Raw genomic sequence first — 57,671 nt, 5'->3', positions numbered from 1 at the left:
TCCGGCAACCAGGACAGAATACGTGATTTGGCTTTTGTCTTGTGCTTATCCACAGTTTAAGCCTGCTAGAGACGTGATGGAGACTAGTTTAAACAATTTCGGTGCCATATTCCATCCTGCTCCGACGCTGTTAAACAGCGGGCATATAGAACGGGGTCAAGCTTTTGAATATTATCTCGAAGGAATCACGCCGAGCATAGGTCAGATGCTGGAGAGGCTTGATGCTGAAAGAATGAAGGTCGCAAGGCTACTGGGTGTGAAGACCATGTCCGCTGTTAAGTGGCTAGAAGAATCTTATGGAGCCTGCGGAAATTCAATATACGAAGCTATACAGAATAATCCGGCTTATAAAGGCCTTACCGCACCTAAAGATTTAAAAACCAGGTACATTTACGAGGATGTACCTTTCAGTCTGGTGCCCATAGCTTCACTTGCAAAAAATATTGGAGTAGAGACTCCCGCTATAGATACAATAATTAGACTTGCCAATATGATGACGGGCGAGAACTTCTGGGAAACTGGAAGGACTGTCGAAAAGCTGGGGCTTGCAGGACTTTCTTCGTCCCAGATAATAGAATTCGCTCAGCATGGATACGTTGATGCTGCCAAAAACGGTGAGGAGGGGGTTGCATAATGGCGAAGATCCTTGGTGCTACAATAGGCAATTGTGTGCACGTGGCAGGTGTGATGAATTTCCTCTCGCTCGCCGAAAGAGAAGGATACGAAGTAGAGTTTTTAGGTGCGGCTGTTAAAATAGACGAACTTATCGCTGCTGTAAAGGATAGTAGACCTGACTATGTGGGCTTGAGCTACCGCCTCACGCCGGAGCCTTTGAGAGAGATATTGAAAGAGCTAAGGGAAAAAATAGAGTCTTCAGGTATTGATAAAGGGATTAAGTGGATATTTGGAGGGAATGAACCGACCGCTCAAATTGCAGAAGAAAGCGGCATATTTTACAAAGTATTCAACGGGCTTGAAGATATCGATGACGTGCTAGGATTTCTCAAGGGTTACAGGCATTCGGAAAAAGAAAATTATCCCCAGGATTTAGTGTCGCGCATAGAATCCAAATATCCGTATCCAATTTTGAGGCATCATCTCGGCTTGCCTACCCTTGAGGCCACGATAGAAGCTATCAAAAAGGTATCTGAAGCAAAGGTACTGGATGTCATTTCTATTGCCCCAGACCAGAACGCCCAGGAATTTTTCTTCGAACAGCATAAAATGGACAGAAGACTGGACGGAGCAGGGGGCGTTCCGCTGCGGAAAAAAGAAGATTTTGAAGCTCTTTACGAAGCATCGCGCCGCGGAAATTATCCGCTTCTTCGGTGCTACAGCGGCACCACACATCTCATTGAGTTTGCAGAGCTCTTGCAGGAAACCATAAAAAATGCCTGGTGCGCCGTGCCTCTGTGTTGGTACAGCGTTTTGGACAAAAGAAGCTCAAGGCCTCTCAGGGAGGCTATAAGGGAAAATCAAAAAGTGATGAAATGGCACGGCGAGAGGGGCATACCTGTTGAAGTAAACGAATCCCATCATTGGAGCCTCAGGGATGCCCATGACGCAGTGGGAGTTGCAACAGCGTATTTGGCTGCTTATAATGCCAAAAAGATGGGTGTAAAGCACTATGTGGCTCAATACATGTTCAACGTCCCGCCATCGCTTTCGCCTAGGATGGACCTGGCAAAAATGCTGGCAAAAATCGAACTTATCGAATCGCTGCAAGATGATAATTTCAAAGTTTATAGGCAGGCCAGGGCAGGCCTTGCCAGCTTCCCAGGGGACCTATCTCAGGCAAAAGGGCAGCTTGCGTCGTCGGCATACCTTGCCATGGCGATAAAGCCTCATATCTACCATGTAGTTGGTTTCTGCGAGGCGCATCATGCTGCTACTGCGGAAGATATTATCGAAAGTTGTAAGATAGTCAGGGGCGTAATAAAAAATACTTTCTTAGGGTTGCCTGATATGGAAAATGATCCTGTGGTGCAGGAACGCAAGTATCAGCTTATAAAAGAAGCTATGGTCATATTAAGCGCCATAAAACAGCTTAATCCCAGTGTCGAGGACCCGCTTTCCGATGCGGATACCATTGCAAAAGCCATAGAGCTAGGCATTCTGGATGCTCCGCACCTCAAAGGCAATCCGGCGGCCTGCGGGAAACTGGTCACGAGGATGGTAAACGGCGCTCTATATGCTTACGACCCAGAAGAGAACAAAATTCTGACCGAAGAAGAAAGGATAGATAAAATATTTAAAAGAGCACAGCTTACTGTAATCTAAATATAAATAAAGAGAAGCCGGCCTTGATTAAGGTCGGCTTTTTTGATTTTTTTAAGTTAAAGCAAAGACTAACTTTCCGCTATACAGAAACTCCTTTCTTTTATTTATTACTCTAAAATTAGAATTTTCGCCTCTTTAAAGCTATATACAATAATAGGTTTTTGGTGATAAAATAAAAATAACCTGCCCTAAGGCAAGAATAAAAAAAGGAGGAAGCATATACGCATGTTTATCGAAGGAATAAGTCCGTACGCATTTAAGATAGGCCCTATCGCTGTTCACTGGTATGGAATATTCATGGCCATATCTTTTTTAGTAGGCTCGTATTACCTTTACGTCAAAGGAAAGAGGCTCAATCTTGACGAGGACTTTTTGCTTAACCTTGCGATTGTCGTCATAATATCTGGAATTGTAGGAGCGCGCCTCATGTTCGTGCTCACAAACTACCCCGAATGGTTCTTAAAAGCTCCCATTCAGGTAATTAAAATTTGGGAAGGCGGGCTTTCGTGGCACGGTGCTCTCTTAGGAGGGTTTCTCGCAGGGTGGCCGTATTGCAGGAGACACGGCATAAATCCCAACGTCGTGGCGGATTTGACCGTGCTGGGGCTTTCCTTCGGCTATATAATAGTGAGGATAGGCAACATATTCAATCAGGAAGTCCTTGGCCGTATGACCGAATTTTCCTTCGGCAGGTGGCCGGCTCAGTTAATAGGTTCTTTTATAGGCCTTGTGCTTTTGATTAGATACTTATATCTTGAAACTAAAGACCTCCCGCCGGGATACCAGTTTTGGTCCTTTATATGGTGGCATCAGATTTTGAGGGCTCTGATCGAGGAGACGGTGAGGGAAAATCCGCTCTTTCTCGTCCATTACGTAAATGATAAGTGGGGCATAGGGTTTTTCACTTTGACGCAGCTTATGACTCCATTTATAGTAATTTTTGCGTATTTGATGTATAAAACCACCGGCGGTTATGGCTACGGAGGCTATGGCTACGTCGGATACAGGAGGAGGCGTTATTGAAAGACAAAAGCGCACTAAAAGCCCAGGTACTCGTTTACGACTAAGACGTGGATGTCGGTAAGTAAGGGCTTTTTCTCCAGAATAGTGGTTATGCGGCAGATGCGCGCGGGAGAATTGCAGCCCGAGCAAAATCCGGTGTCGGCGCAAGGAGTGGACAAATTAAGCCGCCTTGCGTTGGCCGGTGCGGCGTACGTTTTTATCCTGTTTAAACCTTCTTCTATGCTGCCGACTATTTTATTCCTGCCCGCTATGATTATAACCTTTCGGGGGCCGAAAAACATGGATGCTGCGCGGTTTCCTGTGCCGTCAACGTTGACGAGGCAGCCGGTTATTGTGAGAGCGTTGGTGCTGGTAAGAAAAAGATCGCACGTAAGTTGCCTGCGTCTTATGGCCATTTTTTCTTCAGGAGAAAGGTTCGGTGCGTTGTGATTCAAAAGCTCTTTGCCCATTTCCGTTAGAGCTTCGGTCACGTTTAATTCCACCAGCGTCATTGAGCCTCCAAACCCTATGGTGGAGGCTTCTTTTGCTTGATCGAGTATGTAATCAATGGCCTCCTTTCTAGTCTTGCAATACACGGCTGTAAAACCATTTTTCTTCAGGGACTCCACTGCTTTTAGACATTTTTGCTCGTAGGTCCAATCAAGAATTTCCTTAGGTTCAACCACATAAAACACCTCCAATTTTAATTTCGGTAATTCATTAGAAAATCCTCCATAAGTATGAAAGTAGTTTGTTTAATCTGAAAATAACAGAGCAACAAATAAAGAACCATAAAATATAACCCCTCCAGGAACACCGGACTCTTTTGGTGATTTCTGGAAGGGGCAGTCCTCGGAAAGCCTTGTCTTATAGGCATTTTAAAAATGGTGCGCCTAGGAGGATTCGAACCCCCGCAAAACCCGGCTCCGGAGGCCGGTGCTCTATCCCCTGAGCTATAGGCGCACTTAATCTCTGTTAAATATTCTTTTTGCAAAGATTATTATAGCATAAGGGGGCGGATAAAACAACAATAAAATCAAAGCGACGGGGATTCGCTAAGAAAAGTGGACTGGACCGAAGTCTCGAGGATTTCGTTCAGAATAGGAGAAAGCTTTTCGAAATCCACAAGAAAGGCATCGTGGCCCTGATAGGATTCTATTTCCCTGTATTCTCCATAACCGCCCGCGGTATTTAACTGCTTGATAAAACTTCGAAGCTCATCGGGCGGATATAACATGTCGGTATCTATGCCGACCATGAAGACCTTGGCCTTAATGCGCTTCAGGGCTTTTTCCAGGGAACCATAGGGCTCGGCTATATTGTGCCTGTTCATAGCTTTTATAAGGCAAAGGTAAGCATTTGCGTCGAAACGTTTTACGAAAGATTCTCCGTGGTATTCTAAATAACTTTCTGCCAAAAACAGTCCTTTTTCTGCATCCATATTTCTCGAAAATCTTCTTTTGAAAAGTTCGTGGCTCTTATAGGTGAGAGTGCCGATCATCCTTGCCAGTGAAAGCCCTCTTACAGGTTGGCCTAGCAAATAATAATTTCCGTTTCTCCAGGATGGGTCGCTTTCAATAGCTTTTATACCCACGTAGTTGAACGCAATAGCCAAGGGGGAAAGCTCGTGAGTTGCAGCTATTGCAACAACTGTTTCTACAGAATCAGGGAAGGTTACGGCCCATTCAAGGGCCTGCATACCTCCTAAAGACCCGCCAATAGCCATCTTCAATTTTTTAACTCCGAGGTATTCCAGTAGAATTTTTTGCAGTCTTACCATATCCCTTATATTTATCGGAGGGAAATCATTGCCATAAGGATTTCCAGTTTTCGGATTTACGGATGTCGGTCCTGTAGTCCCGTAGCAGCTTCCCAGTATGTTTGAACATATAACGAAATATTTGTTCGTATCCAGCGCCTTTCCGGGGCCTATCAGCGGGTCCCACCAGCCGGGCTTGGGGTCCCGGCTGGAATACATACCCGCGGCATGAGCATCTCCTGTTAAGGCGTGCAGCACTAAAATGGCGTTGTCTTTTTTTCTGTTCAAGTTGCCGTAAGTTTCGTAAGCCACCTGAATAGCATCGAAAGTATATCCGCTTTCGGTGCTGAATTGAATTTCACCTTTTGTAAAGCGAAAAAAGTGTTTTTTTACGAGCATGGCCATCCCCCTCGGTTGTAAATTTTTTACGCGGCATCAAGGCCTCTTTCCAGGTCTTTAAGAATATCGTCAATGTCCTCTATTCCAATCGACACCCTTATCATATCCGGAGTGACTCCGGCTGCTGTTTGTTCTTCGGGGCTCAACTGCTGGTGGGTAGTGCTGGCCGGGTGTATTATCAAAGACTTTGCGTCCCCTACGTTCGCAAGGTGGGAAAAGAGCTTTACGCTTTCTATAAATTTTTTCCCGGCTTCGTAACCGCCTTTTAAGCCGAAGGTAAATATCGCCCCGGCCCCTTTTGGCAAGTATTTTTGGGCAAGAGTATAATAGGGCGAATCCGGAAGGCTGGGGTAGTTTACCCAGGCGACTTTTGGGTGATTCTTTAGAAATTCCGCTGCTTTCTTTGCGTTTTCTACGTGGCGCTGCATCCTAAGATGCAGGGTCTCCAATCCTTGCAGCAACAAAAACGCATTGAAAGGACTGATACATGCGCCCAGGTCCCGAAGGAGCATGCACCTTACTTTTGCAATGTAAGCGGCATTTCCGAAGGTTTCCGTAAAAGATACGCCGTGATAAGCCGGGTCTGGTTCGGCAAGTTCCGGGAATTTTCCGTTTGTCCAGTCGAATTTGCCCGAGTCTACTATTAGCCCGCCCAGGGTAGTTCCGTGCCCTCCTATGAACTTGGTTGCGGAGTGTACTACGATATCGGCGCCGAATTCAAAAGGCCTGCAAAGATAGGGAGTTGCAAAAGTATTATCTACTATAAAAGGAATTCCGGCATCATGAGCTATCCGGGCGACCTCTTCTAGGTCAAGGATATCGATTTTTGGATTACCGATAATTTCTCCGTAAATTGCCCTTGTGCGGGAAGTTATGGCGTTTTTGAAGTTGGCAGAGTCCTTTGGGTCTACGAATTTTACATCTATTCCGAATCGCTTCAATGTGGTGGAAAAAAGGTTGAAAGTTCCGCCGTAAAGGGTGCTTGAAGAGACTATTTCATCACCGGCCTTTGCTATATTCAATATTGCATAAGCTACTGCTGCCTGCCCAGAGGCAAGGGCCAGCGCGCCTACGCCACCTTCTAATGCTGCGATGCGTTTTTCAAGCACGTCTTGGGTTGGATTGGACATCCGGCTGTAGATGTGTCCTTCCTCTTTTAAAGAGAAAAGGTTAGCAGCATGTTCAGGGCTTTGGAATACAAAAGATGTGGTTTGGTAGATGGGGACTGCCATTGCCCCAGTCGTGGGATCAGGTTCCTGGCCGGCGTGGACTGCCAGAGTGTCGAATTTAAAATCTTTCATGCTCTATTCCTCCTTTTTGTTTTTGTGTAAAAAAAACCCCCTTCGATAAGAAGAGGGTTTCTTTCAACCTTCCTCTTATCTCTCAAAACGCCTTTTAGCGTTTTGCAGGAATTGGCACCTTCGCGCTTTTATTAAAGGCGCGGGTTGCCGGGTTTCATCGGGCCAGTCCCTCCACCGCTCTTGATAAGAGGCCAATTTTTCAATTTTAATTTAAAGCAATTATACCAGTATACTAGGAATTCTGTCAATATATTTTACGAATTTGTTACAAGGTGGACGAGATAGCATTGATTCTGGTATTATAGACTAAAAGGCTATTATGCTTTAAGAGGTGGACCATGAGGCTGCTGGAAAAATTTAAGGAGGCTGAAAAACTCCTCGGATTTGCAAAAAATTGTGAAGGCGTTGCACGGGTCGAACTCATATTGGCCCGGGACGTAGTGGTGGATGAGCGGGTTAGGTTTCAATGCAGCCATTCGGGCTGCAGGGAGTACGGGAAGAGGTTTATGTGCCCTCCTTATGTGCCGGATGTAGATGAATTTAGAAAACTTGTCTTAAAATACTTTATGGCAGTCATTCTGCAGGTGGAAGGTAAAACCGAAAGCAAAGATGCAGAAAATGAGGCAAAAAGGCTTGCCCTTCTTTTGCACGAGGCAGTGTATAAAACGGAAAAGAGAGCTTTTTCTTCCGGCTTTCATTTTGCTGCCGGGTTTATAGGAGGGCCGTGTATATTGTGTGAAAGATGTCCTGCTGCCGCTGGACACGGTTATTGTGTTCAGAGGGAGAAGGCAAGGCCATCTATGGAAGCAATGGGTATTGATGTATTTAAAACTTGCAAAAATGCAGGGCTAGAATTTGCCTTTACGCCGGGGAAAGTAGTTTGGACCGGAATGGTATTGCTGGACTAATGAAGGGGGTCGTAGAATTTGAGGAATATTCGAAAAATATCCGTTCTTTTTTTAATCGGAGTCTTTTTATTATCAACGGTGTCGCCTCTTGAAATATACGGTGCCGGAACTATTAAAGTTTTCCTGAATGGCAGGGAAATAAAGCCCGATGTGCCGCCGGTGATGAAATCGAGCAGGGTGCTCGTGCCATTTAGATTTTTGGGCGAAAATTTGGGGGCGAATGTCCATTGGGATGAAAAGACGAAAATGATTACGGCAGTAAAAGGCTCAACTCAGATTATCCTCAGGATAGGTAATTCCGTCGCCTACATAAACGGAAAGCCGGTAAAACTAGATGTTCCTGCTCTGATCGTAAAAGGGAGGACAATGGTCCCCATACGCTTTTTTAGCGAGGCTTTTGGAGCGCAAGTTCACTGGGACGGCGCTAAAATGGCGGTGTTTATAACTGTAAAAGAAGGTCTTGCCAAATACATCTTGGGATATTATTATTCTCAGTCCTACGACGATTTCATAAAGAACGTGGAAAAGCTCACTTCCATCGCGGCCAAGTGGTACACCCTTGACGAAAATTCGAACCTGGTAAGTTACGACAATTCCCGCTATATTATGAAACCGCAGGATTATAATTTAGTACTCGAGGCGGCACGGCAAAAAGGCGTCAAGGTATATGCACTCATTTTTGAATCGGACCGCGCGCGCTTGAGCCAGGCCTTGGATACTCCGGAAAAAAGGAAGGCGCTAATAGGCCAGATAGTAAGTGAGGTAGAAAAAGAAAACTACGACGGCGTCAATATCGACTTCGAATACATAAAACCTGAGGATAAAGAGAATTTTAACAGTTTTATAATTGAGCTATACAATGCCTTAAAATCAAAAAACAAGTCTCTAAACATTTCCCTCCCTGCAAAGACCGAAAAAAACGACTGGTGGCCGGCATACGACTATGAAGTCTTGGGCAAGTACAGCGATTTCGTAGTTATCATGGCTTACGACAAAAGTCCAAGTGCGCCGGGGCCTCAGGCGGGTGTGGATTGGACGAGGGAAGTTGTGGATTATGCCACAGCGAGGATACCGGCTCAGAAGGTTGTCTTAGGTGTGGGCTATTACGGCTATGCCTGGACGGATGGCCTAAGGTACACAGTATTGGAAGAGAAAAATCAGATGACCTATTCGAGAATACTCTTTTTAGATGAATTAAAGAGCAAATACGGCTTGAAAATGAACCTGGACGGAAATTCGCTTATGGCTTACGGAAGTTTTAAAGACGAAAAAGGTGTAACTTATCAAATCTGGATGGAAAGCGGTGCTTCGGTGGATGCCAAATGCAAATTGGTCATAGAAAAAGGCCTCAAGGGAATAGCGGTGTGGAGGTTGGGTTATACCACGGCTAGTTTCTGGCAGGCCGTATACGACAATTTTAAGGCTGCAAAATGATTATATTGATAAAACGCCTTCGGTAAAAGAAGCCGAAGGCGTTTTACTAGATAATCATGTAAAAAGTTTCACAAATATCTTTATGGTATTTCATTATTGTGATAATATAAAAGAGTACAACTATGTAGCAGGAGTTGATAATTTGGAAGTAATCGCCTTTGTAGGCAAAAGCGGCACCGGAAAAAGCCACCGGGCTCATTTAGTGGCGAGGCAGTACGGTGCCGAACTTATAATTGACGATGGGCTTTTGATCCACGGAAATAGGGTGGTAGCCGGTTATTCGGCAAAAAGGGAAGAGACGAGGGTAGGTGCGATAAAAAGGGCTCTTTTTCAGGATCCGCATCATGCCGAAGAAGTCAGAGAGAAGGTGAAGGAAATTGATGCAAAAAGAGTTCTCGTCATAGGTACTTCGGAAAAAATGGTAAGGACAATCTGCAGGACGTTGGAGCTTCCGGAGCCCACAAGAGTTGTATATATTGAGGATGTATCGACTAAAAAGGAGATAGAAGAGGCAAGGAAGATAAGGACTGTAGATGGAAAACACGTAATACCTGTGCCCACGCTCGAGATAAAGAAATACTTTTCGGGGTATCTTTTAGACCCCCTTAAAATTTTTTACCGCCGGGGTAGGCAGGAGATAGTCACGGAAAAGTCGGTGGTGAGGCCCACATACAGCTATTTAGGACGGTATACTGTTGCCGATACGGTGATAAGCCAGATTGCTTTACATGTAGCAAGAAGCATAGAAGGAATAGGGGGCGGAGGGAGGGCTGTCGTTGAAAACCATGGCTCCGGAGTCGCGATTAGTTTAGAACTTACGGTACAGTACGGGATTCCAATTTTGCCTTTGATGGAGAAAGTCCAGCAGGAGGTGAAGGAAAAGGTAGAATATATGACGGCTTTAAACGTGCTTAGGGTGGATATCAAGGTAAAAAAACTTTTTTTCAGGAAGGAAAAAGAGGCGTAATGTAGAATATAAAATAATTTATAAATTGTGCAATCTGTTATTGGTACGAATTCTGTAAAGGGGAGGAAAAATAGATGAGTTGCTGTGAGTGCAAAGAATCGGGGTTTGATGCCAGATTTCCGGATGAAGAAGTAGACCTTGCCCTTTTAGATGGGGTGCTCGAAAAGTACAGGGGCAACCCCGGCAGCCTCATAACGGTGCTACAAAAAGCCCAAGATATCTACGGATACCTGCCCAGGAAGGTGCTTTACCATATCGCCCGGGAAATAAAAGTAAAACCCGCCAAAGTATTTGGGGTTGCCACGTTTTATGCTCAGTTTAGATTGAGACCCATAGGCAAGCATCTTATAATGGTTTGCCACGGCACAGCCTGCCATGTAAACGGGGCTGAACTAATCACAAGTGCCCTCTGCGACGAACTGAAAATTAATGAAGGAGAGACTACAAAAGACGGGCTTTTTACTCTTCAAAACGTGGCTTGCCTCGGGTGCTGCAGCCTTGCTCCGGTGATGATGATAGACGGTGAAGCTTACGGCAAACTTACCCCGGATAAAGCCAGGGGCATCATAAGGGAAATTTTGAAGAAAGAGACGGAAAAAGAGGGGGTGTAGGAGAATGAAGGTGATAGTTGGACTGGGAAGCTGCGGAATTGCTGCGGGGGGCAATAAAGTGCTCCAAGCGGTGGAAGACGAGGTAAGAAAGAGAAATTTGGACGTGGAAGTTAAAAAAGCGGGATGCATAGGGATGTGCTACTTAGAGCCCTTGGTAGAAGTGGTGGACGACGAAGGGAAAAGTACGATGTACGTGAAAGTGACGCCGGATGTGGTGAAGGATATTTTTGAGAATCACTTGGAAAAGGGAATTGTAGTAAACGAGAATGCTCTTTCGGACGAGGACAGGGCTTATATAGAAGGTCAGCTAAGGATCGCGCTTAGAAATTGTGGTAAAATTGACCCTGAATGTATAGACGAGTATATAGAAGCAGGGGGATATAAAGCCTTAGAAAAAGCCTTAAAAGAGATGACACCTGAAGAAGTAATAGAAGAGATAAAGATTTCAGGCCTGAGGGGAAGGGGAGGAGCGGGCTTTCCTACCTGGTTTAAGTGGAATGCCACAAGGACTGCTCCCGGGACACCGAAATACGTGGTGTGCAATGCCGATGAAGGAGATCCGGGGGCATTCATGGACAGGAGCGTCTTGGAAGGCGACCCACACTCGGTGCTCGAAGGAATGGCAATAGCAGCTTACGCCATCGGGGCTGAGGCTGGATATATCTACGTGAGGGCTGAATATCCCCTTGCCATTAAAAGGTTGGAGATAGCCATAGCCCAGGCTAGAGAAAAGGGCTTTTTGGGAAAAAACATTATGGGGATGAACTTTTCCTTTGATATAAATATAAAGGCCGGTGCGGGAGCCTTCGTATGCGGTGAAGAGACGGCATTAATAGCATCTTTAGAAGGAGAAAGGGGGATGCCCAGGCTCAAGCCGCCTTTCCCGGCTCAAAAAGGCTACATGGGTAAACCCACCAACATCAACAACGTTGAAACTTTTGCCAATGTGCCCTGGATAATACAAAACAGCGGCAAAGCCTTCGCTTCTGTAGGTACCGAAAAGAGCAAAGGCACTAAAGTCTTTGCCTTGGCAGGGAAGGTAAAAAGAGGGGGTCTTGTAGAGGTCCCGATGGGAGTGCCGCTTAGGGAAGTCATTTTCAAAATAGGTGGCGGCATAAAAGGAGACCGGAAGATAAAGGCCGTGCAGCTTGGAGGGCCTTCCGGCGGCTGCATTCCGGAGTCCCTTTTGGACACGCCGGTAGATTACGAGTCTATCGTTAAAACCGGTGCAATAATGGGCTCCGGCGGCATGATCGTAATGGACGAGACCACCTGCATGGTGGACATGGCGAGGTTCTTCCTGGACTTCACACAAAAGGAGTCCTGCGGAAAGTGTACCCACTGCAGGATAGGCACCAAGAGGATGCTGGAAATCCTTGAAAGAATCTGCAGGGGTGAGGGCAAAGAAGAAGACCTTGAAGTGCTGGAAGAACTCGCTATGAACGTCAAGGAGGGGTCGCTCTGCGGCCTGGGGCAGACGGCGCCAAATCCGGTGCTTACGACGCTCAAATACTTCCGCCATGAGTACGAAGCCCATATAAAAGACAAAAAATGCCCGGCCAAACAGTGCAAAGCTCTTATAACTTACAGAATTGACCCGGCAAAATGCAAAAGCTGCGGCCTATGTGCCCGCAAGTGCCCTGTAAATACCATAAAGGGTTCGAAAGGACAGCCTTACGAGATAATCCAGGAAAACTGCACCAAGTGCGGCACTTGCATGGAAGTCTGCCGCTTTGGAGCAGTATACGTAGAATAAGGCGAGGGAGGGGAAGACATGGAGAAGATTAGTCTCAACATAAACGGAAGAGAAGTAAAAGGCTATAAAGGGCAAACCATCTTGGAAGTCGCGAGGGAAAATGGGATAGAAATCCCCACCCTGTGTTATGACGAGAGAGTCAAGATATACGGTTCCTGCGGACTTTGCCTTGTGGAAGTGCAGGGTGCACCAAAACTCCTCAGGGCATGCGCGACGGAAATCAGCGAGGGAATGGTAATCTATACGGATAATAAAAAGATCCGGAAAGCTAGGAAGATGGCTTTAGAACTCCTTTTGTCCAACCACATAGGAGACTGCAGGCCGCCCTGCCGCCAAGCTTGTCCGGCTCACACCGACTGTCAAGGTTATGTGGGGCTAATTGCAAACGGCAGGTACCAGGAAGCGGTAAAACTCATAAAGGAAAACCTGCCGCTGCCTGCCAGCATAGGAAGGATATGCCCGCACCCTTGCGAGGATGCGTGCAGAAGAAACCTGGTGGAAGAACCCATCGCCATAGCTTGGCTGAAAAGCTTCGTAGGAGATGTAGATTTAGCTTCCGGGCATCCATATATGCCGGAGATAAAACCGCCTACAGGCAAATCTGTGGCAGTAGTGGGAAGCGGGCCTGCAGGGCTTAGCGCCGCGTACTATCTTGCCAAGGAAGGCCACAAGGTAGTGGTATACGAAGCTATGGAAAAACTCGGCGGCATGTTGAGGTACGGCATACCCCAATACAGGCTGCCCAAAGAAGTGCTGGACAAAGAGATTGAGCTTATCAAAAAGATGGGCGTCGAATTCGTGACAAACTGCAAGATAGGAAAAGATGTAACATTGTATTATCTAAGGGCGAAATACGATGCGGTTTTCTTGGCGATAGGTGCATGGAAAAGCTCGAAGCTTCGCTGCCCGGGTGAGGAGCTGCCGGGGGTCATGGGAGGTATAGACTTTTTAAGAAAAGTGGCTAAGGGCGAGCCGGTGGAAATGGGCAAGAAAGTGGCGGTAGTAGGTGGAGGAAACACCGCCATGGATGCCTGCCGCACCGCGGTACGCCTTGGAGCTGAGGAAGTTTACGTCCTTTACCGCAGGACAAGAAACGAGATGCCTGCTAACGAAGTCGAAATAAAAGAGGCTGAGGAAGAAGGAGTAAAATTCATATTCCTGGTAGCACCTATGGAAATAATAGAAAAAAACGGGCGAGTTGGAGCTATAAGGCTCCAGAGGATGAGGTTAGGCGAGCCCGATGCTTCCGGCAGGAGAAAGCCCGAGCCCATTCCGGGGGAGGAGATAGTGCTGGAAGTAGATACGGTGATTGCTGCAATAGGGCAGGAGGTTGACGCGACGGGCTTTGAAGGCGTAAGTCTCACAAAAAGGGGCACTATATCCGCTGCAGAAGGTACTTTTGCCACCAATCTTGCGGGGGTTTTCGCCGGTGGAGATGCTATAAATGAAGGCCCTGGGATAGCCATAGAGGCTGTGGCCGACGGAAAACGAGCAGCCGACGTGATAATGAGCTACCTGGAGGGCGAAGTCATACCATATAAGGAACCGTATCTGGTGCGGCGGGATGACTTGACGGAAGAGGATTTCGCCGACAGGGAAAAAATTCCAAGGGTCCAGATGGCGCACCTTTCCCCTGAAGAGAGAAAGACTAATTTCAGGGAAATTGTCCTCGGCTACAGCGAAGAAGAAGCGAAAAAAGAGGCAATGCGGTGTCTCGAATGCGGCTGCAAGGACTATTTTGAATGCAAACTAATAAAATACGCCAATGAATACGGCGTAAGCCCGGAAAAATTCGCCGGACAAGCAAATAAATACGATTACAAAGACGACCATCCTTTTATCGTGAGGGACCCGCAAAAGTGTATCCTATGCGGTCTTTGTGTGAGGGTTTGCGACGAAGTGATGGGAGTAACCGCACTGGGGCTTGTAAACAGAGGCTTCGTAACGGTTGTAAAACCCGAGTTCGAGCTGCCTTTAAAGGAAACGAGCTGCATTTCCTGCGGGCAGTGCGTAGCCGTCTGCCCGACCGGAGCGCTGCAGGAAAGGCCGCCTGTGGCAAAACCCGTGCCCCTTAAGACTGAACAGAAGAAAACCGTGTGTTCCTTCTGCGGCGTGGGATGCAGCCTGAACCTCGATATAAGGGGAGACATGCTGCTAAGGGCTTTGCCGGACAGGGAAAGCTCGGTAGACGGCGGGCACCTTTGCGTAAAGGGCCGGTTCGGTTTCAGTGCGCTTTCCATGAAAGAAAGGCTAACCATGCCGATGGTCAAGAAAAACGGGAAATTAGAAAATGCCTCTTACGAGGAAGCGGTGCTCTATGCGGCAAGAAAGGCAAGGGGGTTGAGCGCTCTTTACGGGCCGGAAAGCCTTGCGGTATTTGTATCGCCGGGACTTACCAATGAAGAGATTTTCGCTATAAAAGAGTTCGCTAAGGGCCTTGGGACTACCTATATCGCTTCTTTTGGAAGCGATCCTAGTGGCCTTAAAGATGTATTAGGATACGATGCTTCAACGAACTCCCTTGAAGAATTGTCGACCACCGATGTGGTGCTCCTAATAGGTTGCCGGGCGATGGAGGATTACGCCGTAGCAGGACTGAAGATAAGAGAAGCGATTAAAAAAGGAGCAAAATTGGTGGTAATAAATCCAGAACCGTCTTACCTGGATGAAGATGCCGTTAAGGTGTTAAGGCCCGAAAACAACGTGGAATTTTTGAAGGCACTATTGAAAGCGCTGATTGAAGAAGGATTTACAGCGGGAGTTTCAAAAGCTGAAGGATTCGAGCAGCTAAAAGAGTCCCTCGCCGTCGTAACCGTTCCGGAAGACCTGAGGGAAGTTGCCCGCATTTACGGACAGGCGAAAAACGCTATGGTGGTCTTCGACCATGAAAGGATGACGAAGGATGCCGAAAGACTAGTAGCTTCCATTGCCGTGGTATCGGGTCATATAGGAAAACCGCGAAATGGCATAATCATGCTGAGAGGCAAGAATAACGCCCAAGGATTGGCGGACTTGGGAGTTTCGGTTGAAGCCGAAGAAGTCGTGAACCTTATAGAGCAAGGAAAGGTAAGGGGAGCGTTTATCTTTGGAGAAGACCCTGCGGGGATAGCTCCGACTTTTTCGGAAGCCCTGAAAAAGCTCGAATTCCTGGCTGTGCAGGACCTTTTCCTTACTGACACCGCCCGGCTTGCCGATGTGGTACTGCCGCTTGCAGCATTTTCAGAGTCAAGGGGTTCTTACACCAGTTGCGAGCGCAGGGTTCAGTGGTTCGAAAGGGCGATCCCGCCGCTTTTTGCTAGGGAAAACTGGCAGGTGATAAAAGACTTAGCAAATTCTACAGGATATAGCCTGGGGTTCGATTCGGCGGAGGACGTGCTGGACGCCGTATCGCGAAATGTTCCGGAGTACCGCGGCATAAAGAGGGAATGCATAGGCAAATCCGGCGTATTTTGGCCGGCAGGCTCAAAAGATGCCTTCGGAACGACGGTGCTTTATCTTAATGGATTCAACTTCGAAGATAAAAAGGCAAAACTGCCGGAAAAAGCCGAAGGACCGGCTTTCAGAACACCCAGGATGTCCGCTGTTCTCGACAGGACCTTCGAAACTAAAATGAAAGAGGAAGGCGTGGCAAGGTAAAAAGAGGACCTGCATCACAGGATGCAGGTCTTCCTCTTTCGCATTTTTTGCAGCAGGAATTTTATGCTAAACGTTGAAATATATATTGACTCGACAAAAAACGAAGGAGAGACCTCGATTGAAAATAGGAGTGCCGAGAGCCTTGGCGTACTATGCATATTATCCCTTTATAAACACCTTCTTTGAGGAACTCGGTTTGGAAGTGGTGGTTTCCGACCCAACATCGAAGGAAATTATCGACGAAGGAGTTGAGGACGCTGTAGCGGATGCCTGTGTGCCGGTAAAACTTTTTCACGGCCACGTGAAAAATCTGATGGGAAGGGTGGATTACATATTTGTCCCGAGGCTTGTTAAGGTAAATAGTGAAGCTACCTTCTGCCCGAAATTCCTCGGCCTTCCCGACATGCTGGTATGCTCCTTAGAAAACTTGAACAATATGCTGGAAGTGAGAATAGACATAGCAAAGGGCAAGAGGCAGCTTTTTTCCCTGTGCCTTTCGGTGGCGAGAAAGTTCAATAAAAGTTTTTTTAAGGCGTGGAATGCTTATAGGAAGGCAAAGGAGAGTTTGGAAAAATATAAGCTTGATTTTCTTAAAGGCGCCATTCCTCCCCTCGGAATAGGAGTGCAGGAAAAAAAAGCTGAAATAAAGTTGGGAGTAGTGGGATATCCTTACCTGCTTTACGACCCGTACGTCAGCCTGGATGTAATCGGAAAGCTAATAAAAATGGGCGCTTATGTCGTTACTCCCGAGATGGTTACGGAAACGGAAAAAAGGAAGTACGCCCGAAGATTGAGAAAAATGCTGTTTTGGACCTTCAGCAACAGCGTCCTGAGGACGGCTTTTCATTTTATGGAAACAAAATTGGTGGACGGTATAATCCACGTGACTGCCTTTGGATGCGGGCCGGATTTTATTGTGGACAAGATAATGGAACTGGAGGCAAGAGAAAAAAATGTGCCATTTTTGACTGTCGCCTTCGACGAGCACACCGGTCAGGAGGGAGTAAACACCCGGCTCGAGGCTTTTGTAGATATGCTGAAGAGAAGAAAACTAAAAGAGGCGATACTAGTATGAGGAAAGTGTCATTTCCTTATGTGGGTAACGCGACGATGACGTTCAAAAAGCTGATGAACGCCTTCGGAAACGAGGTGGTGCTGCCCAGGCGTCCGACAGAGGAGACTTTGAGCCTGGGCACAAAGTATTCTCCGGAATTTGCGTGCCTGCCTTTTAAAATAGTCTTGGGAACGTATATAGAGGCCTTAGAGGCGGGGGCCGACACCCTGGTCTCCACTGGCGGTGTGGGGCCGTGCAGGGCGGGGCTTTATACCACACTGCACGAAAAAATTTTAAAAAGCCTGGGCTACGAATTCGAGATGATAACTTTAGAACCTCCGGGAAGGCACCTTAAAGAGCTCATCGCCAGCATAAAAAAACTGGTAAACAAGAGGCTTAGCTTTGCCGACTATTACAGAATCTTAAGGTTTGCCTGGAAGGAACTTCAGCTTCTTGACAAGGCTGAAAAGCTCTCCCATAAGATAAGGCCCCTTGAGGTCAAAAAAGGTGAAACCACGAAGACGTACAGGAAATGTGCAGAGCTTATAGCTCAGGCGAAAGATTACAAGGACCTTCTAGAAATCGAAAGGGAAATAGAATTACTTTATGAAAGGATAGAAAAAAAGGAATATGACCCACTCAAAATAGGCATCGTCGGCGAAATATACGTGGTGATAGAGCCTGCGGCTAACCTGGAAATAGAAGAGATGCTGGGAGACCTCGGAGTATACGCCGAGCGTTCCATGTTTTTAGCCTCTTACACCTTTTACAATGCTGTCATGGACCTTTTGAGGATGCCCGGGGAGCGAGACGTAAAAAAGCTAGCCTCCCCGTATTTCAAGGAAATGTGCGGAGGCCACGGAAGAGAATCGGTGGGAAATGCAATCCTTTTTGCAAAAAGAGGTTTTGACGGGGTAATACAGCTTTCTCCGTTTACCTGCATCCCTGAAATTGTGGCAAAAAGCATACTGCCAAAAGTTTGCGCAAAGTACGATATAGGATTCCTTCCGGTGACGTTGGACGAACAGACCGGGAAAGAAGGCCTTAGAACGCGCATAGAGGCTTTCGTAGACTTGCTGGCAGCCAAAAGAAAACATAAAGAGGCGAACAAAAAAGGAGATGTAGTCTATGGCGCATTATTTGGGAATTGACGTGGGTTCGGTGAGCACAAACCTGGTGGTTATGGATGAGGATGGGAAGATAGAGGAAGCTATATACTTGCGAACTCAAGGCCAGCCTATAAAGGCAATTCAGGAAGGGCTTAGAATTTTATCGAAAAACGAGAAAAACTGGGATATAAAGGGAGTTGGGACTACAGGGAGCGGCAGGCAACTGGCGGCAGTAATAGCTGGTGCGGATGTGGTCAAGAACGAGATCACAGCCCACGCTGTAGCGGCCATGAAAGAAGTCCCCGATGTGCGCACTGTCATTGAAATAGGCGGACAGGACTCTAAGATAATTATTCTGCGAGATGGAGTAGTTACCGACTTTGCAATGAACACAGTATGCGCCGCAGGAACCGGGTCTTTTCTGGACCAGCAGGCCAACAGGCTGGGGATACCCATTGAGGAATTCGGCTATTACGCCCTGAGGTCACAAAATCCGGTTCGAATTGCGGGAAGGTGTGCGGTTTTTGCCGAATCCGACATGATTCACAAGCAGCAGATGGGGTACAAGGTGGAAGATATAATAAGGGGGCTCTGTCAGGCACTGGTTCGAAATTACCTAAACAATGTGGGGAAGGGCAAGGAAATCCGCCCGAAGGTCGTCTTTCAGGGGGGAGTAGCGGCCAATGTGGGGATGAAAGCCGCCTTCGAGGAAGCCCTGGAGATGGAAGTATACGTCCCAAAATACCACAATGTAATGGGCGCCATAGGTGCAGCCTTACTCGCCAAGGATGCCAACGTCAGCAAGACCAAATTCAGGGGGTTTGACGCAAGCGAAATAGAATTTACCGCTGACAGCTTCGAATGCCAGGGTTGTTCCAACCACTGCGAGGTAGTCAACATAAGAATGGAAGGAAAGGTAATAGCCCGGTGGGGGGATAGGTGCAACAGGTGGAAAGTCATTGACGTTTGAGCCATTTTAATATGTCCGAAAAATCGCTATAAGCGATGGCGGGAGTTCCTTCTTGGCGTAGGTGCGAGAGCAGTACTCCTTTTGCAAAAATCACGTCGGCCTTTTTGGCCGCACAAATATCCGAGTATCCATCTCCCACGTATATAGAAATGGCATCCGCAGGTTTTAATTTTTCTAAAAGGTCAGCTTTACAAGTGCCGCACTGCGGGCAGGTTTTCGACGAGTAAGTGCACTCGATGTCAAATCTCATCCCTTCAATTACGAGCTTGTTCGCAAAGTAGGGTATCCCGCTTATGCCGTATTTTACAAAGATGGTTTCGATGTTAAAATCGTAGCCGTCGCTCAATATGTAAATTTCATACCCCATTTGGCGGCAAAACTCTACGAAGTCTATGAAATGGTCGTCGATTTTTATGTTCTCCAGCAAAAAATTTTTCAATTCCTGTTCGCTTGTGTCGAAAAGTTTAAAGGTTTCTCTCGCGCACTCTTCGGTGGATATTTCCCCTTTTTGCCATTTGAGCTCCAGCTCCTGCCAATTGCCGCGGGCGAAGACCTCTGTCATAGCAAGGCAGGTGTCTTTGTCGGTTACGGTCCCGTCGAAATCTATAAAAAATACAATTTTTGCCATTTTTATCACCTTTTTTAAAAATTTTGGTAAGAAAAATTATAACACAGGGTTACATATAAAAAAAGCCTGCAGGTGACTAACTATCGATACCCATTGGGACACGGTACCTCGCTAGCCACCTGCAGGCATTTTTATTTTTTCCCCAAAAACTCGCTGTATACTTTATATTCCTGGAAAGGCTGGAAGGGATAACATGCCTTTTTAAGTGGAACATTATAACGGGAGGTGAAAAGATGCGAGCTTTGTGGAGGGGCTCGATAAGTTTCGGACTTGTCAACGTGCCTGTGAAGATGTACGCAGCGACTGAACGAAAAAGTTTGAGCTTCAGGCAAATCCATAGGGCGTGCGGCACTCCGATACGCTATGAAAAAGTTTGCCCTTTTTGCAACCGCAAGGTTGAAGACGAGGAAATTGTGCGGGGATATGAATACGAAAAAGGGAAATTTGTGGTGATAGAAGAAAAAGACCTCGAATCCATACCGGACGAGACAACCCGCACCATTGACATAGTGGACTTTGTAAACCTTTCCGAAATTGACCCGGTTTATTTCGACCGTTCGTACTTCCTCGGTCCTGAAGAAACGGGGCAAAAGGCGTATGTTTTGCTTTTCGAAGCGCTTAAAAAAACGGGGAAAATCGCAATAGCAAAAGTAATGATAAGATCTAAACAGCACCTTGCCTGCGTTCGGCCTTACGGTGAAAAGCACCTGGTGATGGAGACCATGTTTTACCCTGACGAGGTGCGCAGTGCCGGAGATGTACCAATTTTGCCCGATGTAAAGCTTCATGAAAACGAGGTGAAAATGGCGATGCAGCTTATCGGTTCCCTTTCTTCGGACTTCAAGCCCGAAAAATACACCGATGAGTACAGAAAGGCGGTGCTGGACATCATAAGGGCGAAAGTGGAGGGAGAAGAGGTAAAGGTGCCTCCTGGCAGGGAAGAGAAGGTGGTCGACCTGATGGAAGCATTGAAGGCAAGCCTTGCCATGGTGGAAAGGGAAAAGGAAAAGGCGGAAAAAAAGAAGGCCTCTGGTGCCAAAAGGAAAAAAGCAGCAACATCGTAAAATCTACAGAATACCCCGGAGGACGGGATGCCTCAGGAATCCTTCGCCGGTGTACTCTAAAAATTCTACTTCGACTAGGGTGCGAGGCAAAACCCATAAGGGTTTTTCTTTTTTTGATAGAGGCGGCAACGCTGAAAAGGGGCATTCATCGGTTATAAGTCTAGAGAAAACGTCGAAAAGGGCACTGCTCTTTTCCGCATTGAGGCCGCTGGAAACCCTGCCGATAAAGACCAAGTGCCCTTCTACCAGATGGCCGAGAAAAAGAGATCGAACCCTCTTGCCTTCGGCCAGAAACCCGCCCACCAGGGCGGTTATAATGCGACGGTTTTTGATCTTTAGCCATTTTTTGCTCTTTTTTCCAATTTCGTAGCGGCTGTCGAGCTTTTTTGCCACTATGCCTTCAAGGCCCTTCGCCTTTACCGCTTCGAAAAGGGAGATTCCCATGCCGGGGAAGGTATCCGTGACCACCACTGGCTCGCGGGATTGAAGGCAGTTTTTTAAAATGCCATATCGTTCTGAGAACGGGAGTTCGGCAAGACACCTTCCGTCAAGGTGCAGGATGTCGAAGACCACGTAAGTTACCGGTATTTTTGAGGCGAGGTATTTTGCGGCGGCCTCGTCGGTCGCCATGTCCCGCCTCATGAGGTTATGAAAGTCGGGCCTTCCACCGAGAAGGGCTATCATCTCGCCGTCGAGCACCGTGCTTTTGCCGGAGAAAAGCCGGAGAAGGGCATCAACCACCTCGGGGTACTGTTTTGTTCGCCCTTTCATCTTCCTGTTGAAAAGCTCCACTTTGCCGTCTATGTGGGCTAAGACTCTGGTCCCGTCCCATTTCACCTGAAAGCCGAAGCTTTCGTCGTCGAAAGCTTCGCGGCAGGGCGTGGGTTCCATTGGAATGAAGGGAATGCCGGGCTTAATCATGGCAACCACCCTATATATTTTTTCCTTTTTTAAAAATATTTTTGCATAAGAGGGAAATCGGCCGGCAAAATCTAATATAAAAATAAAAGGAAAGGTGCGGTAAAATGACCGTCGTGTCAGTGGGAGGCGAAAAGCTAAAGCTCAGCAACCTTTCGAAATTGATGTGGCCGGAAGATGGGATAACGAAAGCGGATATTATAAACTATTTCGTGAAAATAGCCCCCTATTTGCTGCCTCACTTAAAAGACCGTCCCATAGTTTTTACGCGTTACCCCGAAGGTATAGGCGGTGAAAGTTTTTACCAGAAAAATGCGCCCGATTATGCACCTAAATGGCTCAAAACTTATACCGTCGTAACCTTATCGGGCGGGCAAAAAAGAAAGATAAGTTATGTCCTGATTGACGATTTAAAAAGCCTAGTGTGGGCTGCCAATCAGGCAAGTTTAGAAATACACCCGTGGCTTTCTCGAATAGGAAGCATAGACCATCCCGATTTTGCAGTGTTTGACCTTGACCCGATGGAAGACACCGATTTTGAAGATGCAAGGTTTCTTGCCCTTGCCTTGAAAAAATTACTTGAAATGGAAGGCTTCAGGAGTTATCCCAAGACTTCCGGGGCAACGGGAATTCAGGTTTACGTGCCGCTCGAACCCTGTTATACCTACAGGCAGGTGAGGACCTTTGCGGAATTTTTCTGCAAGGTTCTGGAAAAAACGTTCCCTGAAAAGGCAACTACCGAGAGAAACATAGCAAAAAGAAGGGGGAGGGTGTACCTGGACTATATGCAAAACGTCAAGGGAAAGACATTGATCGCACCTTATTGTCCGCGGCCTCTTACAGGCGCCCCCGTATCTGCGCCGGTTACCTGGGGAGAATTGGAAAGCAGTGTTGTTCCTTCAATGTTTACTTTGAAAAACATGCCCGAGAGGCTGAAAAAAACGGGGGATCTTTTTAAGGGCGTCCTAGAAGAAAGGCAAAGAATTGACCAGTGGCTTTAAAAGACAAAAATAAGAGGGGGGAGAAATGGCTATGGCAAGAGTGCTTGTCATAGGGGGAGGACCGGCCGGCCTTTCGTCGGCAATATATGCTGCCCGAATGGGTCATAAAGTAAGGCTTATGGAAAAAGAAAAGATAGGCGAAAACATAAGGTGTGCCGAAGGATTTTTCGATCCTCTCAAGAAATTGGGAAAACCGCAGGCAGGGGTTAAGTTTAAAGTCGAAAAACTCATTGTAAAGATAAAGAATACTTATGAGATAGATGTCAGCAGGATGAATATATGGATGCTCGACAGAAGGGAATGGCAAAAAAGTCTGGGGGCTGAGGCTATAGAAAAAGGAGTGGTCATCGAAGAAAACTTTCCGGTTTTTCCGAAAGACCTGAAGGCATTAAAAAAAGATTATGATCTCATAATAGATGCCAGTGGAGCTCCTTCGGTGACTTCCAGGGCTTACGGTTTTTCGGACTTTTACAAACGAAACTGCGGAAAAACGGTGCAGTTCGTGATGGAAGGGGATTTTTCGCATATCGGGAACAATTTTAAAGTTGGCCTGCTCCCTGGGTTGTTCGGCTACTACTGGATATTTCCAAAAGGTAAAAATTCGGCTAACGTGGGAGTTGGCAATTTCGGAAAAGAACCCACAAAACTATGGAATTTGCTGGAATATGTGCTTGAAATTGAAGGACTTTCTGAGTACCGCGTGATAAGGGAGCTCGGTGGTATATGCCCTGTCAGGATGCTACCCCGCCTTTTTTACGACAATATACTGCTTGTTGGGGATGCAGCAGGTCTCACCTCACCGCTTCACGGCGGGGGCATAGACATGGCCCTTTTGAGCGGGATGTGTGCCGCAAAAAGCATTGTTTATGGCGGAAAATTTTACGAGAAAAATCTCAGGAAACTGCTCTTGCCGAGGCTTGAACTTGAATCGACCGCATCAAGGGTTTGGGAAAAACTGGACTTTGAAAAGATGGATGCAGTGGTAAGCAAGATGATTGAGACAGGGCTTTGCAGGCTGCTTTTTAACCCCACTTACCTTAACATTTTGCTTTTTAAAACCTTTGCAAGGATTTTACGTTATTATTACGTGAAAGAAAGGCATTTCTTTATTGTGTTATAATATACTAGAGGTGGTTTTTAGTGTATGAGCTTCTTGCTCAGATCTTGAAATTTTTGCTGATCGGACTTATATATTATTTTCTTTATAACTTTCTAAAGTTGATGGTCCTCGACCTTTATGAAGAAGGAAAGTCGCCGGATGAGACCGGCTATTGCCTAAGGTGCGAGGATGGGAGGGAATTTCCTATCCGCAGGGTGACAACGATAGGGAGGGCAAAGGACTCGGATATTGTGATTGACGATCCTTATCTTTCTAGCAAGCACGCCATGATTTACAGGCGAGGAAGGAGACTTATAATTCAGGACTTAAAGAGCACAAACGGTACTTATATCAACGGCAGGAGGATTAAAAAACCGATGGCGCTAAAGGAGAAGGATGTCATAACGATGGGCAGCCGGAAATTTACCTTTTTGAGGAGGGAGGACCGTGGACTCGAGAGAGGAAGCAATTTATAACAGGTCGCTTGCCGCTATGGCCCTGGTGGGTTTTTTGTCTTTTTTGCTTCTTTCCATGTACAGGAAACCGGTAGATTTTTTGCCTTTTTATGGAGCACTGGCGTTTCTGACTGTAGTATTTATTGGGTATTTTTTCACCGGGTGGGTGATAACGAATTCCGATAAATTTTTGTTGTTGATCTCTTCTTTTTTGGCACAGCTTGGACTTATCATGCTGTGTCGGATAAACCTGGAGCTTTTTAAAAGGCAGGTTATATTTTTCGGGATAGGCGTAGCATTTTTTATTTTGGTCAGTTTCTTTACCAAATACCTGCTAAAGCGCGAAATTGCACCTTTTTTTTACTGGGGAGCCACTATAATTTTGCTAATTCTTCCCCTCTTATTTGGGGTGGAAAAAGGCGGTGCTAAAAACTGGCTCATATTTGGAAGGTTTACTTTTCAACCCTCAGAGCTTGCGAAAATAACCTTTGCCTTTTACTTGGCTGGCGCTTTAAAAAACGGCAGGATAACTTCATTTTCCAGGATGATAGCGGAAATCCTTGCAGTGATTGGACTTTTGACCTTGTCAAAGGATTTGGGAGGAGCGATGCTGTTTTATTTTACCGCCCTGATCGTAATTTTTGTGGCGACTTCGCGGATAGATTTATTTGCCGTTGGCGGGGGCCTTTTTGCGGCCCTTGGGGTCCTGGGGTACAACCTTTTTGACCATGTAAAGGTGAGGATAGAGGCCTGGCTCAATCCCTGGCAGGATGTGCCCGGCAGGGGGTATCAGATAGCGCAGTCGCTCTTTGCCATAGCAGAAGGGGGATACTTCGGGACAGGCCTGGGCCTGGGAAGGCCTGACTTCATCCCGGCGGTAGCGACGGATTTTATCTTCTCAGCTTTTGCCGAAGAATTTGGCTTTCTGGGAGCTGCAGCGGTGGTGCTGATGTATTTCCTTCTTGTGTACAGGGGAATAAGGATCGCCTTGAGACTTCGGGAAAACTTTGAGATTTTGCTGGCAGTAGGGCATACGGTGATGTTTGGGATGCAGATTTTTACCATTATAGGCGGCGTTATAAAACTAATACCTGTGACCGGTGTTACGCTTCCTTTTATGAGTTACGGAGGCAGCTCGCTGGTAATGAGCTTTGCTTCCCTCGGAGTATTGAACGGATTGTGGCAGAGAGCTCTGGAGGATGAAGACGATGACGAGGCTTAAGAGGAACGTAAGACTGGTATTTATAATGTTTTGCGGGCTTTTTTTAAGTCTTCTCGGATATCTTACATATTTTCAGGTATACGAGCGCCAAAAGCTCATCGAAAGTTCCTACAACCGAAGGCTCTGGGAGCAGGAAGAAAGTATAATAAGGGGTACAATATACGATTCAAAGGGCAGGGTTCTTGCAAAGACCGTAGAGGAAAGCGGTAGGAAAAAACGGGTTTATCAAGGAGGCGAAGCCTTCGGGCCGGTTATCGGGTATTCCACCAGAAAATTGGGTAGGGCCGGCTTAGAGCAGACATTGAACGGAGAGCTATTGGGGGTTTCGCAGCAGGACCCCATGATGGTTTTGCGGCAAAAAGTGTTGGGGGTTTCAAAGGGAAACGATGTGTATTTGACAATAGACTCGGAGCTGCAAAATAAAGCCTACCAGCTCTTTAGAGGAAGGCGGGGAGCTTTGGTCGCTCTTGAACCGAATACCGGAGCTGTGCTTGCCCTGGTCAGCTCGCCCGGTTACGACCCTAATTTTATTGAACAAAAATGGGAATCGCTTTATAAAAATGAAAGCAGCCCTTTGCTCAACCGGGCGGTGCAAGGGCTATATCCGCCCGGGTCTACTTTTAAAATAGTGACCCTTGCTGCAGCCTTAGAAAGCATACAGGATTTAGAGTTTAAAACCTACAAAACTCCGGGATATGTGGAAGTGAACGGCAGAGTGATAAGAGATTACGAAGGTTTCAGGCCGGGAGATTATGACATAAAAAGGGCTTTTAGCCTCTCAAGCAATTCGGTTTTTGTAAAGGTGGGTCTGGAAGTAGGGAAGGAGAGGCTTTTTGAAAAGGCGGTGGATTTCGGTTTCAATGAAGGAGTATCTTTCGAACTCCCTGTGGCAACAAGCCGCTTTCCGCGGTTTTCTTTGGTAGGGGATGATGTGGAACTTGGCGAGGCTTCCATAGGCCAGGGGAAAATTCTTGCGACCCCATTTCAGATGGCTATGGTGGCTTCTGCAGTTGCAAGCGGCGGGCGAATTATGAAGCCTTATATTGTTAAGGAAGTTGTCACCCCATTAGGAGGGGTTAAAAATATTTCTACCCCTTCAGTTTTAAAAGAGGCGATCGATGCAATTACGGCAAATAAGATCAAGGAGTATATGGTTGATGTAGTGGAGAACGGGACCGGTCAACAAGCCAGGATAAAAGGAGTAAAGGTAGCAGGCAAGACAGGCAGTGCCGAAAATCCCCATGGAAGGCCTCACGCCTGGTTTGTGGGATTTGCACCGGCAGACAGCCCGAAAATTGCTGTGGCGGTCATAGTAGAAAACGCCGGTTCAGGAGGGGCAAATGCAGCTCCTATAGCCCGAGAGGTTATGTGGCAGTATTTGAAGGGGCTGCAGCAGGATTAATTATACTAAAGCGGAGGTAAGTTATATGAAGATTAAAAAAAGCCTATTAGCTGACGGCGCTCTTCTTCTCATAGCAATGGCCTGGGGACTTAATTTTGTGGTGATGAAAAACGCCCTTCAGAGGATAACTCCTTTTATGTACCTTGCTGTGCGGTTTTTGCTGGCCTTCCTCATCCTTGCGGCAATATTTAGAGATAATTTAAAGGTCATGGACAAAGAGGATATCGTCGGGGGCACCATAATAGGTCTTTTTCTCTTTTTCGGCTTTGCAACCCAGACCTTGGGCCTTTTATATACGACTCCTGCCAAATCCGGTTTTATAACCGGAAGCAATGTGGTTATGGTTCCGTTTCTGGCATACACTTTAAATAAAAAATTTCCCGGCTGGTATCAAGTATTAGGAGCTGCCGTCACTTTTGCCGGCCTGGGCGTCATCTCTCTGGAAGGGGGTTTTAGGATAAGCAAAGGCGACTTTCTCACATTGCTCTGTGCCGTATTCTTTGCTATGCAGATAGTGACTATTGAATATTACGCCAGGCGTGGAAACCCTGTAAACCTGGCAATCCTAGAGACTGGCATAACCGGAATCCTCTCCCTCTTAGCAGGTGCATTGACAGAGCCTATGCCCGTGACGCTTGATTTGACGATGTGGATTGCAATACTTTATGCAGTTATTTGCTGCACGGCAGGTGCCTTTCTCGTGCAGAACGTGGCCCAGAAGTATACTACCTCTACCCATGCGGCGGTCATAATGTGCCAGGAGGCGGTGTTTGCTGCAGTATTTTCTTTCCTCTTTTGGGGTGAGCCATTGACGCTAAAAGCTCTGACCGGCTTTGCGCTGATACTGGCAGGTGTCCTGATAACAGAGCTTTTACCTGCTGATGGAGTAAAAACGGAATCTCGGGTCAAATGCGGTAAAGGCGCTTAAAAATGACATGGAAACAAGAAACCGGGGCCTTGTAAATTTGACACAGCTTGTATATTTTAGATTTCCATTGTAAAATAAATAAAAAAAGTAAAATGCAGGATGGGATGGGATATATGACCGGTAAAAAAAGGATATTCAGCGGTGCGCAGCCTTCGGGCTCTGTGACACTTGGAAACTATCTGGGAGCTATAAAAAACTGGGTCAAGCTTCAGGATGAGTACGATTGTATTTACTGCATAGTGGACCTTCATGCGCTTACAGTAAGGCAGGACCCGGCAGCATTTAGAGAAAGATGCTATTCATTTTTGGCTCAATACCTGGCGTGTGGGCTTGATCCTGAAAAAAACATTATATATTTCCAGTCTCATGTAAGCGCCCATGCAGAACTGGCGTGGATTTTGAACTGCTACACTTACGTAGGAGAGCTGAGCAGGATGACACAATTTAAAGAAAAGGCGAGAAAGCACAGGGACAACATAAACGCAGGGCTTTTCACCTATCCTGTATTGATGGCGGCAGACATCCTGCTTTTCAAGACGGACCTGGTTCCCGTGGGAGAAGACCAAAAACAACATATCGAACTTACCCGGGACGTTGCCGTAAGGTTCAACAACCTGTATGGAGAAGTGTTCAAAATACCGGAGGCGTACATTCCGAAAGTTGGAGCAAGGATAATGAGCCTGCAGGAGCCGACGAAAAAGATGTCAAAGAGCGACGAAAACGAAAACAGCTATATTTTAGTGCTCGATTCGCCTGATTTGATAATGAGGAAATTTAAAAAAGCGGTTACCGATTCTGAAGCGGTCATACGCTATGATGAGAAAGCAAAGCCCGGCATAAGCAATTTGATGAACATTTATGCTGCTATGACAGGGCGGTCTTTCGAGGAAATTGAAAAGGAATTTGAAGGACAAGGCTACGGAGCTTTTAAGAAGGCTGTGGCTGAAGCGGTTATAGAAGGTCTTAGGCCTATCAGAGAAAAATACCGAGAGCTTATGGCCGACAAAGGTTACCTCGAAAGTGTGATAAAATGTGGAGCTACCAGGGCAAAAGATATTGCCTCTCAGACGTTAAAGGAAGTGTACGATAAAATAGGACTAGTGCCGCTGCCCGAGGGCAATCTGTGAGAAATTTTATAAAAATAACATTGACTTTTGCTTTCAACAGATTAAAATAGAAAGTGAAGACATTCTCAACCTGACGCAAGGGTAGTCCTGAGCGAAGGGGGTATTTTTTATGAAAAAAGATACGAAATTTTTGACCAGGACCGCCTTATTGCTTGCCTTGACGCTCATGGTTCAGTACCTTAAAATGCCCCAAATTATTACCGGCTCTTTGGTAAATGCCATGCTCGTCATCGCAGGGGAAATGGTTAATCCGATTTCGGGAGTTACCATAGGCCTTTTGACTCCTTTGATTGCGATCTTAGTAGGAATTTTAAAATTTCCTCCAATGGTGCCGTTCATAATGGCGGGGAACGCTCTCTATGTATGGCTTTATTCTGTCCAAAAGAATACGGTATTAAAAATTGCGCTGCCTTCTTTAGCAAAGTACGCCTGGCTTTCGATCTGTGCAGTTTATATCTTAAAATGGGTAGGAGTAAAAGTGCCACAGCCTGTTATCCAGGCCTTTACCCTGCCGCAACTGATGACGGCATCAATAGGGGCAGCGGTAGGTGTGGCTGTTGCAGTTGTGTTAAAAAAGATTGACAAGGGAGAGGATATGTAATTTTATACAGAAAATATGGGGGGATGTTATGCCTCCCATTTTTTGTGTACATAATACCTGACAAAAAGGAAATAAAAATTCATTGACGCTGCCAAGGGTTACGTTTATAATAGAAGTGTCGTCTGTTATCTTTCTAAATATATATAATATTTACGAGTATAAATATTTATGAGTTTTTGAGAAACCCTTCGGCGATAGAAGTTAGTAAACAAAAAAAAGGGGGTAAGAAGAGGGGAGAAAACAATATTATCCGAAAATTAAAATTAATTATAAAATCAAAGGGGGAACTGGAATGTCAAAAAAAGTGGCGTTGCTAATTTTATCAGCCCTTCTCGTGATTTTATCAATTTCTGGTTGCGGCCAGGGGCAGAAAAATCAGGGCGCATCCGGCGATGTGGTCAAAGTCGGCTGGATAGGCTCTCTAACCGGGGACCAGGCCGTATGGGGACAGAGCGAACTTAATACCCTAAAAATGCTAGCTGAAGAGCTAAACAATTCAGGCGGAGTCTTGGGCAAAAAAATAGAAATTGTGGGCTATGACACCCGCGGTGATGCTACTGAAGCTGTAAACGCAGTAAAAAGGCTAATTTCCCAGGACAAGGTGATCGCCATTATAGGCCCCAACACCAGCAGCTCGGCGATGGCAATTTCCGGTATTCTGGAAGAGATGAAAGTTCCAGACATAGCCACAGTTGCAACTAATCCCAAAGTAACGGTTTTGGACGGAAAAGTGAAGCCCTTCAACTTTAGGGTGTGCTTTATAGACCCCTACCAGGGTGCCGTTGCGGCCGGTTACGCTTACGACGTATTGGGGTTTAAAAAGGCGGCGGTTCTTTACGACGTGACCGACGAGTACTCCCAGGGACTTGCAGAATTTTTCATAAAGACTTTTGAGGAAAAAGGCGGACAGATAGTGGCCAAGGAGGCTTTCAAGAGCGGGGATACCGATTTCAGACCGCAGCTTTCAAAAATCAAGGCCGCGAGCCCCGACGTAATCTTCATGCCTTACTTCTTCAAGGAAGTGGCCCTCAGCGCAAAGCAGGCCAGGGACCTCGGCATAAAGAGCGTGCTAATGGGCGGCGACGGATGGCCTTCGGATACCTTGCTGGAAATGGCAGCCGATGCTGTCGAAGGGAGCTACTTTGTAAACCACCTGGATTTCGACGACCCGGCGGTGCAGGAATTTAAACAAAAATACAATGCCAAATACGGCAAAATGCCCGAGCTCAACGGATACCTGGCCCATGACGCATTCTTTGTGCTGGTGGACGCCATAAAGCGGGCCAACAGCTTTGACCCGGTGGCTATAAGAGATGCCTTGGAGACGGTTGATATTCAGGGCATTACTGGAAGGATAAGGATAAGCAAGGATACCCACAACCCCGAAGGGAAAGAAGCGGCTATAATAAAGATAGAAGGCGGCAAGTATAAGTTCCAGCAGAAATACGCTGTGACTGAGTGAAGATTATGGGTCCTGCGCTTTTCGCGCAGGGCCCGCCGTGAATAAGGGGGATTGTATGATCCAGATACTGCAACAACTGATTAATGGCCTTTCGATAGGCAGCGTATACGCCCTCATGGCGGTGGGTTATTCGTTGGTCTACAGCATAATGAATTTCAGTAATTTTGCCCACGGCGGTGTGATAATGCTGGGGGCGTATTTCGGCTTTTTCTTCGTTACCCTTTATAAGATGCCGTTTTGGGTAGCTTTTTTCGGGGCTGGAATTTGTGCGATGCTGGTTGCGGTATTGGTGGAGAGGGTGGCCTATAAGCCCTTAAGAGCAAGGAATGCCCCCTTCTTGTATTTTATGATTTCAGCGATGGGGGCTTCTATGTTTATGGAAAATTTCGTGATAGCTACCATAGGCCCGACTTTCCGGACCTATCCACAAGTCTTTGCGCCCCAGCCTTTCAATTTGGGAGGCATATACGTAGGACGTCTAGATATGGTGATGTTTGTAATTTCGTGTATTAGTCTTGTTGCCCTGGTTTATTTTATTGAGTTTACCAAAATGGGAAAAGCCATACAGGCCACGGCATTTAATCCAAAAGCTAGTGCCTTGATGGGAATAAATACGGATTTTGTGACAATTGTGGTTTTCGCCCTTGGAGGATTTCTGGCCGGGATTGCCGGAGTGCTTTTTGGAATGAAATACACTGTCTATCCCCAGATAGGCTCGATAACAATAAAGTCTTTCATAGCAGCAGTATTTGGCGGACTTGGGAGCCTGCCAGGAGCGGTGATAGGTTCTTTTATCCTGGGCATCCTTGAAACCATGGTATCGGGCTACATGATGTCCCAGTACAGGGACCTGATTTCTTTCAGCTTATTGATATTGATCCTTGTATTTAAACCCATGGGTCTCATGGGTAAATCCTCCGAAGAAAAGGCGTAAGGAGGGATTGTTGTGAATTGGTTTTATATCGAAGGAGTGCTGATTCTCGCGGGAATAAACATTATAGCAGTTTTGGGCCTTTCCCTCCTGACCGGGTTTACGGGACTTTTTTCTTTTGGCCACGCAGGCTTTATGGCTGTTGGGGCGTACACATGCGTATATTTCGGAGAAAGGTTGGGGCTGCCTTTTATAGCTGCTGTTATCGCTGGGGGACTTTCGGCAGGCCTAGTGAGCCTTTTCATAGGAAGGCTTACTCTCAATCTAAAAGGCGATTACTTTTGCATCGCAACTTTGGGATTCGGGGAGGCAATACGGCTTTTGCTGGATAACCTTCAGATTTTCGGCGGGGCGAGGGGCTGGCCGGGCATACCCCCTAAGGTAGACCTCATGACAGTAGTGATATTTAGCTTGTTCGGAATCATATTTTTGGTATTTTTGATAAATTCTAGGCACGGGCGTGCGATGATAGCGGTGAGGGAAGAAGAACTAGCTGCTAAGGTTATGGGGATCGATGTCTATAGGTATAAAGTTATTTCGCTTTTTATCAGTGCCGTATATGCCGGCGTGGCTGGAGGGCTTCTGGGATATTACCTTACCTTCCTCCAGCCTAAACTGTTCGGCTTGCAAAAGTCTACGGAGTACACCATAATGGTAATATTTGGCGGAATCGGAAGCATTTCTGGTAGCGTGCTTGCTGCTTTCTTTTTGACGGTGCTGCCGGAAATTTTAAGGTCATTTGCGGTGTGGAGGTTCGTGATATACGGTGCTGCTGTTATATTCATCATGATAGCAAGGCCGCAAGGCCTCATGGGCGGTAAGGAGATAACGTTAAAAGGCATAACTTCCATTTTAAAAAAATCGGGCAAAAATAGGGCTATTCGAAGCGGGGAGGCATAGGATGGAGCTTTTGAGAATAGAAAATCTTACTAAAACCTTTGGTGGCCTTACCGCCGTGAAAGATGTGAGCTTTGCGGTTAGACAGGGTTCCATATCGGGGCTCATAGGACCAAATGGCGCGGGAAAGACGACCGTTTTTAACCTTATTACTGGAATTTACAAAGTCACAAGCGGCAGTATATATTTTGAGAATACCCCGATCCACGACAAAGAACCCCACATAATTGCAAGGATGGGGATTACAAGGACTTTCCAGAACATCAGGCTCTTTAAAAACCTGACGGTTTACCAAAACGTTTTGACGGCATGTCACCACAACGCCGATTACAATATATGTGATGTGGCCTTGAGGTTGAATAAATTTAGGCGGCAGGAGAGGGAATTGAAAGAGTTTGCAGAAAGGCTTCTAGAGCTCATGGAGCTTTCAGGCTGGAAGGACAAGGTAGCTAATTCCCTCCCTTATGGACTGCAGCGGAGGCTGGAAATTGCAAGAGCCCTGGCCTTAAAGCCCAAGCTTCTCCTGCTAGACGAACCCGCCGCAGGCATGAATCCCGACGAGACTCTGCAACTGATGAACCTCATCCGAAGGATAAGGGATGAATTCTGTTGCACCATCCTCGTCATAGAACACCACATGGACTTGATAATGGGGATATGCGAAAACATCGTAGTGCTCAACTTCGGTGAGAAGTTGGCAGAAGGGCCTCCCGAAAAAATCCAGCAGGACCCGAAAGTGATAGAGGCGTACCTGGGCGAAGGGGGGATGCCGGTTGCTTGAAATCAAAGACCTTCACGTCTATTACGGTGGCATACATGCCCTTAAAGGCGTCAGCATATCGGTGGAAAAGGGTGAAATAGTCACAATAATAGGCGCAAACGGCGCTGGAAAATCCACGCTTTTGAATGCCGTATCGGGAATCGTGAGGTACAGGGAAGGCAGCATCTTGTTCAAGGGAGAACCACTCCCAAAATTGCCCCACCTCATTGTAAAAAGGGGCATCGTCCAGGTGCCCGAGGGAAGGTTGATTTTCGCAAATCTCACAGTGAAGGACAACCTTATGCTGGGGGCATACCTTAGGAGTGATATGAATGGGATAAAGCGGGATTTGGAAATGGTGTACGAGCTCTTTCCCCGCCTGAAAGAAAGAGAAAAGCAGATGGCGGGGACTCTCTCCGGCGGGGAGCAACAGATGCTTGCTATAGGGCGGGGGCTTATGGGCAATCCAGAGCTCGTGCTTATGGATGAACCTTCGCTCGGCCTTGCCCCTTTGATGGTCCAAACCATTTTCAAAGTTATAAAGGACATCAAGAGCATGGGCAAGACCATCCTGCTGGTAGAGCAAAACGCCTATAAAGCTCTGGCCACCGCTGACAGAGCTTATGTGCTCGAACAAGGAAGGATAGTAAAAAGCGGCAGGGCACAAGACCTCCTCGACGATCCGGGGATAAAAGAATCATACCTTGGAGTAAAGGTGAATAACCGCGGTTAAATCGAAAGCCCTCTTTTGAGGGCTTTATGTATTATCTACTGCAAGTTAAAAGGTGCTAAGGGCCACCCGATGCACAAAGGCAAAGATACGCATTTAAATCCCACGGCAAAATGATACGCGGGTAAATGGAATAAGGCCCTGAGCAGTGTTTACTTGCAATCCCAGGGCCTTATGAGCTTTACCGAACGCTATCATAATCTTCGTGAAGCTTGTGAACCGTCGGATGCAGCCCCGCGTGTTCTGTGGTGTGTGTGAGGACGAATATTTTTATATTGACAGTATCTCACCTAATCTTACGGTTGATGTCACCAGGATATCGACTTTCAGAACCACTTTCTGCAAGAGCTGCGTCTCGCTCAGCAGCTCAGGTATAACGCTTTCGATGGTGGGGACTGGAGTGCAGTTCATACCCGGAGCGGCACCTGTTAAGTCCACGAAAAAGCTGAAATTTACGTCTTCACCCTGTTCATATTCGATGTTGTCAGTTCCGATGTAAAAGATCTGCTTGTGTATGGTTCCCTGGATAATGACTTTATTGGTAATTACCTGGCATGAAATATCAGTTACGGTTGCATCAATATTTCTTATCTTCTGGGTAGGCCTTTCCATTGTAACGATATCCTGTAGGAGCGTTTGCCCGGTGGCCTCGCCTACGACTTCCTCCACCAATATGGTCTTGCCGGTGATGGGGAGTAAATTGAGCTTTGCATTTTGCGTCACTGTTACGGAAAACTGGATTACCACCTTTTGCTGCAGTATGGTCTCATTTTCTAGAGTATAGTTTATGCTTTCTATAACGGGTTGGACCTGCACGTTCATCCCCGGTGCGGCTCCGGTGGTATCTACAAAAAGACTGAAGGGTACTTCTTCCGCCTGATGGTACTCGACATTGTCGGTGCCCACATAAAATATCTGCTTGTGGAGCAATCCCTGAATTACTACCTTGTCGGTAATGACGTCAGTAGTTATATCCTTTACCCTTGCAGTGATTTCATCCACTTTTTGAGCGGGATTGGTAAGCTGAACCGTAGTTTCCACAATGAGCTGTTGGGAGCCCTGGCCTGTCACCTGTGGCACATAATATAGCGGAGTTTCGACACCCGGCAGCACATTAAGTATTTGAGTATCAGTGACTACGGCATTAAACACCAGTATTACTTTCTGGTGTAAAGTGTTCTGGTCCAAAAGAGTGTAAGTGATGTGCTCTATCGTTGGAGTTACAGTTACGTTCATGCCCGGTGCGGCTCCAGCTATATCCATGAAATAGCTCACTGGGATATTCTCGGTCTGATGGTGGATTACGGCATCGGTCCCTACGTAAAATATCTGTTTGTGAAGCGTCCCCTGGATGATCACCTTATCCTGAATAACATCCGTCCTTAAATCATCAATGTGAGCCCTGATTTCCCGAACCTTCACCGCAGGGTTTTCTAGGGTTACAGTGGATTCAACCATTTTCTGGATTGAACCTTCCCCGACTAAAACGGGGACTTGAATCAATGGATCCATTATATCCTCCCCTTTTTGTTTTTTTTCCAAAATATCAGTTAACTCCTTTTCCTCTCCCTTTGGGATTTCATTACCTTCTATTGCTCCCCGACAGTATTCCTCCCCTTCGGAATCCTCCTCATCCTCTCTTTTAACTTCCTGCCCTCTTTCACAAGCTGCCTGTATTTCGCCTTTCCCTTCCAGCGTATTCTCCTGTTTTTCCGTTGTCGCATGGCCACAAATCCCTTTTTCGTTGCTTTTGCAGGCTTCAATTGAGGGCTCAGCATCATTTGTCTTATCGGTTTCTTGTTGGGCGAAAAACGATTTTTCTGTGTTATTCAGGGTTCTTAACCGGCCTTTGAAACGCAGTCTTGCGATAAAAAGAGGGCAGGCCACAATAACGATAATTATTGCGGCGAATGCAATTAATTCGGCCATTATCTCTCCTCCTCTATAATATGGCGTCACGCCTTTTGTTGTTACACCTGCTGATAGTTTTTTTGTGCCACAAAAATTATCATAAAATATTTTCATTTTAATTTCTTAAATTCTTAATTTTATAGTATGAGTGATTTTTTTCAGAGGTTACCTACAACCTTTTGCTGCGGGATGACAATATACAGGGTTCGTAGGTTCTCCGGACAAAAAAATAAAAAAAGAGGTTTTTGCCTCTTCCCCTTTTTTGTAATATTTTTTCTTATCTTTTTCTACTAACCCTTGCTTGCCAACTTTTTTATAATCGGTGATAAGATTTTGTATATTGGATCAAAGATCTGACTTATCCTGCCACATGCTACAGCCTTTTCGCTGTTGGATGCTGCTGGCATTTCGGTTTCCTGTTTTGAGTTTGAAGCTTCTCTTCCATTCCCGGAAGACAAATTTTCCGGTTTCAAAGGTTCGCTTGGGAGTTTCACCACATCCTTTATATACGGTTTTTTACGATAGTAGGCTTTTACCGAAAAGTCGCTACCCAGGATTACTTGGTACTCTCCGTCAGGTAGCCTGCAAAGCGCATTTGCGCCGTTGGGCCCAAGCTGCACGTCGATCACTTCCACTTCAACTTGCGAAAAATCCTTAAAGAAAGCCGCTATCTTTCCGGCAACGTCCTGCATCAATGTTTCCCTCCCCGCCTTACAACATTTTTAGATAATAATTTTTAATAGATATCTCAAACTCTCCTTCCAGCATCTCACCTCCAGCTACCAGGACGACCTTTTTAGGCCTCGCCGATAAGCTTACCCTGCTTGTGTCCAAGCCTTCTTCGCCCTTAATGAAAAACTTAAATTCCACCTCGTCAATGTCATGATGTACCAGGTGATCCCTTCCCACATAAGCCGTATTTACCCGGAGTTTGCCCCCTATCCAAAAACCTGCTTTTTCCACTTCTACCCATTTTTCCATCACCTCCGGTACTATGTCTTTTGCAAAAAGTGCTGGTGCTGTAAGGGGCATAATGTAGGAAAGGCGGCGCAGCCTCTCTTGCGTATAAACCTGCCGGTACCGCCGATTTTGGAGGACCGTAGGTCCGGTCACAAGATAGAGGTCTTGCTGGCAGGTTGCCTCGATGTCAAAGCTCAATAAAAAAATAGCATCTAACCTGGTAGGAGTTATAATTTCTGTAGAAACCTCTGATATCCTGGCATCTGCCCGGACGTGCATATCCTTTCGGCCGCCTTTCACATCCCCTAGTACGCCGAAAGGCACTATATTTTTCTGGCAGCGGATGATACCGTCGACTCCCGCATAATAAATGTGAACGGACAGTCCGCCCTGAATCAAAAATCTGTAGTCCAGGACCGTTACATTTAAATTTTCTACCTCGCCCTTTATGTCCTCTACAAGCATTACCGGACAATCTAGGATTATCTCATTTTTTTCGACAAGTTCGATGGTTTTTGCATCCAAGATTTTTTCCACCCGGAAAAGTTCCCTTTCAATACCTTCGCGGGGAATAATATCCACCACCACAGGGGTGGCTCTGCGGCAAACCGCGGTATATTCTATTTCCACGAGGGACGTTATCTTTATACTGCCATCTTTTGAGACCCCCGAGAGGTGAAGTATCCTGGGTTTCAGTTCATACGATACCTGCGTTTGTACGGTTCCTGCCGGGTGGCTCCTGCAAAAGTTTATTTTGATATACCGGTAAGCCGAAAGAAGGTTTTCATCAACGTAAAAAACTTCAACGCCAATCACACCTTGGACCACCAGCAGTTCCCCGTTCATCTCGTAATAAACTCTTTCAACCCTTCCGTGCAAATCCACCAGGTTCCTTCCCTTTAAGGGATAACTTTCTGCGATAAAAAAAGAAAACGCTCCCTGATCCACAACTTCCTTCAACAGCAGCTCTTCTTTTACTATCTGATATCCTTCGTGTTTGAAATCGGTTACCACCTGGCTTTCCTCTTTTTTCAACACCTTTACATCCAACCGGCAGGCCATCATAATCCCGTAATTCCCTGCCTTATGAGACGGTCGAAAGTGAACTTCTGAAAAAGCAGCCGTCACCCTGGCAAGTTGTTCCGGCTCCGCTTCGTTGCACGAAATTACCCTTTCAAGAGGGACTGTTACCTGATTGTGCCTTTCCAAACCAGAACCATCTATGTAAAAAACGTCTGCAGAAATTTCTCCTTCTACGGCTATAAAACCTTTGAATACTTTTGTTTCTACCTTGGCCAAATGGGGCTTTACGGTTATAATCCTGCGGCAATCGGGTTTTTCAAAAAAAAACCTTATACCGGCCACATCCGTTTCTTCCTTGATAACCCGGAAGGTTGCTATCCTCTCTGTCTTTGCTTCCAGGGTCTTTGCAAAGCCAGCGGGCCTTTCGATCACGGCCTCAAGATCAAAGTTCAATGAAAAATCTACGGAAAGAGTATCTTCGGCCAAGTGATAATTTTGAGTTTCCGGTGCGCAGTCGACTCGCACTTCCATCCCGTCGAGGATTTTTTCTAGGCAAAAAACGTACCTGATCGGCTGCAGAACTTCAATATAGCGCAGGGTACCTTCCCTGCTCAAAAAATACACTCCCGTTGTGAGGGTTGCGGAAAATATTACCGCACCTTTTTGAATACGTTGGTCTACGTCCTGAACTCTCGGCACAACACCCGTTACTTTCACAGGGTAAGGTTTCAGCTTTATATCCTGCTTCAATTCCTTTGTATAAACTTTTTGCCACAAGATTTCTTCAGTTCTGAGGAGTTTCACGCCTATCCCCTCCACTTATAATCTTTATGAAAAAAATTTCCCTTTTATGAAAAATAGGGCTCGGGAAATGTTCAGGTTCCTGTAACAGTTTTAAATTCCAATGAATATGATTTCAACAGGAGGTGAAAGAAATGGCTTTTACCTTTACCGCCAGCTCCACCGGAAGCACGCTGCAAACTGCCAACGTTTCCATCGTAGTATCGCCGGCCAGTGGTGTGCTTTCCGCTACGAATATGCTGCCCGGAGATACTGTAACTGCTGTAATCAACGTCTCGAATACTGGAGATGTAGATGAATACTATTTTGTAACAGCTGACTGGAAACCTTCAGGTTCCTCCACCGCATCGCTCGCGGCATTGCTGGCCGATAATTTAAACGTAAGCGTAACCGCCAGCCCCGGCTCCACAATATACACCGGCAAGCTCAGTGGTTTGATAGACCAGCCTGCAAGTCCCGGCCACGCCCTGGCCCTCAGCACCGGAAACGAAGATGTGACTTTTACTTTCCACCTGCCGAGCACCGTGGGCAATGCGGTTCAAAATATAGATATTACACTGGACTTCATATTTGTGGCCACAGCTTAAACTCAACCTAATTGAAAAAAGGGCCTTCCGAAAGGAAGGCCCTATTGCAAGGAGAGAGCATCATGAGGAAAAAGAGCGGTAACCGCATAGTGGCGATGATGCCCGTAAAAAATGAATCCGGACGCTATCTGTCCCAGGTTCTGGAACACCTTTCGCTCTGGGTCGATAAAATCGTGGTAATCGATGATGCCTCCGAGGACGATACGTATGAAATTGTAAAGAGCTTCGATAAAGTTATAGCTTACAGGAACGAACGGCCGATTTTTATCGAAAATGAAGCGGCACTGCGATCAAAGCTGTGGGACCTTACGGTAGAGCAGAATCCCGACTGGATAGTCGCCCTCGATGCCGATGAGATGTTCGAAGATAGAATTATTGATGAAGCGGAATTCCTCATAAACCAGGATTATTATGATGCCATATATTTCAGAGTATTTGATTTCTGGGCGTCCAATACCCATTACAGAATCGACGGGGGTTGGAATCCCTGGGTTAAATTCCAGCTTTTCCTGGTGCGTTATAACCCAAACCTCAGTTACACCTGGCCCAAAAGGGAAATCCACTGCGGCCGCTTTCCAAGTCCATGCCAGGATTTTATACCCTATTATTCGGACATAAGGCTCAAGCATTTCGGCTGGGCCGATGAAAAAGAGCACTACAAAAAGTACCTTTTTTACCGGGAGAAAGATTTAAAACTTCACGGCAAGGTTCTTCCCCACACCCAGAGCATTATGATATCACCGAAGCTAAATGACCTGGAAGAATGGCGCGACTCAAAACGGCTTTATTTCCTGAAGGAGGGGAAAGGAGGTAGTGCTGGATGGGGAAGAAAGTCGGGATACTAACCACCAATTTTTTCAGCCCCGATGGGACGAGAATGGTATACGGCGGAGCTGAACGCTACGGCCTGGAACTTACAAAGCTCCTTTTGGAACTGGGTTATGAAGTCGTGTGGTGGCAGATTGGAAGTGGTTGGGAAAAAGAGATACTGCCGGGTGTCAAAATATACACAATCCCGGAGACGAAAAATGAGTTTATGACATTTCCCAATGTCAATCAGCATTTTTACGAACAGGCGGTTGAAATGGATTACGCCATCTATTTTGTCACCTTCCTGGCGTACCCTCAAGCTTTGGAAAAAAGCATATCCATTTCCCACGGCATATTCTGGGATTACCCTGGGTTTGATCGTCAACTTGCAACCGAGGCCGACCGCAAAGAGTGGCTCCGGCGGCTTCACATAGCCTTGAGCGGCGTGCAAAAGGTTGTATCGGTGGATACTAATACCATAAATTGGATAAACGCTACGTGGCCGGGGCTTTATCACAAACTAGAATACGTTCCTAATTTTGTGGATCTGGGAAATTGCAGGCCCCGGGCAGAACATCCAGGCAAGGTAAGAGTGATATTTCCGCGACGACTCACTTCGGTGCGGGGCGTAAACGAAGCGGCCCGAGCCGCAAAAGTATTGACAGCAAAATACCCAGGCAAGGTGGAATTTCATTTTGTAGGGAGAGGGCACTCAGACCGGCTGGAGGCCGAAGCATTGAAATGGGCATCGGAAAATGAAAACATATATTATTACTGGCAGCCGCCCCATATGATGCAGGAGCTTTTTCGCCACATGGATATAGCTATAATACCCACAAAAGCTGCAGAAGGTACCTCTCTTTCCTGCCTGGAAGCCATGGCCGCCGGCTGCGCCGTGATAGCCTCGCCTGTCGGTGGGCTTGCGGATATTGTTATAGACGGCTATAATGGGTTGCTGGTAAAGCCCACATCAAATAATCTGATAGAAGCCCTGGATTACTTGATATGTAATGAGGATGAAAGGAGATGGCTTGGAGAAAACGCCGCGAAAGTGGCCGGAGCTTTCAGTTTAACGCGCTGGAAACAAAGATGGCAAAGAGTGATTTCCGATGTTTTTCGCTAAGGAAGTGATAATGTGTACACGCATGTGGCAAAATGCACCGGGAATCTTATAAGGGTTCCACCGGCCCCTGGACCGCTGGAAGTCCGGCTCCCGGTCGTTGTGGCAAAAAAAGAGGCCTCATTTCTTTTTGTGCAAGAAAAAACCTTGCCTGAAATTCCCGAAGGTATTAAAAAAATCGAAATATCCCTTAAAAGCTCTAAATTCGTTACTGTGAAAGGTTATGTTATCTTTGAAATAACAGCCTCACAGGACGTTTATTATATTTTCGGGGATATGGTAAAGCTTTTTACAGCTCCTTGCCTCTTCACGGGCAGCGTGCCGGTTCCTGAAGCAGAGGAAGGAATGGAGGTCATCCCCCGGATTTCTATAAGGATTTATTACACAAACTCCGGAGCCAGAATTTCAGAGCATGTACTGATAAGTATAGAGCTGCAGTGCATAGAATACCGCAATATTTTTTTAAATTAAACTTCTGACCCATATTTTGACCAACAACTGGATGGGATATAGCAGTTGGTAAGTCCGCTGAATATAATAAATTAACAGGTTTAGATATAATAGGGGGGTGCAGTATGGCTTTAGGATCAACCCTTTTTTTGACCAGAGAACTGCCGTTGGCCGCCAGGAAGATTAAAAAGGTCACCGGAAAAATAAACGCCCTGAATTATATAATACTGACTGATAAAATAATCGTTCAGGGCGTATTTCACAAACAGGTATTTTTTGTCGGAACCGATGACATCGTCCACCACCTATCTGGAGACATGCCTTTTAAGACCATGCTCTATGTACCCGGCGCAAGACCCGGCATGACCGCCAGAATTTCTGCTGAGATAGAGAAAATAAGGACCAAGCTTTTGCCCGGGGGAGATAGCGTTCTTACCGAGGCCATTATAAAAGTTACGGCCACGGTGGAAGATGCAGCTTCTGTAACCCTGGCACCCGGCACCGACGCGACAGTACTCGCAGAATTGGTAGTTGGAGAAAGTTCAGCCCAGGTGCTGGTTGAGGACACCTTTATCTTGGAGAATACGGCCCGAAAGATAACCGAAATAAATTCGGAAGTTGTTATACAAAATACAGAATTGATCGAGGGTAAAATTCTGGTTCAGGCGGTTCTCCATAACCAAGTGTATTACGTGGGAGAAGATGACGTGTCCTATCACCAGGCCTTTGACATGTCCGTGAGCGGAATTGTAGAGGTAGCCGGGGCTCAGCCGGGAATGAAGGCTTACGTGGAGCCGGTAGTCGAGTTGAGTGAAGCCTATTTGGTTTCTCCAGGAGAAGTTTTTCTCAAAGCGGTAATTGGCTGGAATGTGGTGGTAGTAGATGAACTCCTCACAAATATAGGAATTTCGGCGTTGGGCCAAAATTACAGAGTAAACGTATTGGTAGGTCAGCCGGTTACTCACCGGCATAAAGTGGAATCCAGAGTTTTGCTGGAAAATGAGGCATCTAAAGTTAGAGAAATAAAGGCCAATGTCAGTGAGATATCTGCAATCATTGTGAAGAACAAGGTGATAATTCAGGGGGTGTTGCACAAGCAAATTTATTACGTGGGAATCGATGGAGTAAATCGCCACCAGGCTGAAGAAGTACCTTTTTCCACTTTTGTGGATTACGAAGGTGCCATGCCAGGGCACGTGGCTAATTTAAACGCCGGAGTGGAATACTCTGCATTTACGATTTTAAACCCCAGGGAGGTTTTACAAAAAAACATAATTGCCTTTAATATAATGGTGCTGGACCCCCAAAATCTGCCCGTGATACTGGAACAGGGTACAAAGGTGCGGATTCCCAGGATTGTAGGAGAGGCGACAGGCCAGGTTGTGGTAAGCGATACGGAGCCAATAGTAGTGGAAGGACTTACCGTTACAAAAGCACCGATTGTGGTATCTGAAGAACAGGCAGGGTCAAGACAAACCCAGGTAATTAATACCGTTAATGTGTTTCCACCGGCCGTTGGCCTTGGCGAAACTCAATGTGAGGTCAAAAACGTAAAGATAACGCCTCTGGAAAACCAGGTGCTGGTGGAAGGTGATTTAAGCTGTGACGTTTCATATATAGGCCCTGATGATGTGGTCTATCGCATTAGAGTCGATGACAGGTTTTCGGTTTTAGTGCCCCTCGCAGGATGTTTGCCTTCGCATGTGGTGGAAGCCAGTGCGGAGATTGAACATGCGGACTTCGATATATTGCCAGGAGGAGATCAAATAAGGTTGACTATAATCTTGAGGGCGAAAGTGCGCTGTATAAAGGAAGAAACGGTGTATGTAGTAACTGATGTCAAAGGTCCAGGGGTAACGGTTGAGAAGCTCTTGGTTAAGGTCAAGATACCGACGGGAGAAATAGTACAGCTTTATGTGGTTACTGAAGTGTCGGGTGGAGGTATAAACTTCCAAAAGAGGACCTTCGTATTAGAATTAGTAGGGGTGGGTGTAAGTCCAATAGACATAGTTGTAGATGTATTCTAATTTTCCATGAGAGCCGCCTGTTGATACCCCGAGCTTGGTTGGAGTATTAAGGGCGGTATTTTTATATGGCTAATTTTTTGATACAATAAAGGAAGTGTATAAAATAAGGTGTAATGTAATGATTTTATCAGAGGTGAATCCCGTGAAAAGAACAAAGGAGAAAGTCTACGAGTATTTGTATAAGTGCTGTATAAAAGAAGGGAAAGACGGCTTGACGACGAATGAAATAGCTCAAGCTCTCTCTATGCAGAGAAGCAACGTGAGCGCTGTTTTAAATGACCTTTATCATGAAGGCAGGATTTTTAAAATTAAGGGTAAACCCGTGCTTTATACCGTAAAACCCCTTGTTGAAGGCAAATTAGCGAAGAATACGGGAATAAGTTTTGAAAACCTGATAGGTAAAGATGGTAGCTTGAAAAAGTGTATCCAACTTGCCAAGGCTGCCATACTTTATCCTCCTTCGGGGCTTCATGTGCTGCTATTGGGGCCCACGGGTGTCGGAAAGACCATGTTCGCCGAACTCATGTATAAATTCGCTCTCGAAAAAGGGGTGTTCTCGATAAATTCGCCCTTTATTGCTTTTAACTGTGCTGACTACGCCAATAACCCGCAATTGCTCCTATCCCAGCTCTTTGGGTACAAAAAGGGAGCATTTACAGGAGCCGAAAAGGATAAACCGGGGCTTGTGGAAAAAGCCGATGGAGGAATATTATTTTTGGACGAAATTCACCGTCTCCCGCCGGAGGGGCAGGAGATGCTGTTTACATTAATCGACAAGGGCATTTATTATCCGATGGGTGCCGATGAGCCAAAGATTGCCAGGGTCTTAATAATAGGGGCTACCACTGAATCCGAAGGGAATGCCCTACTTTCTACTTTTACGAGGAGGATACCAATTACCATTACCATCCCTTCTCTGAAAGAAAGGCCGTTTGAGGAAAGATTCCAGTTGATATGCCAATTCTTTAAAATTGAGGCTGCAAGAATAGGAAGGGACATGACGGTGACGGCAAATGTTATTAAAGGGCTCATGCTGTACGATTGTCCCGGCAACATTGGACAATTGAAAAGCGATATTCAACTCGGCTGTGCCAATGCTTTTTTAAAATGCGTCTCCAGGGGAAAAAAGAAAATTGAAGTGGACATTGCCGATTTTTCGGAGAGGGTGAAAAAAGGGCTGGTATTTTATAAAAATTTTGCAAATGAGATTGATGTAATAATAAAGGGAGATGTCAAACTGAATTTTTCCTCAAAAGAAGGCAATTTTGATATAGAATTTAATGATTCCCCCCTTCCGGGGAATTTCTATGAAGAGATGGAAAAAAGGGTTTTGGAGCTAAAAGAACATGGCATTGATGAAAAGGAAATCAATTTTATCATGTCGTTGGAGATGGAAAATTATTTTAAAAAATACATCAGGACTTTTTCCGATAAGGTGGATAAGGAGAGCATATCCAAGATAGTAGACAGGAAGCTGATCAACCTTGTGGATGAATTTTTGAAAAGCGCCTCGATGAAATTGGGGAAGGTTTTTTCCTCAAAGGTATTCTACGGTTTGTGTTTGCATCTTTCGGCGAGCATCAAAAGGATAAAAAAAGGAAAGAAGATAATCAATCATAAGCTAAAAGAGATAATAGAAAAAAAACCAGAGGAATATGCAATGGCACTTTACTTTTCAAAAACTCTCGAGCAGGAATACGGCATAAAAGTACCTGTCGATGAAGTGGGATTTATAGCAATGTTTTTATGTATAGATTCGGAAAACGAAGTGATGCAGGAAAATGTGCCCGTTGTGGTCATTGCCATGCACGGGAACAGCACGGCTTCATCGATGGCTGAAGTTGCGAATAAATTGGTGGGAGCCAACAACTTGTTTTCTTACGATATGAGCTTGGAGAAAGACCCCAAGGTGGCGTATGTCGAATTAAAGGAGTTGATAATGAAGGTAAATAGGGGCGCAGGAGTTTTGCTTTTGGTAGATATGGGATCTCTTGCAATGTTTGGAGAGCTGATAAGTGAGGAGACGGGAATAAAAATCAGGGTATTGGAAATGGTTACGACTATCATGGCGATTGAATGTGCGAGGAAGGCAACGATTCTAAAAGATTTGGACGAGATTTGTAGCGATGTTCTGGATTCCATAGAATATTTTAAAACCAAAGTTACAAATTCTGTTAGGTTACTTTTACCAAAACGGGAAAAGATAATAATTACAATATGTACGACCGGAGAAGGAAGTGCTGTAAAATTGAAAAATTTAATTGAAGAGAAACTGGGTTTCAGGGAGGATATTCAAGTTGTACCCATATCGGCGAGCGATTCCAAGTATGTGCAAAATTATATAAATCAGCTTTCGAAGGACAAGAAAATCCTCGCGATAGTCGGAGCGATAAACCCGAACGTATACGGGATTCCTTTCGTATCCGTTTCAGAGCTTCTCATCGACAACAGCTTTGAAAGGCTAAAGGAATTGGTCGCATCGCAAGCATCGGGCGATATTTATAAAGAAGTTTTTGATAGCTTGAAGGAAGAAATTGGGGATGGGTTTTCAGCGGAAGCGTATAAAAAGCTTTGTGCGGAATTTTTTAAGAACATTGAACGGTACGGATGTTTCAGACTGGATATGGATAAAAGGATAGGACTTATCATGCATATAGCCTGCTCGATAGATAGATTAAGGAACGGAATGAAGATTAACAGTAGCTTTGCCGATTATAAAAAAGTCAAGGCAATGTGTGAAGATGTGTATGAAATAGTAAAAAAGGAACTAGCGAGGTTTGAAAATGTATATGATATATCATTCCCCGAGGAGGAAGCGGTCAATATATCTGCTATCTTGAAAGATATAGTGCTCGGATGATTTTTTGATGTGTATAAAAAAGTAAATATGTGTATGAAAAGAATGAATAATGAAAGGCTATATGCCTTTTATTTTTTTGTTTTCGGTTTTCTCATCGATATTGGTATGAGATTTGCTTAAGATGCGTAAGGGAAGCTGAAACAAGTTTGAACGGAGGTGAGATTAGCTTAATCTGAATAAAGTAACGTTTAAGCCTTTTTTACTTAGAATTTTAAAGAAAGGAGATTACGGGGAATGAACAAGTTTATGAGAATTTTGGAAGAAAGGGTCATGCCGATAGCCGCGCAAATCGCTTCTTTCAAGTATATAAGGGCTATTAGGGATGGACTTGCCGTTACCATGCCTCTCATTATAGCAGGGTCTGTATTCCTTATATTAGGCAACGTGCCGATTCAGGGGTATGCAGATTTTATTAACGGGATTTTTGGAGAAGGTTTTGTTAGTAAGCTGCTTTATCCAGTAAGGGTTACGTTCGATATAGTTACCCTAGTGGCCATATTTTCTATTTCATACCAGATAGCTAAAGAAAATGGCGTCGATGGGGTTTCTTCGGGAGTCCTTGCGTTGGCGGCTTTTCTGCTCCTGGTACCGGTAGAAACGATTAATGTCACTCTTCAGGATGGAAAAACTCTCAATTTGGGGAGGGTTTGGCCCACGGCGAATTTTTCCGCAGGCGGCTTGATAGTGGGCATAATTACTGCAATCGTAGCCACCGAAATATATACATTCATAATAAAAAAGAACTGGATAATTAAGATGCCTGATTCAGTCCCTCCGGCGGTCATGAAATCTTTTGAAGCTATTATTCCGGGATTTGCAATTCTGGTATTGTTTTTCTTAGTGAGGCTGGGTTTTGAGGCGACCTCGTACCGAACTATATTCACCTTTGTCACTAAATTTGTGGCGGCTCCCCTTTCAAAAGTGGGGTTGTCCTTCGGCGGCATGGTGCTCACTATACTCCTGTATAACTTATTCTGGACGATGGGAATTCACGGAACAAGAGTGGTTTTCGGTGTGTTGGACTCCATACTGCTTCCTGCAATGGACCAAAATAGATTGGCGTTAGAGGCAGGCCAAGCACTTCCCAATATAATTACGAAGCAATTTTACGATAACTTTGCTAATATTGGCGGATGCGGGGCTACCATTGGGTTGATACTCGTGATATTTCTTTTCGCAAAGTCAAAGCAACTTAGGTCCCTCGGAAAACTGGCTATAGCACCGGCTATTTTCAACATCTCCGAGCCAATTATTTTTGGAATACCGGTCGTAATGAATCCTATTATGATGATACCCTTTATACTGTCCAACCTGACGGTGGGAATAGTGACGTATGCTGCCATGGCGATGAACCTTGTCAGCAGGCCCGCGGGTATTGCTGTTCCATGGCCGACGCCGGCATTTATTTCGGGTTTTCTTGCTACAAACGGAGATTGGAGGGCAATAATTCTGCAGGCTGTAAATATAGTTGTGGCTGCACTGGTGTATCTGCCTTTTATCCTGGCGTGGGATAGGCAGAAGTTGGAGGAGGAAAAAGAAGGCTAAATTTGGGTTGTACTTGCAAAAGCCGCACAATGTGATTTTTTGACAAGGTCAGAAGGGAGATGCTTAATCGTGACTGCGATCGAAGAAATTTCTTTTAAGTTGATTCTCCACAGCGGAAATGGCAGGAGCTACGCTTTTGAAGCGATAAAAGCTGCAAAAGAAGGGGAGTTCGTAAAGGCCGAGGAATTATTGGAAAAGGCCAGGAAAGAATTAGAAAGCGCCCATCACATACAGACCCAATTGCTGCAGAAGGAGGCGGCAGGAGAAAACAATATGATAAATCTCCTTCTAATTCACGCTCAGGATCACCTTATGACGGGAATAACCGTGAAGGAAATAGCAGAGGAGTTGATCGATTTGCGGCGCGATATGATGAAACAGAGGGGGAGAGAATGATGGGTTTAAGAAAATACCAATTGCCCCAAGGCTTTATTCTTGGGGCATCCGCTTCTGCCTGGCAGACTGAAGGTTGGGCCGGGAAAAAGCCAGGACAGGATTCGTATATTGACCTTTGGTACAAATCCAATCCGGAGCTATGGCACGATGGATACGGCCCGGCAATTGCCACGGATTTTTATAACAGATACCGCGAGGACATAAAATTGATGGCGGAGATAGGGTTGAATGCTTACAGAACATCTATTGACTGGTCGAGGTTTATAAAAAACTACGAAACGGCAGATATTGATGAAGATGCGGCGGAATACTACGGCAATGTGATAGATGAGCTCAGAAGAAATAACATTGAACCCATGATTTGTCTTGAACATTATGAGCTTCCTGCACAGCTTTTTGAAAAATATGGTGGTTGGGCTTCTAAACATGTTGTAGAATTGTACGTAGAGTATGCAAAGCAGGCTTTTAAGCTTTACGGGGACAGGGTTAGATACTGGTTTACATTTAATGAGCCTATCGTGATACAAACACGGGCTTATCTGGATGCCATAAGGTTTCCATTTGTTCAGGATACCAAAACGGCCATTCAGTGGAGTTATAATAAGATACTTGCCAGTGCTAAAGCTGTAGAGGCTTACGAACGGGGTGGGTACGGTAGGAAAATCGAGGGGAAAATAGGGATTATATTGAATCCTGAAGCGGTGTACCCCAGGTCAACGGCACCCCATGATTTAAAAGCTGCAAGAATTTACGACTTCTTTTTCAACAGAATATTTCTCGATCCTTGTGTGAAAGGGGAATTTCCCGAAGAACTAATAGAGCTATTAAAAAATCATGGCTGCATGTTCGAATATAATGAGAGGGAGCTGGATATTATCAAGCAAAATACTGTGAAAATCCTGGGGATTAACCTCTATCACCCTGCAAGGGTAAAGGCCAAAAATGAGATGTGGAATCCCGAAGTTCCGTTTCATCCCTCTTACTACTATGATGAATTTATTTTGCCGGGAAGGAAAATGAACGTTTCCCGGGGATGGGAAATATATCCGAAAATAATGTACGATATGGCGATGAGAATAAAAAATGAGTATGGCAATATAAAATGGATCGTGACAGAAAATGGAATGGGTGTTGAAAATGAGCACAGGTACAGAGATGAATCCGGAATTATTCAAGACGATTACAGAATCGAGTTTTTTAAAGACCATTTGAGGTGGCTGTTGAAAGCCATAGAAGAAGGTTCAAATTGCATTGGGTATATGGTCTGGGCGTTTACCGACAACGTCTCGCCTCTCAACGCATTTAAAAACAGATACGGCCTTGTGGAGATAGATTTGGAAAACGGCAGAAACAGAAGGATCAAAAAGTCAGGCCTTTGGTTCAAAGAGCTTTTAAAGAACCGTTATTTTGAGTTTAAGGATTTTACTCCCGAATATAAATAAACATTAATAGTGGGGAGGAATGGCAATGAAGAAGATACTCCTAGTTTGCTCTGCCGGTATGTCTACGAGCCTTCTTGTAAATAAGATGAAAAGCGCTGCTAAGGAAAAAGGGATAGAAGCTGAAATTTGGTCGGTTTCCACCAATGCATTGGAGGAAAACCTAGCTAAGGCGGATGTGGTGCTGCTTGGCCCGCAGATCAGGTTTATGCTTCAAAAGGTTAAGGAAAAAGGGGCAAAATATAACGTGCCGGTAGATGCCATAGACCCCATAGATTACGGAAGGTGCAACGGTGCTAATGTCCTTGAAAAAGCCCTGAAAATGACAGAAAAAAATTTCTGAGTGAGATGATTGTGGTGTTGAAAAGTCAGAAAATGAGAGAAATTGCAGTGGAAATGGATGCTCTTAAAATGGGCATGGGTTGGTCAGAGGAGGATTTGGCAAAACCCCAGGTGATGCTCCAAAGCACTTATGGAGATAGCCATCCAGGAAGTGCTCACCTTTTTGAACTAATGCTGGAAGCTGAAGAAGAATTAATAAATCTTGGTGCAAGACCGGCAAAGTATTTTGTTACCGATATATGCGATGGAATAGCCCAAGGGCACGACGGGATGAATTATTCGCTGCTATCTCGCGAAATAATTTGTGATACGATAGAAATTCAGTCAAGGGCTACCCCCTTTGACGGCGGATTATTTTTGGCAAGTTGCGACAAAAGCATTCCTGCTCACTTAAAAGCCATAGCTAGGATTGACATGCCGGCAGTGTTCATGCCCGGTGGAGTGATGAAAGCAGGGAAAAATCTATTGACCCTTGAACAAGTGGGGGCCTATGGCGCCATGATGAAAAAAGGTCAGATTTCTCGAGAAGAATTGAAAAAGATTCAAAGAGAAGCATGTCCTACCTGCGGAGCCTGTTCATTTATGGGCACGGCAGTGACCATGCAAATTATGGCGGAAGCCTTGGGGATGACTCCGCCGGGTGCTGCGGCAATTCCCGCCGCTTCAGAAGAGATAAAAGAATTTACCCGAAGTGCTGCTGATTTATTGATGAAAGCAATAAAGCTCGACATAAAACCTTCTAAAATATTGACTAAAGAAGCTTTTGAAAATGCTATAATGGTCCATGCTGCTGTAGCAGGTTCTACCAATGCCCTGTTGCACCTGCCGGCTATCGCACGGGAGCTTAAAATAAAAATAGAGCCTGAGCTTTTTGACAAAATTCATAGAAACATTCCTTATATAGTGAACGTAAGGCCGAGCGGTTTTTATCCTGCAGAGTACTTCTGGTATGCCGGCGGTGTACCTGCGGTGATGGAGGAGATAAAGGAATTTTTGCACCTCGACCAATTGACCGTTACGGGGAAGACTTTAGGGGAGAATCTGAAAGAAATAAAAGAAAGAGGTTTTTACGAGAAATGCGAAAATTATCTTCTAAAATTAGGCATAAAAAAGGAAGATGTGATAAAATCGAAAGAAAACCCTATAAACTCGCATGGTTCTTTGGCGGTGCTAAAAGGTAATTTAGCTCCCGCGGGAGCGGTGGTAAAGCATTCGGCAGTAGACAAAACTATGCTAAAAGTTACCCTGCGTGCCCGCCCCTTTAATTCTGAAGAAGAAGCTTATGTTGCGATAATAAAAGGCGAGGTTAAACCTGGTGATGCGGTTATAATAAGGTACGAAGGGCCAAAAGGAAGCGGTATACCTGAAATGTTTTATACAACGGAGGCAATAGCTTCTGATCCTCTGCTTTCGTCCACTGTAGCTCTGATTACCGACGGGCGCTTTTCAGGTGCTACTCGAGGCCCCGCCATAGGCCATGTATCGCCGGAAGCAGCAGAAGGCGGCCCCATAGCTTTGGTCGAAGAAGGGGATCTTATCAGAATAGACATTCCTGGGAGATCTATCAATATAGTAGGCATAAAAGGAATAGAGAAGGGGAAGGAAGAAATAGAAAAAATTCTGCAAGAACGAATGAAAGGATGGCGAGCGCCTGAATTGAAAAAAGACAATGGTATACTGAACCTTTACCGTCGCCTTGCGGCATCTCCAATAAACGGAGCGTATATGGATTATTAATTATTTTTCCGGTTCCTTTAATGCAAAAGCAGTTACAACTGACGAAGCCACCACCAAAGCTGTTATCAAAAAGAGGTGGACATAAGATAGATACTGCAAGATTATGCCTCCAAGAAGAGGCAAAAAGGTAGTAGGGGCGGTCAGGGTGTTTAAAAGGCCTATATAAAGAGGCCTTTTTTCTTCGGGTGCAATCCTCAGCAGATAATTAAAAATTCCTGTCCATATTCCGCTATACGTTGCGCCTATTAATGTAAATATTAGCGCATACAGCCAGAAAAAAGGAAGTCCCAGCTTGTAAAGTAAAAAGCTGGCAAGCGCCATAAATGGTTGAAGCAGTGTAATTCCTGCTGTTAGGATTACGACCTTCCTGCTCCCGTATAAGTCTATGGCTTTTCCAAAGAATATTCCTGCTAATATTGAACCTACCATCTGGGTGGAAACAAAAATACCTATATTTTCCTGAGGAATCCCTAATATTTCTCTGGCAAATAGAGCGTAAAAAGGTAGCGGCATAAAAAAGCCCCTTAAGAGAGTATTTATGACAATTAACAAGCGAAAATTACCGTCTTCTCTGAAGACCTTTGGAATTCCCATAAAATATTTTGCTAGGCTTTCGTGCCTGCGAGGAGTTCCATCTTCAGCTTCTTTTAGCCTAAGGAAGGAAAGAAAAGATAAGGTGGAAAATACAAACCCGAGAGAGAAAATGATAGTATAATTGTAAGGGAAAGCGATGGACTTAAGTCCCAGGATCGCCTTTACTGCAAATCCTGCTATAAACGCAAGAACTCCTCCGATAGCTTGGGTCTTCGCATAATAATCTCCCCTGCGCTCCAAAGGGATGCATTTTGCGAAAAGGTCGATCCAAGGGACCCCGCTTATTCCGTCGGAGAATGAAAGAACCACAAAAAAAGCATAGAATAGGAAAAGCGAAAGTATGGGATTTTTTCCGGCGATCAAAGACGAGAGCACCATCATACCTGCCGAAAACCTCATAATACCACCAGCCAATGCCACAAGAGGTTTTTTTCTCGGCATGGCTTCTGCCCTGCGGGCTATAAAAAGCTGCGGCAAAAACCAACCGCAGTTTCTTATGGTAGTCGTAAGTCCTATTAGTACCGGGGAATTCGTGAGGTTACTCACAAAAGATGAGATTACGGTTGCTGGTTCAAAAAAACCGCCAAATGCGGAGAAAAAGATGGCGTCATAACTAAAGGCACTGAAATTGACGTCGACATTTTTTTTTCGTGAATTTTTTTCTTCCACAAAAAACACCCTCCATTCCACAAAGTCTGTATGTTCGACAAAAAAACATTTATTCCTTTTTTTAAAGAAAAATTTTTATTTAGGAAGGAATTGGAGGGTTCTGTGCAGAACATAATTAAAATAAAAAGACATTTTAGAAATTAAAGGAGAATTGTTGCGATGGAGCTATTTGATGCTTTGAAAATCGGAGAGGCTTTAAGAGTCCTAAAAGAAAATTTAGTTGGTATTAAGCCAAAGGGCGAGGAAGTCATGCTGCGAGATGCGTATGGTAGGGTGCTGTCGGAGGACATCTATTCGCCCGAAGACATCCCGCCGTTTAACCGTTCTACTGTTGACGGGTACGCGGTAATATCGAGGGATACATTTGGGGCATGCGAATCTCTACCAGCGATGCTTAAGGTAGTAGGAGAGATTAAGATGGGAGAAAGGCCGCTGTTTTCTTTGAAAGCAGGAGAGGCTGCGAGGATTTCCACAGGGGGGATGATGCCGGAAAATTCTGATGCGGTCGTTATGCTTGAATATACACAACCCCTTGAGGATGGGACCCTTTTGGTGGAAAGGCCGGTTGCACCGGGGGAAAACGTCATTCTGAAGGGAGAAGATGTGAGGAAGGGAGGCTTGGTTCTAAAAAAAGGGCACACCTTAAGGCCTCAGGACCTGGCAGCTTTGGCAGGCATGGGCTTTCAAAAAGTGAAGGTGGCAGTTTTGCCGAAAGTTTCCGTGATTTCCACCGGCGACGAGATAAAACCTCCGGGTGAAGAAATAAAGGAAGGCGAAATAAGGGACATGAACAGTTTTTCTATTGCGGGACTGGTGCTGAAATGGGGAGGAATACCTGAAATATTCGGAGTTGTGCGGGATGATTTTAACGAAATAAGAAGATCGGTGTCGGAAGCCTTGAAAATTAGCGACCTTGTAGTGATTTCCGGCGGTAGCTCGGTCGGAACCAGAGACCTTACGGTAAGGGTCTTGGATAGTTTGGGAAGTCCCGGGGTGCTTGTGCATGGCATTGCGGTAAAGCCGGGAAAGCCTACAATAATTGCGGTGGTGGATGGGAAACCGGTAATAGGGCTTCCCGGGCATCCGGTATCTGCCATGGTCATTTTTGAACAGGTAGTAAGGCCTATCCTTTCGTGGTTTCTTGGAAGGCCGGAAGATTATGGCGGATTAAAAGTTAAAGCGAAAATCGCCCGCAACATTTCGTCAGCGGCGGGAAGGGAAGACTTCATCCGGGTCAAGCTGGAGCAAAGGGACGGGGAACTCTGGGCTGTGCCGGTTCTGGGCAAATCCGGCCTTATTTCCACCATGGTGGAATCCCACGGCCTTGCGAGGATTGCGCCGGAAAAATTGGGAGTGAAAGAGGGAGAATACGTGGATGTGGAGCTTTATTAAAGGAGGAGATGCTGTTGCAGGAAAGGGAAATTTACCTAGACAATCCGCCTTTAGGCGAAGCTTTGGGAAAATACTTTAAGGAGCTTGAAGAGGCAGGGGCCTTAAAGCCAACAGGTGCGGAGGTGGTAGATGTAAGGGAGGCTCTGGGGCGGATCACTTCCGAGCCGGTTTTCGCCCGGATTTCTTCGCCCCACTACAACGCCGCTGCTATGGACGGCATAGCGGTTAGCGCGAAGGACACCTTCGGCGCTTCCGAAAAAAATCCCGTAAGGCTGAAAGAAGGGGTAAATTTCTGGCCCGTTGATACCGGTGACCCCTTGCCTCCCGGATGCGACGCGGTGATTATGATAGAGGAAGTGCACCCTCTGGAAGGCGGAGAGGTCGAAATTGTATCGCCTTGCGCTCCTTGGGACAATGTGAGAAGCATCGGTGAGGATGTGGCGGCGACAGAGCTAATTGTGCCGGAAAACCATAGATTAAGGCCGCAGGATTTGAGTGCAGTCATTGCGGCCGGACATGAGACTGTAAAAGTGAGAAAAAAGCCAAAAGTCGCCGTAATCCCGACCGGCAGCGAGCTTGTGGACCCTGGAACGCCTTTGAAACCCGGCGACATAATTGAGTCCAATTCTGCTATGCTTGCGGGACTTGTGGAAGAATGGGGCGGAAAGGCAATAGTGATGGAAAAGGTAAAGGATGATTTTAAACTCATAATGCAGAGAGTCCAAAAAGCTGTGGAGCTTGCCGACGTGGTGCTTATAAACGCGGGTTCTTCCGCGGGGACGGAGGACTACACTTCAAACTGCATAAAAGCGCTAGGGAAGCTCTCCGTTCACGGTGTGGCAATACGGCCTGGGAAGCCGGTGGTGCTGGGACTTATAGAAGGAAAGCCCGTAATAGGTATTCCGGGGTATCCGGTATCCGCCTACCTTGCCATGGAGCTTTTCGTAAAACCGGTACTTTACAAGATGCAGGGCCTCCCGGTACCGGGAAGGGAAAAGATAAAGGCCAGGCTATCGCGGAGGGTAGTTTCTTCAATAGGAACTTTGGAGTTTTTGAGGGTAAAGGTAGGCAGGTTGGGCGGCGAATATGTAGCGTCGCCGCTTTCAAGAGGTGCCGGAGTGATAATGTCGGTCGTTAGGGCCGACGGGATGGTAAGGATACCCGAAACTAAAGAAGGTATAGAGGCGGGGGAATACGTGGAGGTGGAACTTTTAAAAAGCCAAGAAGAGATAGAAAATTCAGTTCTGATAATAGGGAGCCACGATGTTAGCATCGATATCCTGGCCAACGAAATAAAGAGGTTTTATCCGGAAATCACCCTTTCTTCCGCCCACGTGGGAAGCATGGGAGGCATAATGGCCCTGATGCGGGGTGAGGCCCATCTGGCCGGGATTCACCTTTTGGACCCGGATACTGGCGAGTACAACGTCTCCTATATAAAAAAATACCTCCCCAACCGCAGGATTTTTCTAGTCAATCTGGCCTACCGCCAGCAGGGGCTGATGGTGAAAAAGGGAAATCCCAAAGGCGTAAAGGGCATCGAAGACCTGATGCGCGAAGATATTACCTTCATAAACCGCCAAAAAGGGGCGGGGACGAGAATTCTGCTTGATTTAAAGTTAAAGGAGCTCGGCATCGACCCGGTGCAAATTAAAGGGTACGGGAAGGAGGAGTACACGCACCTTGCTGTGGCAGCTACTGTGGCGGGAGGGGGTGCCGACGTAGGCCTGGGCATAATGGCAGCGGCAAAGGCTTTTGACCTGGATTTCATTCCTGTGGCGCCGGAAAGATACGATATAGCGATTCCCGAGGAATTTTATCATACTGATTTAATGCAGAAGATATTGGAAATCATGAGGTCCGATGAATTTAAGAAAAAAATAGAATCCCTGGGAGGGTACGACACGTCCATGACCGGGGAATTGATTGGGGGCGATTGAGTGAAGGACCGCTTTGGAAGGGAAATTAACTATATAAGGGTTTCTGTTACAGACCGGTGCAATTTCAGGTGCATCTACTGTATGCCCGAAGAGGGGATTTTGCCGAAAGACTGCGGGGACATCCTGCGATTTGAGGAGATCGCGCGCTTTTTAAAGGCGATAGCGCCCCTTGGAATTTCGGCGGTGAGGATAACCGGCGGCGAGCCGCTGGTGCGAAAGGGTATCGTTGACTTTATAAAGATGTTGCGGGCGATTCCGGAAATAAGGGATATTTCAATGACCACCAACGGTTCGCTTCTTGCGGGGATAGCCGAAGAATTGAAAAAAGCCGGCCTTGATAGAGTAAATATTAGCCTTGACAGCTTAAATCCAGAAAAATTTCAACGCATGACAAGAGTAGGAAATTTAAAAGACGTGCTCGATGGAATAAGAGCGGCTCTGGAAAACGACCTTTCCCCCGTTAAAATAAACTGCGTAGTGGTGAAGGGGTTTAACGACGACGAAGTAGCGGATTTTGCAAGGCTTACTACCGACAATCCCCTAACCGTCCGGTTTATAGAGCTCATGCCGGTTGGCGAGGCGGCAAGGGGGAAGATGGAAACAGTCTCTCAGGACCGCATAACACGCTTTCTGGGGATGAAGCTCGAGCCGGTGAAG

The 57,671-nt window shown here is 45.9% G+C and carries 49 protein-coding genes, 1 tRNA gene and 1 riboswitch (2 of these 51 only partly in view); of the genes, 40 read left to right on the top strand and 10 right to left on the bottom strand.

The window, feature by feature from the left end; translation table 11 throughout:
• From BUB66_RS05595 to BUB66_RS05585, 3 genes are all read left to right on the top strand, one after another.
• A protein-coding gene (locus BUB66_RS05595; protein ID WP_073255927.1) for an NAD/NADP octopine/nopaline dehydrogenase family protein crosses the window boundary here: on the top strand, positions 1–634 show its 3' portion. It extends 500 nt beyond the left edge of the window; the window shows 634 of its 1,134 coding nt (coding positions 501–1,134); its start codon lies off the left edge, out of view; it ends in the stop codon at positions 632–634.
• Complete coding sequence (locus BUB66_RS05590; protein WP_073255924.1) at positions 634–2,280, top strand: cobalamin B12-binding domain-containing protein; 1,647 nt, start codon at positions 634–636, stop codon at positions 2,278–2,280. Before BUB66_RS05595 ends, BUB66_RS05590 begins: the two co-directional genes overlap by 1 nt.
• Before the next feature lie 225 nt (positions 2,281–2,505).
• Complete coding sequence (locus BUB66_RS05585; RefSeq protein ID WP_073255921.1) at positions 2,506–3,303, top strand: prolipoprotein diacylglyceryl transferase; 798 nt, start codon at positions 2,506–2,508, stop codon at positions 3,301–3,303.
• A gap of 14 nt (positions 3,304–3,317) precedes the next feature.
• Here BUB66_RS05585 and BUB66_RS05580 read toward each other — a convergent pair whose 3' ends face one another.
• From BUB66_RS05580 to BUB66_RS05565, 4 genes are all read right to left on the bottom strand, one after another.
• Entirely contained in the window at positions 3,318–3,968 is a 651-nt protein-coding gene (locus BUB66_RS05580) for a lactate utilization protein (protein WP_073255918.1), read from the bottom strand.
• 199 nt (positions 3,969–4,167) lie between these two features.
• Positions 4,168–4,245 (bottom strand) — tRNA-Arg (locus BUB66_RS05575).
• A gap of 73 nt (positions 4,246–4,318) precedes the next feature.
• On the bottom strand, positions 4,319–5,440 hold the full coding sequence (metX, locus tag BUB66_RS05570; protein WP_073255915.1) for a homoserine O-acetyltransferase MetX: 1,122 nt from the start codon (positions 5,438–5,440) through the stop codon (positions 4,319–4,321).
• A gap of 26 nt (positions 5,441–5,466) precedes the next feature.
• The gene (locus BUB66_RS05565) at positions 5,467–6,741 is read right to left on the bottom strand and encodes a homocysteine synthase (RefSeq protein WP_073255911.1); all 1,275 of its coding nucleotides are present in this window, start codon (positions 6,739–6,741) and stop codon (positions 5,467–5,469) included.
• 72 nt (positions 6,742–6,813) lie between these two features.
• A riboswitch (SAM riboswitch) is annotated at positions 6,814–6,931 on the bottom strand.
• Positions 6,932–7,079: 148 nt separating this feature from the next.
• Between BUB66_RS05565 and BUB66_RS05560 the strand changes: the two genes are divergently transcribed.
• The 9 genes from BUB66_RS05560 to BUB66_RS05520 all read left to right on the top strand — a co-directional run bounded on the left by BUB66_RS05560 (position 7,080) and on the right by BUB66_RS05520 (position 19,186).
• Entirely contained in the window at positions 7,080–7,649 is a 570-nt protein-coding gene (locus BUB66_RS05560; protein ID WP_073255908.1) for a DUF2284 domain-containing protein, read from the top strand.
• 18 nt (positions 7,650–7,667) lie between these two features.
• The gene (locus BUB66_RS05555) at positions 7,668–9,083 is read left to right on the top strand and encodes a stalk domain-containing protein (protein ID WP_073255905.1); all 1,416 of its coding nucleotides are present in this window, start codon (positions 7,668–7,670) and stop codon (positions 9,081–9,083) included.
• A gap of 142 nt (positions 9,084–9,225) precedes the next feature.
• On the top strand, positions 9,226–10,050 hold the full coding sequence (locus BUB66_RS05550; protein WP_073255902.1) for an Asp23/Gls24 family envelope stress response protein: 825 nt from the start codon (positions 9,226–9,228) through the stop codon (positions 10,048–10,050).
• Between the two features lie 74 nt (positions 10,051–10,124).
• On the top strand, positions 10,125–10,661 hold the full coding sequence (gene nuoE / locus BUB66_RS05545) for an NADH-quinone oxidoreductase subunit NuoE (RefSeq protein ID WP_073255899.1): 537 nt from the start codon (positions 10,125–10,127) through the stop codon (positions 10,659–10,661).
• A gap of 4 nt (positions 10,662–10,665) precedes the next feature.
• On the top strand, positions 10,666–12,417 hold the full coding sequence (nuoF, locus tag BUB66_RS05540; protein ID WP_073255896.1) for an NADH-quinone oxidoreductase subunit NuoF: 1,752 nt from the start codon (positions 10,666–10,668) through the stop codon (positions 12,415–12,417).
• An 18-nt stretch (positions 12,418–12,435) separates the two neighbouring features.
• The gene (locus BUB66_RS05535) at positions 12,436–16,053 is read left to right on the top strand and encodes an NAD(P)-binding protein (RefSeq protein ID WP_073255893.1); all 3,618 of its coding nucleotides are present in this window, start codon (positions 12,436–12,438) and stop codon (positions 16,051–16,053) included.
• A gap of 118 nt (positions 16,054–16,171) precedes the next feature.
• The gene (locus BUB66_RS05530; RefSeq protein WP_073255890.1) at positions 16,172–17,128 is read left to right on the top strand and encodes an acyl-CoA dehydratase activase-related protein; all 957 of its coding nucleotides are present in this window, start codon (positions 16,172–16,174) and stop codon (positions 17,126–17,128) included.
• Positions 17,125–18,258 carry a 2-hydroxyacyl-CoA dehydratase gene (locus tag BUB66_RS05525; RefSeq protein WP_073255886.1) on the top strand — a complete coding sequence of 378 codons (1,134 nt, stop codon included), beginning with the start codon at positions 17,125–17,127 and terminating at the stop codon, positions 18,256–18,258. The genes BUB66_RS05530 and BUB66_RS05525 overlap by 4 nt, the downstream gene beginning before the upstream one ends.
• Positions 18,236–19,186 (top strand): acyl-CoA dehydratase activase, encoded by a 951-nt coding sequence (locus BUB66_RS05520; RefSeq protein WP_073255883.1) that lies wholly within the window; start codon positions 18,236–18,238, stop codon positions 19,184–19,186. The genes BUB66_RS05525 and BUB66_RS05520 overlap by 23 nt, the downstream gene beginning before the upstream one ends.
• On the opposite strand, the gene BUB66_RS05515 is transcribed toward BUB66_RS05520, so the two are convergent.
• Entirely contained in the window at positions 19,173–19,814 is a 642-nt protein-coding gene (locus BUB66_RS05515) for an MtnX-like HAD-IB family phosphatase (RefSeq protein ID WP_073255880.1), read from the bottom strand. The genes BUB66_RS05520 and BUB66_RS05515 overlap by 14 nt on opposite strands.
• Before the next feature lie 233 nt (positions 19,815–20,047).
• Here BUB66_RS05515 and ku point away from each other — a divergent pair, with 233 nt between their 5' ends.
• Positions 20,048–20,878 carry a non-homologous end joining protein Ku gene (gene ku / locus BUB66_RS05510; RefSeq protein ID WP_073255877.1) on the top strand — a complete coding sequence of 277 codons (831 nt, stop codon included), beginning with the start codon at positions 20,048–20,050 and terminating at the stop codon, positions 20,876–20,878.
• Between the two features lie 3 nt (positions 20,879–20,881).
• On the opposite strand, the gene BUB66_RS05505 is transcribed toward ku, so the two are convergent.
• The gene (locus BUB66_RS05505) at positions 20,882–21,799 is read right to left on the bottom strand and encodes an ATP-dependent DNA ligase (protein ID WP_073255874.1); all 918 of its coding nucleotides are present in this window, start codon (positions 21,797–21,799) and stop codon (positions 20,882–20,884) included.
• Positions 21,800–21,903: 104 nt separating this feature from the next.
• Here BUB66_RS05505 and ligD point away from each other — a divergent pair, with 104 nt between their 5' ends.
• The 13 genes from ligD (at position 21,904) to BUB66_RS05440 (ending at position 34,414) form a co-directional block, all read left to right on the top strand.
• The gene (gene ligD / locus BUB66_RS05500; protein WP_073255871.1) at positions 21,904–22,797 is read left to right on the top strand and encodes a non-homologous end-joining DNA ligase; all 894 of its coding nucleotides are present in this window, start codon (positions 21,904–21,906) and stop codon (positions 22,795–22,797) included.
• A gap of 25 nt (positions 22,798–22,822) precedes the next feature.
• A complete protein-coding gene (locus tag BUB66_RS05495; RefSeq protein WP_244269761.1) occupies positions 22,823–23,917 on the top strand; it encodes an NAD(P)/FAD-dependent oxidoreductase in 1,095 nt (364 codons plus the stop codon).
• A 20-nt stretch (positions 23,918–23,937) separates the two neighbouring features.
• Positions 23,938–24,372 carry an FHA domain-containing protein gene (locus tag BUB66_RS05490; protein ID WP_073255868.1) on the top strand — a complete coding sequence of 145 codons (435 nt, stop codon included), beginning with the start codon at positions 23,938–23,940 and terminating at the stop codon, positions 24,370–24,372.
• Positions 24,344–25,573: an FtsW/RodA/SpoVE family cell cycle protein gene (locus BUB66_RS05485; RefSeq protein ID WP_198409377.1), complete on the top strand. Its 1,230-nt coding sequence runs from the start codon at positions 24,344–24,346 to the stop codon at positions 25,571–25,573. The genes BUB66_RS05490 and BUB66_RS05485 overlap by 29 nt, the downstream gene beginning before the upstream one ends.
• A complete protein-coding gene (locus BUB66_RS05480; protein ID WP_073255865.1) occupies positions 25,560–26,975 on the top strand; it encodes a peptidoglycan D,D-transpeptidase FtsI family protein in 1,416 nt (471 codons plus the stop codon). Before BUB66_RS05485 ends, BUB66_RS05480 begins: the two co-directional genes overlap by 14 nt.
• 25 nt (positions 26,976–27,000) lie before the next feature.
• Positions 27,001–27,903 (top strand): DMT family transporter, encoded by a 903-nt coding sequence (locus BUB66_RS05475; protein ID WP_073255862.1) that lies wholly within the window; start codon positions 27,001–27,003, stop codon positions 27,901–27,903.
• A gap of 113 nt (positions 27,904–28,016) precedes the next feature.
• On the top strand, positions 28,017–29,030 hold the full coding sequence (trpS, locus tag BUB66_RS05470) for a tryptophan--tRNA ligase (protein WP_143156223.1): 1,014 nt from the start codon (positions 28,017–28,019) through the stop codon (positions 29,028–29,030).
• Positions 29,031–29,139: 109 nt separating this feature from the next.
• A complete protein-coding gene (locus BUB66_RS05465; RefSeq protein WP_073255856.1) occupies positions 29,140–29,631 on the top strand; it encodes an ECF transporter S component in 492 nt (163 codons plus the stop codon).
• 292 nt (positions 29,632–29,923) lie between these two features.
• Positions 29,924–31,093, top strand: coding sequence for an ABC transporter substrate-binding protein (locus BUB66_RS05460; protein ID WP_073255853.1), 1,170 nt, complete (start codon positions 29,924–29,926; stop codon positions 31,091–31,093).
• A gap of 55 nt (positions 31,094–31,148) precedes the next feature.
• Positions 31,149–32,027 (top strand): branched-chain amino acid ABC transporter permease, encoded by an 879-nt coding sequence (locus BUB66_RS05455; RefSeq protein ID WP_073255850.1) that lies wholly within the window; start codon positions 31,149–31,151, stop codon positions 32,025–32,027.
• A 12-nt stretch (positions 32,028–32,039) separates the two neighbouring features.
• A complete protein-coding gene (locus BUB66_RS05450) occupies positions 32,040–32,924 on the top strand; it encodes a branched-chain amino acid ABC transporter permease (RefSeq protein ID WP_073255847.1) in 885 nt (294 codons plus the stop codon).
• A 1-nt stretch (position 32,925) separates the two neighbouring features.
• The gene (locus BUB66_RS05445; RefSeq protein ID WP_073255844.1) at positions 32,926–33,702 is read left to right on the top strand and encodes an ABC transporter ATP-binding protein; all 777 of its coding nucleotides are present in this window, start codon (positions 32,926–32,928) and stop codon (positions 33,700–33,702) included.
• Positions 33,695–34,414, top strand: coding sequence for an ABC transporter ATP-binding protein (locus BUB66_RS05440; protein WP_073255841.1), 720 nt, complete (start codon positions 33,695–33,697; stop codon positions 34,412–34,414). The genes BUB66_RS05445 and BUB66_RS05440 overlap by 8 nt, the downstream gene beginning before the upstream one ends.
• 267 nt (positions 34,415–34,681) lie before the next feature.
• On the opposite strand, the gene BUB66_RS05435 is transcribed toward BUB66_RS05440, so the two are convergent.
• The 3 genes from BUB66_RS05435 to BUB66_RS05425 all read right to left on the bottom strand — a co-directional run bounded on the left by BUB66_RS05435 (position 34,682) and on the right by BUB66_RS05425 (position 39,109).
• Positions 34,682–36,340, bottom strand: a complete 1,659-nt coding sequence (locus tag BUB66_RS05435) for a DUF3794 domain-containing protein (RefSeq protein ID WP_073255838.1) — start codon at positions 36,338–36,340, stop codon at positions 34,682–34,684.
• 272 nt (positions 36,341–36,612) lie between these two features.
• Positions 36,613–37,014, bottom strand: coding sequence for a hypothetical protein (locus tag BUB66_RS05430; protein ID WP_073255835.1), 402 nt, complete (start codon positions 37,012–37,014; stop codon positions 36,613–36,615).
• Between the two features lie 19 nt (positions 37,015–37,033).
• On the bottom strand, positions 37,034–39,109 hold the full coding sequence (locus tag BUB66_RS05425) for a DUF3794 domain-containing protein (protein WP_073255832.1): 2,076 nt from the start codon (positions 39,107–39,109) through the stop codon (positions 37,034–37,036).
• A 131-nt stretch (positions 39,110–39,240) separates the two neighbouring features.
• On the opposite strand from BUB66_RS05425, the gene BUB66_RS05420 reads away from it, so the two are divergent.
• The 11 genes from BUB66_RS05420 to ilvD all read left to right on the top strand — a co-directional run bounded on the left by BUB66_RS05420 (position 39,241) and on the right by ilvD (position 52,419).
• Positions 39,241–39,693 (top strand): hypothetical protein, encoded by a 453-nt coding sequence (locus tag BUB66_RS05420; RefSeq protein ID WP_073255829.1) that lies wholly within the window; start codon positions 39,241–39,243, stop codon positions 39,691–39,693.
• Between the two features lie 62 nt (positions 39,694–39,755).
• The gene (locus BUB66_RS05415; RefSeq protein WP_073255826.1) at positions 39,756–40,538 is read left to right on the top strand and encodes a glycosyltransferase family 2 protein; all 783 of its coding nucleotides are present in this window, start codon (positions 39,756–39,758) and stop codon (positions 40,536–40,538) included.
• Positions 40,514–41,626: a glycosyltransferase family 4 protein gene (locus BUB66_RS05410; RefSeq protein ID WP_073255824.1), complete on the top strand. Its 1,113-nt coding sequence runs from the start codon at positions 40,514–40,516 to the stop codon at positions 41,624–41,626. Before BUB66_RS05415 ends, BUB66_RS05410 begins: the two co-directional genes overlap by 25 nt.
• A 12-nt stretch (positions 41,627–41,638) precedes the next feature.
• Positions 41,639–42,094, top strand: a complete 456-nt coding sequence (locus BUB66_RS05405; RefSeq protein WP_073255821.1) for a hypothetical protein — start codon at positions 41,639–41,641, stop codon at positions 42,092–42,094.
• 104 nt (positions 42,095–42,198) lie between these two features.
• Complete coding sequence (locus tag BUB66_RS05400; protein WP_073255818.1) at positions 42,199–44,100, top strand: DUF3794 domain-containing protein; 1,902 nt, start codon at positions 42,199–42,201, stop codon at positions 44,098–44,100.
• A gap of 142 nt (positions 44,101–44,242) precedes the next feature.
• Positions 44,243–46,960: a sigma-54-dependent transcriptional regulator gene (locus tag BUB66_RS05395; RefSeq protein ID WP_073255815.1), complete on the top strand. Its 2,718-nt coding sequence runs from the start codon at positions 44,243–44,245 to the stop codon at positions 46,958–46,960.
• Between the two features lie 234 nt (positions 46,961–47,194).
• Positions 47,195–48,505: a PTS cellobiose transporter subunit IIC gene (gene celB, locus BUB66_RS05390; protein ID WP_073255812.1), complete on the top strand. Its 1,311-nt coding sequence runs from the start codon at positions 47,195–47,197 to the stop codon at positions 48,503–48,505.
• 69 nt (positions 48,506–48,574) lie between these two features.
• Positions 48,575–48,901 carry a PTS sugar transporter subunit IIA gene (locus BUB66_RS05385; RefSeq protein ID WP_143156222.1) on the top strand — a complete coding sequence of 109 codons (327 nt, stop codon included), beginning with the start codon at positions 48,575–48,577 and terminating at the stop codon, positions 48,899–48,901.
• On the top strand, positions 48,901–50,343 hold the full coding sequence (locus tag BUB66_RS05380) for a glycoside hydrolase family 1 protein (protein ID WP_073255809.1): 1,443 nt from the start codon (positions 48,901–48,903) through the stop codon (positions 50,341–50,343). Before BUB66_RS05385 ends, BUB66_RS05380 begins: the two co-directional genes overlap by 1 nt.
• 25 nt (positions 50,344–50,368) lie before the next feature.
• Complete coding sequence (locus BUB66_RS05375) at positions 50,369–50,683, top strand: PTS sugar transporter subunit IIB (protein WP_073255806.1); 315 nt, start codon at positions 50,369–50,371, stop codon at positions 50,681–50,683.
• Between the two features lie 14 nt (positions 50,684–50,697).
• The gene (gene ilvD, locus BUB66_RS05370) at positions 50,698–52,419 is read left to right on the top strand and encodes a dihydroxy-acid dehydratase (RefSeq protein WP_073255803.1); all 1,722 of its coding nucleotides are present in this window, start codon (positions 50,698–50,700) and stop codon (positions 52,417–52,419) included.
• Here ilvD and BUB66_RS05365 read toward each other — a convergent pair whose 3' ends face one another.
• Positions 52,420–53,682, bottom strand: coding sequence for an MFS transporter (locus BUB66_RS05365; RefSeq protein WP_073255800.1), 1,263 nt, complete (start codon positions 53,680–53,682; stop codon positions 52,420–52,422). It lies immediately after the preceding gene.
• Between the two features lie 159 nt (positions 53,683–53,841).
• Here BUB66_RS05365 and BUB66_RS05360 point away from each other — a divergent pair, with 159 nt between their 5' ends.
• The 3 genes in view from BUB66_RS05360 to moaA are tightly spaced (at most 8 nt apart) and all read left to right on the top strand, a layout consistent with a single transcriptional unit that may run on beyond the window.
• On the top strand, positions 53,842–55,074 hold the full coding sequence (locus BUB66_RS05360; RefSeq protein ID WP_073255797.1) for a molybdopterin molybdotransferase MoeA: 1,233 nt from the start codon (positions 53,842–53,844) through the stop codon (positions 55,072–55,074).
• Positions 55,075–55,082: 8 nt separating this feature from the next.
• Positions 55,083–57,014, top strand: a complete 1,932-nt coding sequence (locus tag BUB66_RS05355) for a molybdopterin biosynthesis protein (protein ID WP_073255794.1) — start codon at positions 55,083–55,085, stop codon at positions 57,012–57,014.
• Positions 57,015–57,671, top strand: the 5' portion of a protein-coding gene (gene moaA / locus BUB66_RS05350; protein ID WP_073255791.1) for a GTP 3',8-cyclase MoaA. Its footprint extends 318 nt past the window's final position; the window shows 657 of its 975 coding nt (coding positions 1–657); the start codon lies at positions 57,015–57,017; its stop codon lies beyond the right edge, outside the window.

Origin of the sequence: Caldanaerovirga acetigignens (assembly GCF_900142995.1) — a bacterium.
Lineage (GTDB): Bacteria > Bacillota > Thermosediminibacteria > Thermosediminibacterales > Thermosediminibacteraceae > Fervidicola > Fervidicola acetigignens.
This window is presented reverse-complemented; position numbering and strand designations above follow the sequence as displayed.

What these genes read in the sequence shown, in the direction of transcription:
- BUB66_RS05445 (WP_073255844.1), top strand. Translation starts at nt 32,926, where the DNA reads ATGGAGCTTTTGAGAATAGAAAATCTTACTAAAACCTTTGGTGGCCTT.
- BUB66_RS05480 (WP_073255865.1), top strand. Translation starts at nt 25,560, where the DNA reads ATGACGAGGCTTAAGAGGAACGTAAGACTGGTATTTATAATGTTTTGC.
- BUB66_RS05420 (WP_073255829.1), top strand. Translation starts at nt 39,241, where the DNA reads ATGGCTTTTACCTTTACCGCCAGCTCCACCGGAAGCACGCTGCAAACT.
- BUB66_RS05460 (WP_073255853.1), top strand. Translation starts at nt 29,924, where the DNA reads ATGTCAAAAAAAGTGGCGTTGCTAATTTTATCAGCCCTTCTCGTGATT.
- BUB66_RS05400 (WP_073255818.1), top strand. Translation starts at nt 42,199, where the DNA reads ATGGCTTTAGGATCAACCCTTTTTTTGACCAGAGAACTGCCGTTGGCC.
- BUB66_RS05415 (WP_073255826.1), top strand. Translation starts at nt 39,756, where the DNA reads ATGAGGAAAAAGAGCGGTAACCGCATAGTGGCGATGATGCCCGTAAAA.
- trpS (WP_143156223.1), top strand. Translation starts at nt 28,017, where the DNA reads ATGACCGGTAAAAAAAGGATATTCAGCGGTGCGCAGCCTTCGGGCTCT.
- BUB66_RS05455 (WP_073255850.1), top strand. Translation starts at nt 31,149, where the DNA reads ATGATCCAGATACTGCAACAACTGATTAATGGCCTTTCGATAGGCAGC.
- BUB66_RS05380 (WP_073255809.1), top strand. Translation starts at nt 48,901, where the DNA reads ATGGGTTTAAGAAAATACCAATTGCCCCAAGGCTTTATTCTTGGGGCA.
- BUB66_RS05520 (WP_073255883.1), top strand. Translation starts at nt 18,236, where the DNA reads ATGGCGCATTATTTGGGAATTGACGTGGGTTCGGTGAGCACAAACCTG.
- BUB66_RS05475 (WP_073255862.1), top strand. Translation starts at nt 27,001, where the DNA reads ATGAAGATTAAAAAAAGCCTATTAGCTGACGGCGCTCTTCTTCTCATA.
- BUB66_RS05565 (WP_073255911.1), bottom strand. Translation starts at nt 6,741, where the DNA reads ATGAAAGATTTTAAATTCGACACTCTGGCAGTCCACGCCGGCCAGGAA.
- ligD (WP_073255871.1), top strand. Translation starts at nt 21,904, where the DNA reads ATGACCGTCGTGTCAGTGGGAGGCGAAAAGCTAAAGCTCAGCAACCTT.
- nuoE (WP_073255899.1), top strand. Translation starts at nt 10,125, where the DNA reads ATGAGTTGCTGTGAGTGCAAAGAATCGGGGTTTGATGCCAGATTTCCG.
- celB (WP_073255812.1), top strand. Translation starts at nt 47,195, where the DNA reads ATGAACAAGTTTATGAGAATTTTGGAAGAAAGGGTCATGCCGATAGCC.
- BUB66_RS05465 (WP_073255856.1), top strand. Translation starts at nt 29,140, where the DNA reads ATGAAAAAAGATACGAAATTTTTGACCAGGACCGCCTTATTGCTTGCC.
- metX (WP_073255915.1), bottom strand. Translation starts at nt 5,440, where the DNA reads ATGCTCGTAAAAAAACACTTTTTTCGCTTTACAAAAGGTGAAATTCAA.
- BUB66_RS05585 (WP_073255921.1), top strand. Translation starts at nt 2,506, where the DNA reads ATGTTTATCGAAGGAATAAGTCCGTACGCATTTAAGATAGGCCCTATC.
- BUB66_RS05435 (WP_073255838.1), bottom strand. Translation starts at nt 36,340, where the DNA reads ATGGCCGAATTAATTGCATTCGCCGCAATAATTATCGTTATTGTGGCC.
- BUB66_RS05360 (WP_073255797.1), top strand. Translation starts at nt 53,842, where the DNA reads ATGGAGCTATTTGATGCTTTGAAAATCGGAGAGGCTTTAAGAGTCCTA.
- BUB66_RS05505 (WP_073255874.1), bottom strand. Translation starts at nt 21,799, where the DNA reads ATGATTAAGCCCGGCATTCCCTTCATTCCAATGGAACCCACGCCCTGC.
- BUB66_RS05560 (WP_073255908.1), top strand. Translation starts at nt 7,080, where the DNA reads ATGAGGCTGCTGGAAAAATTTAAGGAGGCTGAAAAACTCCTCGGATTT.
- BUB66_RS05375 (WP_073255806.1), top strand. Translation starts at nt 50,369, where the DNA reads ATGAAGAAGATACTCCTAGTTTGCTCTGCCGGTATGTCTACGAGCCTT.
- BUB66_RS05355 (WP_073255794.1), top strand. Translation starts at nt 55,083, where the DNA reads ATGCTGTTGCAGGAAAGGGAAATTTACCTAGACAATCCGCCTTTAGGC.
- BUB66_RS05535 (WP_073255893.1), top strand. Translation starts at nt 12,436, where the DNA reads ATGGAGAAGATTAGTCTCAACATAAACGGAAGAGAAGTAAAAGGCTAT.
- ku (WP_073255877.1), top strand. Translation starts at nt 20,048, where the DNA reads ATGCGAGCTTTGTGGAGGGGCTCGATAAGTTTCGGACTTGTCAACGTG.
- BUB66_RS05525 (WP_073255886.1), top strand. Translation starts at nt 17,125, where the DNA reads ATGAGGAAAGTGTCATTTCCTTATGTGGGTAACGCGACGATGACGTTC.
- nuoF (WP_073255896.1), top strand. Translation starts at nt 10,666, where the DNA reads ATGAAGGTGATAGTTGGACTGGGAAGCTGCGGAATTGCTGCGGGGGGC.
- BUB66_RS05590 (WP_073255924.1), top strand. Translation starts at nt 634, where the DNA reads ATGGCGAAGATCCTTGGTGCTACAATAGGCAATTGTGTGCACGTGGCA.
- BUB66_RS05410 (WP_073255824.1), top strand. Translation starts at nt 40,514, where the DNA reads ATGGGGAAGAAAGTCGGGATACTAACCACCAATTTTTTCAGCCCCGAT.
- BUB66_RS05430 (WP_073255835.1), bottom strand. Translation starts at nt 37,014, where the DNA reads ATGCAGGACGTTGCCGGAAAGATAGCGGCTTTCTTTAAGGATTTTTCG.
- BUB66_RS05495 (WP_244269761.1), top strand. Translation starts at nt 22,823, where the DNA reads ATGGCTATGGCAAGAGTGCTTGTCATAGGGGGAGGACCGGCCGGCCTT.
- BUB66_RS05515 (WP_073255880.1), bottom strand. Translation starts at nt 19,814, where the DNA reads ATGGCAAAAATTGTATTTTTTATAGATTTCGACGGGACCGTAACCGAC.